Origin of the sequence: Bartonella sp. ML69XJBT (assembly GCF_028618515.1) — a bacterium.
In the GTDB taxonomy this organism is placed as follows: domain Bacteria; phylum Pseudomonadota; class Alphaproteobacteria; order Rhizobiales; family Rhizobiaceae; genus Bartonella.
On the sequence record NZ_JAQITB010000001.1, the window covers coordinates 115,343 to 173,013 of the forward strand.

42 protein-coding genes (1 of these 42 cut by a window edge) are annotated in these 57,671 nt (G+C 37.7%); 17 read left to right on the top strand and 25 right to left on the bottom strand.

Annotated elements, in window-relative coordinates; all coding sequences use genetic code 11:
• The first annotated feature begins 85 nt into the window (after window positions 1-85).
• The 6 genes from PVV68_RS00535 to polA all read left to right on the top strand — a co-directional run bounded on the left by PVV68_RS00535 (window position 86) and on the right by polA (window position 6,930).
• A complete protein-coding gene (locus PVV68_RS00535) occupies window positions 86-910 on the top strand; it encodes a pyruvate, water dikinase regulatory protein (protein WP_273719664.1) in 825 nt (274 codons plus the stop codon).
• Between the two features lie 9 nt (window positions 911-919).
• Window positions 920-1,516 carry a Maf family nucleotide pyrophosphatase gene (locus tag PVV68_RS00540; protein ID WP_273719663.1) on the top strand — a complete coding sequence of 199 codons (597 nt, stop codon included), beginning with the start codon at window positions 920-922 and terminating at the stop codon, window positions 1,514-1,516.
• On the top strand, window positions 1,509-2,390 hold the full coding sequence (locus PVV68_RS00545) for a shikimate dehydrogenase (protein ID WP_273719662.1): 882 nt from the start codon (window positions 1,509-1,511) through the stop codon (window positions 2,388-2,390). Before PVV68_RS00540 ends, PVV68_RS00545 begins: the two co-directional genes overlap by 8 nt.
• On the top strand, window positions 2,387-2,986 hold the full coding sequence (coaE, locus tag PVV68_RS00550; RefSeq protein ID WP_273719661.1) for a dephospho-CoA kinase: 600 nt from the start codon (window positions 2,387-2,389) through the stop codon (window positions 2,984-2,986). The genes PVV68_RS00545 and coaE overlap by 4 nt, the downstream gene beginning before the upstream one ends.
• A complete protein-coding gene (dnaQ, locus tag PVV68_RS00555) occupies window positions 2,979-3,686 on the top strand; it encodes a DNA polymerase III subunit epsilon (protein WP_273719660.1) in 708 nt (235 codons plus the stop codon). The genes coaE and dnaQ overlap by 8 nt, the downstream gene beginning before the upstream one ends.
• A 337-nt stretch (window positions 3,687-4,023) precedes the next feature.
• Window positions 4,024-6,930, top strand: a complete 2,907-nt coding sequence (polA, locus tag PVV68_RS00560) for a DNA polymerase I (RefSeq protein WP_273719659.1) — start codon at window positions 4,024-4,026, stop codon at window positions 6,928-6,930.
• Here the strand turns inward: polA and PVV68_RS00565 are convergent.
• From PVV68_RS00565 to ihfB, 8 genes are all read right to left on the bottom strand, one after another.
• On the bottom strand, window positions 6,927-7,805 hold the full coding sequence (locus PVV68_RS00565; protein WP_273719658.1) for an endonuclease/exonuclease/phosphatase family protein: 879 nt from the start codon (window positions 7,803-7,805) through the stop codon (window positions 6,927-6,929). The two genes, polA and PVV68_RS00565, sit on opposite strands and share 4 nt — an antisense overlap.
• 111 nt (window positions 7,806-7,916) lie before the next feature.
• Window positions 7,917-8,690, bottom strand: a complete 774-nt coding sequence (locus PVV68_RS00570) for a Bax inhibitor-1/YccA family protein (protein WP_273719657.1) — start codon at window positions 8,688-8,690, stop codon at window positions 7,917-7,919.
• Between the two features lie 655 nt (window positions 8,691-9,345).
• Window positions 9,346-11,187, bottom strand: coding sequence for an MFS transporter (locus PVV68_RS00575; protein ID WP_273782564.1), 1,842 nt, complete (start codon window positions 11,185-11,187; stop codon window positions 9,346-9,348).
• Window positions 11,188-11,720: 533 nt separating this feature from the next.
• A complete protein-coding gene (lspA, locus tag PVV68_RS00580) occupies window positions 11,721-12,224 on the bottom strand; it encodes a signal peptidase II (protein WP_273782566.1) in 504 nt (167 codons plus the stop codon).
• Window positions 12,221-13,069, bottom strand: a complete 849-nt coding sequence (locus tag PVV68_RS00585) for an RNA methyltransferase (protein WP_273782567.1) — start codon at window positions 13,067-13,069, stop codon at window positions 12,221-12,223. Before PVV68_RS00585 ends, lspA begins: the two co-directional genes overlap by 4 nt.
• 2 nt (window positions 13,070-13,071) lie before the next feature.
• A complete protein-coding gene (locus PVV68_RS00590; protein ID WP_273719653.1) occupies window positions 13,072-14,004 on the bottom strand; it encodes a class I SAM-dependent methyltransferase in 933 nt (310 codons plus the stop codon).
• A gap of 161 nt (window positions 14,005-14,165) precedes the next feature.
• The gene (locus PVV68_RS00595) at window positions 14,166-14,462 is read right to left on the bottom strand and encodes a lipopolysaccharide assembly protein LapA domain-containing protein (protein ID WP_273719652.1); all 297 of its coding nucleotides are present in this window, start codon (window positions 14,460-14,462) and stop codon (window positions 14,166-14,168) included.
• 8 nt (window positions 14,463-14,470) lie between these two features.
• Window positions 14,471-14,749 carry an integration host factor subunit beta gene (gene ihfB / locus PVV68_RS00600; protein WP_208442056.1) on the bottom strand — a complete coding sequence of 93 codons (279 nt, stop codon included), beginning with the start codon at window positions 14,747-14,749 and terminating at the stop codon, window positions 14,471-14,473.
• Between the two features lie 191 nt (window positions 14,750-14,940).
• On the opposite strand from ihfB, the gene lptC reads away from it, so the two are divergent.
• The 3 genes from lptC to lptB all read left to right on the top strand — a co-directional run bounded on the left by lptC (window position 14,941) and on the right by lptB (window position 17,083).
• Complete coding sequence (lptC, locus tag PVV68_RS00605; RefSeq protein ID WP_273719651.1) at window positions 14,941-15,585, top strand: LPS export ABC transporter periplasmic protein LptC; 645 nt, start codon at window positions 14,941-14,943, stop codon at window positions 15,583-15,585.
• 85 nt (window positions 15,586-15,670) lie between these two features.
• Window positions 15,671-16,282: an LptA/OstA family protein gene (locus tag PVV68_RS00610; RefSeq protein ID WP_273719763.1), complete on the top strand. Its 612-nt coding sequence runs from the start codon at window positions 15,671-15,673 to the stop codon at window positions 16,280-16,282.
• 6 nt (window positions 16,283-16,288) lie between these two features.
• Window positions 16,289-17,083, top strand: a complete 795-nt coding sequence (lptB, locus tag PVV68_RS00615; protein ID WP_273719650.1) for an LPS export ABC transporter ATP-binding protein — start codon at window positions 16,289-16,291, stop codon at window positions 17,081-17,083.
• 653 nt (window positions 17,084-17,736) lie between these two features.
• Here lptB and PVV68_RS00620 read toward each other — a convergent pair.
• Window positions 17,737-17,895 (bottom strand): hypothetical protein, encoded by a 159-nt coding sequence (locus PVV68_RS00620; protein ID WP_273719649.1) that lies wholly within the window; start codon window positions 17,893-17,895, stop codon window positions 17,737-17,739.
• A gap of 385 nt (window positions 17,896-18,280) precedes the next feature.
• Between PVV68_RS00620 and ptsN the strand changes: the two genes are divergently transcribed.
• From ptsN to rlmN, 3 genes are all read left to right on the top strand, one after another.
• On the top strand, window positions 18,281-18,745 hold the full coding sequence (gene ptsN, locus PVV68_RS00625; protein WP_273719648.1) for a PTS IIA-like nitrogen regulatory protein PtsN: 465 nt from the start codon (window positions 18,281-18,283) through the stop codon (window positions 18,743-18,745).
• A 1,608-nt stretch (window positions 18,746-20,353) separates the two neighbouring features.
• Window positions 20,354-20,857, top strand: coding sequence for an invasion associated locus B family protein (locus PVV68_RS00630; protein ID WP_273719762.1), 504 nt, complete (start codon window positions 20,354-20,356; stop codon window positions 20,855-20,857).
• 40 nt (window positions 20,858-20,897) lie between these two features.
• Window positions 20,898-22,127, top strand: a complete 1,230-nt coding sequence (rlmN, locus tag PVV68_RS00635; protein WP_273719761.1) for a 23S rRNA (adenine(2503)-C(2))-methyltransferase RlmN — start codon at window positions 20,898-20,900, stop codon at window positions 22,125-22,127.
• 2 nt (window positions 22,128-22,129) lie between these two features.
• On the opposite strand, the gene PVV68_RS00640 is transcribed toward rlmN, so the two are convergent.
• Window positions 22,130-22,768, bottom strand: coding sequence for a LysE family translocator (locus tag PVV68_RS00640; RefSeq protein WP_273719647.1), 639 nt, complete (start codon window positions 22,766-22,768; stop codon window positions 22,130-22,132).
• Between the two features lie 263 nt (window positions 22,769-23,031).
• On the opposite strand from PVV68_RS00640, the gene PVV68_RS00645 reads away from it, so the two are divergent.
• The 3 genes from PVV68_RS00645 to PVV68_RS00655 all read left to right on the top strand — a co-directional run bounded on the left by PVV68_RS00645 (window position 23,032) and on the right by PVV68_RS00655 (window position 27,888).
• Entirely contained in the window at window positions 23,032-24,258 is a 1,227-nt protein-coding gene (locus PVV68_RS00645; protein WP_273719646.1) for an argininosuccinate synthase, read from the top strand.
• A 391-nt stretch (window positions 24,259-24,649) separates the two neighbouring features.
• A complete protein-coding gene (locus PVV68_RS00650) occupies window positions 24,650-26,311 on the top strand; it encodes a lysine--tRNA ligase (protein WP_273719645.1) in 1,662 nt (553 codons plus the stop codon).
• Window positions 26,311-27,888: a peptide chain release factor 3 gene (locus PVV68_RS00655; protein ID WP_273719760.1), complete on the top strand. Its 1,578-nt coding sequence runs from the start codon at window positions 26,311-26,313 to the stop codon at window positions 27,886-27,888. Before PVV68_RS00650 ends, PVV68_RS00655 begins: the two co-directional genes overlap by 1 nt.
• Window positions 27,889-28,345: 457 nt before the next feature.
• On the opposite strand, the gene trxA is transcribed toward PVV68_RS00655, so the two are convergent.
• The 14 genes from trxA to gyrB all read right to left on the bottom strand — a co-directional run bounded on the left by trxA (window position 28,346) and on the right by gyrB (window position 54,994).
• Window positions 28,346-28,666 (bottom strand): thioredoxin, encoded by a 321-nt coding sequence (trxA, locus tag PVV68_RS00660; RefSeq protein WP_273719644.1) that lies wholly within the window; start codon window positions 28,664-28,666, stop codon window positions 28,346-28,348.
• A gap of 108 nt (window positions 28,667-28,774) precedes the next feature.
• Window positions 28,775-32,245 carry a double-strand break repair helicase AddA gene (addA, locus tag PVV68_RS00665; RefSeq protein ID WP_273782569.1) on the bottom strand — a complete coding sequence of 1,157 codons (3,471 nt, stop codon included), beginning with the start codon at window positions 32,243-32,245 and terminating at the stop codon, window positions 28,775-28,777.
• Entirely contained in the window at window positions 32,242-35,364 is a 3,123-nt protein-coding gene (gene addB / locus PVV68_RS00670) for a double-strand break repair protein AddB (RefSeq protein WP_273782570.1), read from the bottom strand. The genes addA and addB overlap by 4 nt, the downstream gene beginning before the upstream one ends.
• Before the next feature lie 566 nt (window positions 35,365-35,930).
• Window positions 35,931-37,424 (bottom strand): tRNA (adenosine(37)-N6)-threonylcarbamoyltransferase complex ATPase subunit type 1 TsaE, encoded by a 1,494-nt coding sequence (tsaE, locus tag PVV68_RS00675; RefSeq protein ID WP_273719641.1) that lies wholly within the window; start codon window positions 37,422-37,424, stop codon window positions 35,931-35,933.
• 61 nt (window positions 37,425-37,485) lie between these two features.
• Window positions 37,486-39,945, bottom strand: coding sequence for a PAS-domain containing protein (locus PVV68_RS00680; protein WP_273719640.1), 2,460 nt, complete (start codon window positions 39,943-39,945; stop codon window positions 37,486-37,488).
• A gap of 39 nt (window positions 39,946-39,984) precedes the next feature.
• On the bottom strand, window positions 39,985-41,382 hold the full coding sequence (gene ahcY / locus PVV68_RS00685) for an adenosylhomocysteinase (protein ID WP_273719639.1): 1,398 nt from the start codon (window positions 41,380-41,382) through the stop codon (window positions 39,985-39,987).
• A 1,078-nt stretch (window positions 41,383-42,460) separates the two neighbouring features.
• On the bottom strand, window positions 42,461-43,459 hold the full coding sequence (locus tag PVV68_RS00690; protein ID WP_273719638.1) for a complex I NDUFA9 subunit family protein: 999 nt from the start codon (window positions 43,457-43,459) through the stop codon (window positions 42,461-42,463).
• A gap of 42 nt (window positions 43,460-43,501) precedes the next feature.
• Window positions 43,502-44,821 (bottom strand): folylpolyglutamate synthase/dihydrofolate synthase family protein, encoded by a 1,320-nt coding sequence (locus tag PVV68_RS00695; protein ID WP_273719637.1) that lies wholly within the window; start codon window positions 44,819-44,821, stop codon window positions 43,502-43,504.
• 4 nt (window positions 44,822-44,825) lie between these two features.
• The gene (accD, locus tag PVV68_RS00700) at window positions 44,826-45,746 is read right to left on the bottom strand and encodes an acetyl-CoA carboxylase, carboxyltransferase subunit beta (protein ID WP_273719636.1); all 921 of its coding nucleotides are present in this window, start codon (window positions 45,744-45,746) and stop codon (window positions 44,826-44,828) included.
• 551 nt (window positions 45,747-46,297) lie between these two features.
• Complete coding sequence (locus tag PVV68_RS00705; protein WP_273719635.1) at window positions 46,298-47,017, bottom strand: sulfate transporter family protein; 720 nt, start codon at window positions 47,015-47,017, stop codon at window positions 46,298-46,300.
• A gap of 1,585 nt (window positions 47,018-48,602) precedes the next feature.
• Window positions 48,603-50,003 carry a bifunctional phosphopantothenoylcysteine decarboxylase/phosphopantothenate--cysteine ligase CoaBC gene (coaBC, locus tag PVV68_RS00710; protein WP_273719633.1) on the bottom strand — a complete coding sequence of 467 codons (1,401 nt, stop codon included), beginning with the start codon at window positions 50,001-50,003 and terminating at the stop codon, window positions 48,603-48,605.
• Between the two features lie 69 nt (window positions 50,004-50,072).
• The gene (gene ubiB, locus PVV68_RS00715; RefSeq protein ID WP_273719632.1) at window positions 50,073-51,659 is read right to left on the bottom strand and encodes a 2-polyprenylphenol 6-hydroxylase; all 1,587 of its coding nucleotides are present in this window, start codon (window positions 51,657-51,659) and stop codon (window positions 50,073-50,075) included.
• A 2-nt stretch (window positions 51,660-51,661) separates the two neighbouring features.
• Window positions 51,662-52,444 carry a bifunctional demethylmenaquinone methyltransferase/2-methoxy-6-polyprenyl-1,4-benzoquinol methylase UbiE gene (ubiE, locus tag PVV68_RS00720; RefSeq protein ID WP_273719631.1) on the bottom strand — a complete coding sequence of 261 codons (783 nt, stop codon included), beginning with the start codon at window positions 52,442-52,444 and terminating at the stop codon, window positions 51,662-51,664.
• Between the two features lie 117 nt (window positions 52,445-52,561).
• Window positions 52,562-54,994 (bottom strand): DNA topoisomerase (ATP-hydrolyzing) subunit B, encoded by a 2,433-nt coding sequence (gene gyrB, locus PVV68_RS00725; protein ID WP_273719630.1) that lies wholly within the window; start codon window positions 54,992-54,994, stop codon window positions 52,562-52,564.
• A gap of 605 nt (window positions 54,995-55,599) precedes the next feature.
• Between gyrB and PVV68_RS00730 the strand changes: the two genes are divergently transcribed.
• Together PVV68_RS00730 and PVV68_RS00735 are read left to right on the top strand one after the other, a co-directional pair.
• Entirely contained in the window at window positions 55,600-55,776 is a 177-nt protein-coding gene (locus PVV68_RS00730) for a hypothetical protein (protein WP_273719629.1), read from the top strand.
• A 383-nt stretch (window positions 55,777-56,159) separates the two neighbouring features.
• A complete protein-coding gene (locus PVV68_RS00735; protein ID WP_273719759.1) occupies window positions 56,160-57,104 on the top strand; it encodes a transporter substrate-binding domain-containing protein in 945 nt (314 codons plus the stop codon).
• Between the two features lie 13 nt (window positions 57,105-57,117).
• On the opposite strand, the gene PVV68_RS00740 is transcribed toward PVV68_RS00735, so the two are convergent.
• Window positions 57,118-57,671: the 3' end of a YifB family Mg chelatase-like AAA ATPase gene (locus PVV68_RS00740; RefSeq protein WP_273719628.1), read on the bottom strand. Its footprint extends 979 nt past the window's final position; only the last 554 of its 1,533 coding nucleotides appear in the window; the start codon falls outside the window, past its right edge; the stop codon is at window positions 57,118-57,120.

Here is a 57,671-nt window from a genome sequence, read left to right on the forward strand (position 1 = left end):
AAAATTGATATTTTTTTCTAAATTTTAGTTTTATGAAAAGGACCAAGCATATATACACATTTGTTAACAAGGAGTTAATATTTTTGTGACAAAAGAAAAAAAACTCTTTCATTTGCACATGCTTTCTGATGCAACAGGGGAAACGTTAATCTCTGTGGGAAGAGCTGTTGCATCCCAATATACAATGTGTCAAGCAACAGAACATATTTATCCGATGATTCGTAATGAAATACAGTTACAAAGAGCTCTTGATGAGATACAACAAGAGCCTGGTATTGTTCTTTACACAATTATTGATAAAAAAATTAAGCTCCTTCTTAAGAGAAGGTGTGAAACAATGAAAGTTCCTTGTATAGATATATTACATCCTGTTTTGGATGCTTTTCAGTCTTATCTTGGAACACCAATAAATTTGCGTGCCAGTGCGCAGCATGATCTTAATGCAGATTATTTTCGTCGTATTGAGGCGCTAGATTTTACAATAGAACATGATGATGGACAATGTTCCAATGATTTATCGAATGCTGATGTAATTCTTGTTGGAATTTCAAGAACCTCTAAAACACCAACCAGCATTTATTTAGCAAATCGTGGAATAAAGACAGCTAATATTCCTCTTATTCCAGGTATTGATTTACCGGAAGCTCTCTTGGAAGCAAAGAATACTTTGATAATCGGTTTAATTGCTTCCGCTGAAAGAATCTCACATATTCGTCAAAATAGACATTTAGGAGATAATTTTGCCATTGAAAGTTATACGAATCGTATGAGTATCGCTGAAGAATTAACTTATGCAAAGCGCATTTGCGAACGTTTTGGTTGGCCTATTATTGATGTTACAAGGCGCTCTATTGAAGAGACAGCAGCCGCTGTATTTGAACTTTTGTCGCGATTTCGTGAAAGAAAATGAAAGAAACCCATGGCAACAGATAGGTTAATATTAGCATCTCTTAGTTCTTATCGTGCGCAATTGTTAAAAAAAGCGGGTTTAATTTTTTTTATTGAAGGAGCCTCTTTTGATGAAAGAGAGGAAGAAAAAACAGCAAAAACAAAGACACCTAAAGAACTCAGTTGTTTTCTTGCAAGTGCAAAAGCAAAAAATGTTTCTGATCGTTTTTCCAATGCTTTTGTCATTGGGTGTGATCAAGTTCTTGATTTGAGAGGCCAAGTTTTTCATAAAGTCATAAGTAGAAAGGAAGCATATCAGCGTTTATGTGATTTATCAGGAGAAACTCATTCTCTTCATAGTGCAGTGTCTTTATTTCACAATGGGCAAGAAATTTGGACAGAAGCTTTTAGTGCACATATGTCAGTACGTCCTCTCTCATCAGAATTCATTGAACGTTATTTAGCACGTGTTGGAACAGATGTTTTAAACAGTGTTGGAGTTTATCAAATTGAAGGAGAAGGAATCCATCTTTTTGATAAAATTGATGGAGATTTTTTTACCATTATTGGTTTACCTTTATTGCCGTTACTCATAAAACTGCGTCATTTAGGGGTAATTGATGGTTGATTTTACAATAAACTATAAAGAAGAACTCATTCCACGGGCCTTTGTTGTAGGTACTCCTATTCATCATTCAAAATCACCAAAAATTCATAATTTTTGGCTTAAACAATATAATCTACAAGGTGAATATTTAGCACAGGAAGTAAGCTCTGAAAAATTTAGAGATTTTTTCACATCTATAAAAAGAAAGGGGTTTTGTGGAGGGAATATCACTATACCTCATAAACAGGAAGCTTTTCATTTAACGAATTATAAAGATGATGTAGCAACAATGATTGGTGCTGTTAATACACTTTGGTATGAAGGAGATAAACTTTGCGCCACCAATAGTGATGCCTATGGTTTTAGTGCTAATCTTGATGATTATGCTCCTGATTGGGGAGGGGAAACAGCGCTTATTTTTGGTGCAGGTGGTGCAGCACGTGCTGTTCTCTACGCCTTAAAAAAACGTGGATTTGAACGTATTTGCTTGGTTAATCGTACAAAAGGGCGTGCAGAAAATTTAGCACAACATTTCGGAAAACCTGTTGAAGTTCACGATTGGCAGAATATAGATAAAATACTTTACCAAGCTGATTTAATTGTCAACACGACCTCTGTAGGTATGAAAAACTCTCATGAGAAAAAAACGGATTCTGTTTTTTGCGATTTTCATAACATAAAAGCAACGGCATTGGTAACAGATGTTGTTTATACGCCGTTAATAACGCCTTTTCTACAACAAGCAAAAGCGCATGGTTTAAGGACTGTTGATGGACTTGGTATGCTTTTGCATCAGGCTGTTTTCGGTTTTGAACGATGGTTTGGAATAAGACCTGAGGTTACAAAGGCATTACGAGCAGCAATTTTACAGGATATGGGTGAAAAGGCAGAATGAAAATCATAGGGCTGACCGGGTCAATTGCTATGGGAAAATCCACAGTTGCTAATTTTTTCAAACAAGCGGGTATTCCTGTTTTTAGCGCTGATGATGCAGTACACAAACTTTATAAGAGTGAACCGGCTGTATCGCTGATAGCACGTATATTTCCTAGTGTTGTTGAGGATGGTAAGGTTAATCGCCTAAAACTTTCTGAAATTTTGATAAAAGATCATGAGAAATTAGAAACCTTAGAAAAAATAATACATCCTTTAGTGCAGAAAGAGGAAGAAGAATTCATTGAGATAGCTCACCAACAGGGAAAAAAATTAGTTGTTCTTGAAATTCCACTTCTTTTTGAAACAAATGGTGAAAAACGTGTAGACAGTGTTGTTGTTGTCTCTGCACCAAGAGCAATACAAAAAGAACGTGCAATGATTCGACAAAATATGAATGAAGAAAAATTTACCTTTATTAATGCTAGGCAAATGTCTGATGAAGAAAAACGTAAACGTGCTGATTTTGTTATTAATACAGGAAAAGATTTAGAGAATACACGTGAACAAGTTTTTTACGTGATAAAAAATTTACTAAAGAATGAAAGTCATGCGTGAAATTATTTTTGATACAGAAACAACAGGTTTAGATAAAGAGAAAGATCGCATAATCGAAATTGGTTGTGTGGAGATGGTTGATCGTTATCTTACGGGAAACCGCTTTCATGTTTATTTGAACCCTCAAGGTGTCATTATTCCTGATGAAGTTGTAGCAATTCATGGATTGACCAATGAACGCTTAAAGAATGAAAAAAGTTTTAGTGATATTGCTGATGAATTTTTGGAATTTATCAATGGTGCAACAATGATTGCCCATAATGCAAGTTTTGATATTGGCTTTCTTAATGCAGAATTAGGACGAGCAAATAAACCGCTTATCAGTGTTGATAATATTCTTGATACATTGGCTATGGCTCGGCGTAAATTTCCTATGGGTCCTAATTCTCTTGATATTTTGTGCAAACGTTTTGGAATTGATAATAGTCATCGTGTTCTTCATGGTGCTTTACTTGATGCGGAGATTCTCGCCGATGTTTATATTGAACTCATTGGTGGCAAACAGGGAGTATTAGGTTTTAATAACAAGAAAAGGGATGATGAGGATATAAAAAACAATAAAGACGCCCTTTATGCTATTAAAAGTCGTCCACAGCCCTTACCTTCAAGATTAAGCACACAAGAAAAAACTATGCATGCTGATTTTATCAGAAAAATAGGAGAAAAAGCTCTGTGGAATGACTTCAAAATCCCTGAATAGCTTCTCTCTTTTTCCTAAAGAAATTGTCCAAAAATTTAAGAAAAAAACTCTAAAAAATACTTCTTCTAAAAAAATGGTCGTTGTGGGGAGGGGAACACCACAACGACCTTGTCGCTACATCGTACCTCAGCTATCATAGGAGGAGCAAAATGAAAGCTATTATATCCTGTAACAGCAAAGAAAAGCTCTAGGTACCGAATATAAAGTGTAACGACTTCATACTTTATGAAAACAAAAAATGGCTTTTTAGAGGCAGCTTTATAAATTTTATCATAAGAGCAAAAAAAATGTATAAGAGTGCATTATTTTTAGGCTGAAATGGAGAAATAGAATTATCATGAAAGCAACAGATCATCTTTTTTTGGTTGATGGATCGGGCTATATTTTTCGTGCTTACTATGCTTTACCGCCTTTAAAGCGTAAAAAGGATGGACTTCCTGTAGGAGCTGTAGCTGGTTTTTGTAATATGCTGTGGAAATTGCTCTGTGATGCACGCGACACCGCTACGGGTGTTGTTCCAACACATTTTGCGGTTATTTTTGACTATTCATCTGATACTTTTCGAAAACAAATTTATCCACAATATAAAGCCAATCGGGAAAAACCACCTGAAGATCTTGTTCCTCAATTTGCATTAATACGCCAAGCCACAAAGGCTTTTAATTTGCCTTGTATAGAAAAGGAAGGATTTGAAGCAGATGATTTAATTGCCACCTATGCAACATTGGCAACAAAGGCTGGAGCAAAAACAACCATTATTTCTTCGGATAAAGATCTTATGCAACTCGTAAATACGTATGTCTCTTTGTATGATGGAATGAAAGACAAACATATAGGTATTTCTGAAGTTATAGAAAAATGGGGTGTTACACCTGAAAAAATGATTGATTTGCAAGCTTTGATTGGAGATACAACGGATAATATACCAGGTATTCCAGGCATTGGTCCAAAAATTGCTGCTCAATTACTAGATCAATTTGATTCTCTTGATCTTTTGTTAGAGCGTGTGACAGAAATTAAACAAACAAAACGGCGTGAAAATATTCAAGCATATAGTGAACAAGCTAAAATTTCTCGTGAGCTTGTTCGTCTTAAAATAGATGTCCCTGTAGACAATGATTTAGATGATTTCATTTTGGAACCCCAAGATGGTCCACGTTTAATTGGTTTTCTTAAAGCTATGGAATTTTCAACACTCACGCGTCGTGTGGCAGAAGCAACAACATGTGTGGCATCAGCTATTGATGCGATTGATATAGATGTTGAGTGGGAAAAGCCTGAGTATGAGCGTGATTCTGATACAAAAAAAGAAGATAGTGCACTTCCCCATAATTTTTCAGAGAACTCTCCCCAGCAGTTAGCAGAAAAACGTAAAGATCAAGCATTAACTCAAAAAATTACAAGAGACGCTTATACAACGATTCTTGATGAAAAAATTTTGCAAGAATGGTTATGGCAAGCAGAAGAGCAAGGATTTTTTGCATTTGATACTGAAACAACATCACTTGATCCCATGCAAGCAAAGCTTGTTGGTTTTTCATTGGCATTACAACCGGAAAAAGCAGCTTATATACCTCTTGAACATGTGGAAGGGGGAGATGATCTTTTGGGAGGGGGGCGTATTGCCCTGCAGATTGAAACCGAGAAGGCTTTGGCACTTTTAAAACCACTCTTAGAAAATCAAGCAATTTTAAAAATTGGTCAGAATATAAAGTATGATTGGTTAGTGATGAAACAATATGGTATCGTGATGCGCTGTTTTGATGACACCATGCTGTTGTCCTATGCTTTAGATGCAGGAACACTAACACATAATATGGACGATTTATCTAAGCGTTGGCTTGGACACAAACCGATTGCCTACAAGGATTTAACATATAACGGAAAAAAGATTACTTCTTTTGCAGAGGTAGATTTACAACAGGCAACGTTTTATGCTGCCGAGGATGCGGATGTAACGCTTCGGTTGTGGCAAGTTTTAAAACCACAACTTGTCTCTCAAGGAATGACGAAAATTTATGAACGTCTTGATAGACCACTGATAGAAGTTCTTGCAAGAATGGAAGAACGTGGCATTCTTGTTGATAGACAGATTCTGTTGCGTCTTTCAGGAGAATTATCGCAAGCTGCTGCTATTTTAGAAGAGGAAATTTATCAGCTGGCAGATGAGAAATTTAATATTGCTTCACCAAAGCAATTAGGTGATGTCCTTTTTGGTAAAATGGGATTACCTGGGGGAGCTAAAACCAAGGGCGGACAGTGGTCAACTTCTGCACAAACCTTAGAGGAATTAGCAGCTGAAGGTCATGTTTTACCACGTAAAATTATAGATTGGCGTCAACTTGCAAAACTAAAATCGACTTATACAGATGCTTTACCCTCTTATATTTTATCAAAAACAGGGCGGGTTCATACGAATTATTCTTTAGCAACAACATCAACGGGGCGGTTATCATCATCAGAACCAAACTTGCAAAATATTCCAGTACGGACGACTGAGGGACGTAAAATTCGCACAGCTTTTGTTGCTCCAAAAGGTTATGTCTTGCTTTCGGCAGATTATAGTCAAATTGAATTGCGTATTCTTGCACATATTGCCGATATCAAGGCATTAAAAGAAGCCTTTGCTAAGGGGCAGGATATTCACGCTATAATAGCATCACAAATGTTTGGAGTAGCAATAGAGGGAATGCCATCAGATGTACGACGGCGTGCAAAAGCGATTAATTTTGGTATTATTTATGGCATTTCAGCTTTTGGATTAGCCAACCAATTGGGTCTTTCACGGCAGGAAGCGGGGCGTTATATTCAGCTCTACTTTGAAAGGTTTCCAGGAATTAAAGACTATATGGAAACAACAAAAATCTTTGCACGTCAAAATGGTTATGTAGAAACAATTTTTGGACGTCGTATCCATTATCCAGAAATAAAAGCAGCGAATCTACAAGTTCGTTCTTTTAATGAGCGCGCTGCTATTAATGCACCGATTCAAGGGTCGGCGGCAGATATTATTCGCCGCGCCATGATTCACATGGAAGAAGCTTTGCAAAAAGAGAAATTGTCAGCAAAAATGTTACTGCAAGTGCATGATGAACTGATTTTTGAGGTACCAGAAGACGAGAGTGAGAAAACCATGTCTGTTGTTAAAAAGGTTATGGAAAATGCCACAATGCCTGTTCTCTCTTTATCAGTACCCCTTGAAGTAAAAGTCATGGTTGCACAAAATTGGGATGAAGCACATTAGTCTTTTTCGTTTATTTTGTTTTTAAGAATGGTCATTGCATTGGTAAGGTCAAGATAAGCTTTAATAGGCAAATGATCTGAGGCAATGCGTGCAAGCGGTGAATAATGGTTTTCAATATTTGTCACTAATTGATGAGGAAAAGCAAAAATTCTATCAAGAGCGAGAAAAGGAAAGCGAGAAGGAAAACTTGGTACAGTTCCAAGTGTGCTATCAAAATAGGAAGAAAAATGCTTTAAAGAGGAACCTTTTCCTGTTCGCCATTCATTAAAATCACCAATGAGGAGTGTGGGCATGAGAGAGCGTTTTTGCAGAAGAGCAAGAAGCGTTTTAGTTTGTTGATTGCGAGAATGACGTAATAAGCCGAAATGAGCGGCAATAATACGAATAAGGCCTACGTCCATTTCTAGCTCTACAATCACAGCGCCACGTGGTTCAATCCCAGGAAGCGTGATTTGTAAAATATCACGTACATGTCCTTTTCGCACAAAAAGAGCATTACCGTGCCAGCCATGACCATCAGGTGACATGGTATTTAAGGGTACTCGAGTAAGACCTGTTTGGTTTTTTAATAGTTGAAGATCAATCAAACCAACGCGTTCACCAAAACGTTTATCTACTTCTTGAAGAGCAAGAATATCAACTTGGAGTTCAGTAATAACACGTACGATACGCGTAGGATTAAAAATTTTATCAATACCGACACATTTATGAACATTATAGGATGCAACGGTAAGATCGTAATGATTGTTCTGATTGATTGTATTTTCCTGATGACGCGAATGACTATGGATAGCATTTAAAAAAGAGCGAGGAAGTTTTTGCTGGATCAATGCGGAGAAACGAGAAAATCTTTGCTTGTAAGGCATTTTTGTCATTTTATGAAGGTTGGTGCATCAAGAGGGAAAAATAAAAGTTTGCGTTAAAAACAAAAAAACCTTGTTTCTTTTAAGAAACAAGGTTTTTTAATGAGGCGCTGTTTTTTACAATCAGTCACGGTTTGAGCCGAGAAACTGCAGCAAAAAGACAAACATATTGATAAAATCAAGGTAAAGACTCAGAGCTCCCATAATAATTTTACGCCCCTTTGTATCGCCTTGATCTCCTTCATAATACATCAACTTAATATTCTGTGTATCGTAAGCGGTTAGACCAGCGAAGATCAGTACGCCAATCACGGAGATAGCAAATTGCAAGGCACTTGATGCCAGAAAGATATTCACAAACATGGAAAGCATCAAACCGACCAACCCTATAAAAAAGAATGATCCCATTGCTGTAAGATCACGCTTTGTCGTGTAACCATAAAGTGAAAGAGCACCAAAAGATGCTGCGGTAATAACAAAGGTTTGTACAATACTTTCCGTTGTATAACGCAAAACAATCGAAGATAGGGAGAATCCAACGAGAGCAGCATAACCAAAAAAGAGGCTACGGGCTGCACTTGTACTCAAAGTGTTTATTTTGAAACTAAGGAAAAATACCGCCACAAGTGGTGCAAACATAACAATATAAGAAAGTGGCGATGTATAAAACGTTACTCCAAAGGGAGTTAAGTAAACACTGCTATTGATTTGAGCGGCTGCCTGGCTCATATCTGTTGTCATTGCTAATGATGCAACTGCATAAGCAGCAGCGGCTGTAATAAGCAAACCAATGGCCATTGTATTATAGACACCCAGCATATAGCTGCGCAATCCTAGATCAATTGATGCATCGGCATGGGAAACAGACGCCGAACGTAAATTTTTGAAATCAGCCATAATATAAAGTCCTTTAGTATATGTTCCGCCAGATTTTGGAGTTTAAAAGAATCCCTGTCATTATAACAGATAACAGCAATTTTGTATAAGCCATTATTTAGCATATACAAAAAACTCCAGGCGCCGCTGGCGAAATTCCAGCATACCTTTCCTTATTATGGAGATTTATTTTAAAATTACAAGAGACTTCTCTTGGCAAGAAACCTTAAAAATTGGTAATGAAAGAGGATATTTGGTCAAGAAAATTGAGTCTTTTTAGTGAATTTTTACAAAGTGAGAGAAGTTATTTTAGTAATGTTTGCTTAATGCGCAAATATCAGAAATTTGTTTTTTGCATAGTATCATTGGTAGTCAGCAAAATGTTCATAATATTTAGGTTAAGGGCAGCAGTTTTTAGAGCTAAAAGGAATTTATAAGAGTTAAGAATATAATTCATAATTTATAGTGTTTATAAGATTTTTAATATTTTTATTCGTCTCCTCCCCTCATGAATCCACTGTCTTAAGTAAGAGAAACTTTAATAGTATTTGTACACACCCTATGATTATGAGAATATTTAATGAATTTTTGAATAAATTGATCACTTTAATTCTGAAATTAAAAAGACGATATAAAACAATTATTTGCCAGTAAGTTAAGTGGTAGGCAAGACTTTTTATACCGTATTAAAATCAACAGGCTTATAGATGACAGCTGTTATTTTAGGAAAAAGCTTACGGCGTTTATGAATATCAGAAAAATTTGAAAAAAAAGATTTTTTTAAACCATAAATTTTAATAGGAACCACTTTTGCTTTATCAATAATAATGGTGCTCTTTTCAGAAGTCTTCATGAAGTATTTCGTCACAGAGATATTTTTTTCTAGAAAAACAACCACAGGTTTCTTTTGTAGTAGGGTGTTTATAAAATAGCGATTTGTGAACGGTTTAGTGAGATCGGTAGGATAAGCATTTATATATTTAGCAAACGGACGCATCCACCAAAGTTTTGCGGTATGAGCGTCAATAACAATAACTGGGTTTCGCAAGTTTATTATTTCACAAAGAGCGAGAGCCAGAAAAACATTGAGAAAAGAGAGATGGTTAAAAGCAAGAATGGGGGATTTTCCAGCTTTGGAAAAATTTTTTATCCCTTTGATTTCTAAACGAAAAAATAATCGGAAAAAAATAAAAATAAAGTCGCGAAGAGAATTCGTAGGCAAGTATTTTAGCGTAGCAATTGCAGTTATGAAAGAGCTGATACTAAGAATAAGAACGATTTTATCAATTGAAGCACCAAGATATTGGATAAAAGTGATAATACCTGCTCCAATAACCATAATAGCAGCATTGAGGATGTTATTAGCAGCAATAACACGTGCGCGTTTATGAGGTTTAGCCCAAGCTTGCAGTGCAGAAAATCCAGGAACAACAAGAAAAGTACTTGAAATTGCCGCTAAGGCAAAATCAAACGTAATATGCAATAATTTCGGATGAGAAAAGAAATCAATAAGCTTTTCAGCTTTTAATTTGGGATAAATATCGTTCAGAACAACACTTAAGTCTAGACAAACAAGACCAAAGATAAAAGTTCCTATAACTGCTAATAATAAATTAATTCGTTCCGCTGAAAGCCAAGCCACCATCGCAGAGCCAACAGCAGCAAAAATGGAAAACAATGTTAAAAACATGATAGTTCCATTGGGAAGGCAATTGAGAGAAGCAGTGAGTATTGGAATGATGGATAATAGTGTGGCACCTATAAACCAAAACCACGAGATCATAAGGCTTACAATCAGTAAGCGCTTTTCTTGGATACAGTGTTTAAGAATAGATTTAGTGGCACGTATGATGTTATAGTCAACAATAAAGTTCGATTGTGCAGGAATGTTTTCTGGCATAAAGCAGCTTGTAGCCCAAGAAAAGAGAGCAAAAATCATTATAATGATTGCTGGAATAATTTGTGTTTGGTCTTGAAAATCGAAACTAAGGCCAGCCAACAATGTTCCTAATAAAATAGCAATAAATGTTGCTGTTTCCATCCATGCATTGGCACGTGGTAAATGAGATTTTGCCATATGATCTGGTAATGTTGCATACTTAATAGGTCCAAAAAGTGCTGAAGCAGAACTAAAAAGGAATAAACATATCATCAGCAAGGTAATAGAAGATAGAAAAAGAGAGCCCGCGGTTGCTAAAGCAATAAAGAGAGTAAAGAATTTAATCAAACGAGCTACCTTTGCTTTACTAAAGCAATCAGCTAATTGGCCTCCTGTTGCAGAAAATAAAAGATAAGGAAGTGAAAAAACGCCATTTGTTAAGCTAATAAGACTTGGTTGGTATTCTAAAGTGCTACATGTGATAATGAGAAAAACCAAAGTATTTTTAACAAAATTGTCATTAAAAGCAGCAAAAAATTGGCTCAAAAACAAAGGTGCAAAAGCACGCGAATTCAATAAAAAAGAACGATCATCTGCGTTTAGGAAACTTTTCGAAGGAGGCGAATTCTTTTCATTCATCTTTCTTCTCCTTATCATTGAGTTTTATATTTTAGTAAAAGAGACAGTACATTTCCAAGCAAAAGAGAAAAAAATAATATGTTTTTTTGATTTCAAGTCAAAAAAGGGGCTGTATTTCCTATTTAGATGAATAAGTATAAAGAGGTTAGAAAAACAAAAAACTATTAGAATTAATTGCAGCTTTGTACATACTATCTACAGTTCAATTTTAAGTTGCTTGATGTTTTCAGATAAGTGTAAGAGTTTAAAAGAATGGGAACATGATAGTTTTATCATACTTTTGGCGAGAGAACGGTTTTTAACTGCTACCGATTAAGACGTTGGAATGAAGAAAAAATAACATATCAGAATAAGCTTTGATATTTGATCCATGTAATTTAATGAAGAAATTGAAAAGAAGAAGCATAAATCTAAAAGATATACGCTTTTAGAGATGAGTGGATTTTAAATTTTTTTAATCGAAATTTATGCATAAAAACCGACAATACATCGCTCTGTTTTGATTCCACTATCGAGGGGAAGAAGAAACACTTTTATTCAGAAGAAGTGCTATTGGAGACGCTTTTGCTTTTAATCCAGATACGCAATTCACCGATAAGGATAGCAATGACACCGATTGTGATAAAGCTATCAGCAAGATTGAAAACAGCAAAATAAAAAATGTCATCGATATGAAAAAGGATATAATCGGTAACATGGTGGAAACGAATACGGTCAATAAGATTGCCAATTGCTCCACCAATGATGAGGGTAAGAGCGAAGCGCATTAAAGACCTATCATATGCAGTATTTTTCCATAACCATAAGAGGAACACAATAATAGCAAGCGTAATAGCAATAAGTCCCCAGTGAGAAAAGGAAGAAAAAAACGAAAATGCAATACCAGAATTACGCACATGATAAAGAGAAAGAAAAGGAAGAAGTGGGTTCGCTGTTCCAAGGGGTATATTGTGCATAACCCAGTATTTGACTGCTTGGTCAAGTCCTATTGTCATGACCAAACCAAGAAGAAAAAAAAGCAGTGATTTACGTATCATATTCTGGTCTCGCATGGTTCTAGTGTTAAATGAGGACGGCGAATTTCGTAAAGCATGATAGCTGTTGCTATCGCGAGATTAAGTGAGTCCGCGCGTCCACTTTGTGGAATGCGCGCAAGCTTATCACAATGATTTGCAAGAGACTCTGGTAACCCCTGTTTTTCATTTCCCATGAGAAGTATGACGGGACCGTGTTTAAAATCAATTGTACGATAATCGGTAGATCCTTTAAGATGCGTACCAACAATTGTGCCTTTGAAGTGATCAGACCAGTTTAAAAAAGCAGTTTCATCGCAATGATAAAGTGGTATAGAAAAAATTGATCCCATTGTTGCACGAACGGTTTCAGGTGAAAAAGGATCTGTTGTTTCACCGATCAAAATAACGCCTTTAGCGCCTACGGCATCGGCTGTACGAATAATAGTGCCAAGATTGCCAGGATCACGCACCCGATCAAGCGCAACATACACATCCTCGACCTGTTTTTTTATCATTTCAAGGGGGTGCCACTGTTGTTTGAAGATACCAATAACTGTTTGTGGATTATCACGCCTAGTTAGTGATTCCATCACCTTGTGTGAAGCTTTAATGACAAAGCCGCCATTGGCTACAGTGCGTGCAGCGATATTTTCGATAGAACTATTACCAATTTTGCTTTTCGAAAAAATGAGTGTTTGTATTGTCCAACCGAGATTGAGAGCATCAATGACCAATTTTAGTCCCTCTGCCATGAAAACACCTTCTCGATTACGGTTCTTTTTCTGGCTGAGTGCGCGCAGGTCTTTGATAAGAGGATTGCTAACAGAGGTGATTTCTTTAACTTTACCAATTTTGGGTATACACATGTTCAGGCAATCCAGCGGCTAAAAAGAGAAGTAGAAAGGGCGCGTCCTGCGGTTTCTTCACGTAAGATCAATTCTCCTGATTCGAGTGTACCACCAAGATTTATCAATTCATCACGCATTAAAGTATGAAGTGCATAGAAAGAAGCGCGAATGGAATAAGCGGTAAGTACTATGGCAAGAGGTTTATCCGAGAGAAGTTTACGACAATTTGTGATCATAGCAGGTAAATGATCAAACAATTGCCAAATTTCACCATGGGGTCCACGTCCATAGGCAGGAGGATCGAGAAGAATCATATCATAATTTTTTTTACGACGTATTTCGCGGTCGACAAATTTTACGGCATCATCACAAATCCAGCGAATGGGATAATCTGATAATCCTGCTCTTTCTTGATTGGCTTTTGCCCAAGCGATGGCTTTTTTAGAAGCATCCACATGTGTAACATTTGCACCCGCACGTGCGCCGATCAGAGAAGCAATACCTGTATAACCAAAAAGATTAAGCAATTTGATAGGACGCGTTGCTTTAACAATTTGTTCTTCTATAAAGCGCCAATGAGCGTCTTGCTCAGGAAAAACCCCTACGTGACGAAAGGAAGTAAAACGGCCTAGAAAAGACAATCCATTCCAAGAAAGTGGCCAAGTTTCACCAAGTGTTTTTTTAGGAAAATGCCAACGACCAACACCTTCTTCATCGAGATTTCCTGTGAAAAGAGCATCAACATCAGCCCATTGCTTTTGTGATAAAGCGGGTTTCCACAACGCTTGACCTTCTGGTCGAATAATGCGGTAAGCTCCATAACGCTCTAATTTTTGTCCATTACCAGAGTCAATAAGAGCATAATCTGCACTTGCTTCTGTTTCTAAAATAACAGGTACATTCTCCTGCGGATATCTATCATTATGGCAAGATTGAAAGAATTGTGCAGGCATATTTGGTATCGCGATACAGGTTTTTACAAGTTTATATTACAAAGCTCTTCAATTTTTCCCAATAGTACAAAGGGCTGTAGTCTATTAAAGCATGTATAGAAAAAAAGAAAAAGTTCATTTTTTTCTGTATTGAATACAACAAAGAAAAGATTTCACGAAGATCATACGATATCTGTGATTGATTTTTTTAATTTCTCGAGCTCAGCTTTGCTTTTTTTGAGGGCTTTTTTGCATTTATGATATGCAAACCAATTGCTTAAGCTTCCAAGTAAAATACCAAGACCGAAAAAAATAAAAAGCCATATAAAAAAAGGAGCGTTGTAAGTAAAATTTTCCGAGTTTGTCTGAAAAGGATCAAGCGTTAGCGTAACCATTTGACGATTAGCTACGATAAAAGCAAGCAAAAGTCCTGTTGGAATCAGCAAAATAATTGCAAAAAGGATACGTTTAAGTGTCATGAATTTACTCATTGATTAAGTCGATCACGTAAATCCTTGCCAGTTTTGAAAAAAGGAATCCATTTTTCTTCAACAGCAACGGCTTCACCTGTTCGTGGATTACGACCATTACGTGCTGAGCGACTTTTGACAGAAAAAGCTCCAAATCCGCGCAGTTCAACACGATTACCATTTGCAAGCGCTGTTGAAATTTCCTCAAAAATAGCGTTCACAATATTTTCCACATCACGTTGAAAAAGATGCGGATTTTGACGTGCAATAATCTGTACAAGCTCTGATTTAACCAAAATAGCCTCACTTTCACACCGAAAAGATTTTCTATAATTGTGCATTTCATGCATGCACATTACAATATATAAACGAATGGAAATAAAATAAAACCAAGAAAAAACAAATTGCAAGAAACAAAATTTGAAAATACCTTTTAGAGAGGTTATACAAGTTGAAAAACACGGAATATTTAAGAGATTAGGAGAATATGTCCGTACACAATCATTATGAAGCCTTTTCGACACAATCACCGTTGGGGGATGTTTTTAAAAAAGCATCCCGTCATTCGCGTCGTATTATTATATTAAAGTTTTTTTTACCTTTGTTGGCATTGGCTGCTGCCCTTGCTTTTTGCTGGTTTACATTTTTCTTCACGCCCACGGCTTTTGAGCCAGTGACTTTGAATAACGAAGAAGAAGAGGTAACGAAATTGACAATGCTTAATCCCAAATTAGAAGGTTACACGCGCGCTCATGAACCTTATTGGCTTAAAGCAGAAAAGGCATTTCAAGATTCTACACGTTCTGGGACAATTGGGCTGCAAAACATTACAGCTGAAACGCTTATTGGCAAACAACGACGGGTTTTTCTTGATGCACAAGGGGGATTTTACGATAATATCAAGGGTTTCTTACGATTGGATAAGCCATTCACTATTACAACAAATGACGGTATGATTGCACAATTTATGGCTGCAAATATTAATTTATCTGAGGGGCAATTAAACACAGATCAACGTGTCAATATTAAGCGTGTAGGTTTGCATCTCGCAGCAAATGCTTTGCAAATTCGAGAAAAAGGGCAAAATATCTATTTTCATGGCGGTGTGCATTTAGTGCTTGATAAACAATAAGGTCATATCAATAGGAATCATAAGTGATTTTTATGAAAAAGAAATATGCGTATCTGTGAAGAGAAGAAGAGTGAGAAGTAATGAAATGAAGCTGAGGGGAACATACAAAAAATGGATAGGGGGTTCTTTGGCTTTGAGCATGGGGATGTTAGGGATTGGAACAGTTTTGGGATATGCTGAAGTTGCCCATTTTGGCATTAATTTATCAAATGACAAAGGACCGGTAGAACTTTATGCTAATTCTTTAGAAATACGTGATAAAGAGGGGATAGCGCTTTTTAGTGGTGATGTTTCTGTGACTCAAGGTGAACGTCTTCTGCGAACGGAAAAATTAGTTGTTTACTATGATAATAAGAAGCACAATGTTGCTGACAAAACCCAAACAGATACCAAGACATTATCGCCTGCTTGGTTTGGTTCAACGGGTGTTAAGAAAATGGAAGCTTTAGGAAAGGTTTATATAAAAATTGCGACACAAATCGCTACGGGTGATAAAGGTATTTTTGATGGAAAGTCAAAAATAATGAGCTTGACAGGCAATAATGTTGTATTAACCGATGGTGATAATGTAGCAACAGGGTGCAAATTAACGGCAGATATGAAAAGCGGAAAGGCCTTTCTAGAAGGTTGTGAGAAGTCTAAGAAAAAGGGCCGTGTTTCTATTATTTTTAAACAAAGTCAAAAGAATGGCCATTAAGGTTTCATGTTTGGAATCAAAAGAAAAAAACAGACAGACAGACCTGATCTAGCAAGTGAAGCTTTAAAAAAGCGCTTAAAGGGGACTTTAATTGCTAGTCATTTAATGAAGATTTACCGTGGAAGACAGGCTGTTAAGGGTGTTTCTTTTGGCATTCGTACTGGAGAAGCTGTCGGCATTTTAGGTCCCAATGGTGCAGGAAAAACGACGTGTTTTTATATGGTTACAGGTCTCATTAAGTCTGATGGAGGATCCATTAAAATTGACGGATTTGATATTACCCACCTTCCGATGTATCGACGTGCTCGTTTAGGTATTGGCTATCTTCCTCAAGAAGCTTCTATTTTTCGTGGTCTTTCAGTAGAAAATAACATTAAAGCTGTTTTGGAGGTTGTTGAAAAAGATCGTCTTAAACGACGAGAAGAATTAGATAGTCTTTTACATGAATTCAAAATTGATCATTTACGCAAAATGCCAGCACTTTCTTTATCTGGGGGGGAACGTCGACGACTTGAAATTGCTCGCGCTTTAGCTTCTCGTCCCAGTTTTATGTTACTTGATGAGCCCTTTGCAGGAATTGATCCTATCGCTATTTTTGATATTCAGCAGCTTATTCGTCATTTAACGAGGCGTGGCATTGGTGTTTTGATAACGGATCATAATGTACGTGAGACATTAGGGCTTGTCGACCGTGCATATATCATTCACGCTGGACAAGTATTAGTTCACGGTTGTCCTAACGATATTATCAACAATGTTGATGTGCGTAGAATTTATTTAGGAAATCAATTTTCTCTCTGATTGTACAGTTTTTATGCGTTCTTAGTTACCCTTAAACAGACCAACATAATGGACATAAGCGCTATTTTTATACATTCATGAAATCAAACATATTCATGAGAGGAATATAAAACTTCGCGTGATTCTTTGTAAAATATGCTTGATACGCATTTCCGCTACATAATCAAAATTTATTGCTTCATTGCAAAAAGGATGACGATGTTGTTAAGAGATTTAAATAAAGAGAGTAGATAGAATTGTTTGAGGGATAAAGAAAAATAGGCTTTTGTAGTTGTGTTAGGCAATATTTTTTCAAGAAGATTGTATTCATATTATTCTTGCTGAAATCCACCTTAATTTGTACCAAAATCTCTTTTATAATTATAATCTTAAATGAGATTTTTCTAAAGAGTAGAAAAGTCTTCATGAAGATGGAATGACTTCATTGTTTTATAGGTTTAGTTTGCTTTTGATGATACCCATGGAAAAGATATCACTAGATTAAGCTTATAATGAATGGTAAACGGAGCTGTAAATGAGTACGCATGTTGTTAGAAGGTATAGATATTAATAATATTTTTCTCTGTCGAATCAAACAACATATCGATAATGCTGTTTCGGATATTTTGATGGTAATGCCATGGGTTATATATATTATGGTTATCAAGTAGGATTTATGATATTTTGCTGGCTTGCATTGCGTATTTAAAGCCGGTCGCATGGCTGCCGATATCAGACCAAATCTGTGAATCTTTTTTAATAACCATTGAATGATTTAAAGCCTTTGAGATGTTTGTCGTTTGGCGGAGTTCAAGCTGCACGGTGATTGTCAAAATAGAGTGCCTTTTTCCTCGATATGTTTGTTATTTTAGAGAAGCTAGCTTTTAAAAGACAGAAAAAGACCGGATAAGGAATTGTACACTAACTGTTGTAATTAAAGGATAGATAAATTTATGAAAAATGGCTTTTGCTAGTATTATAGGGAAATTAATTTTATAGAGAATCTCATTTCCTTGTTTTCTCATGCTGTTAATTTAAGAGCTGAATGACTATTTATTGTGATGCGCTGAGAGTGATGGGAAATAAATTAAGCCATCCCCCGTTATAAATTGAAAAGTAATATCACATGTGATGATGCAAGAAAGTGGAAGAACTTTAGATAACACCATTTACAAGTTTGTAGGTGAGCATTTGAGCATGTAAAAGGAAAATTAAAGTATGAATTTGAGTGAGTTAATTGCACCGGAAGCAATTATTCCGGCTCTTAAGGCGAATTCGAAGAAACAAGTTTTGCAGGTTTTGGCTGAAAAAGCTGCTGAGCTTACAGGTCTTAGTGAACATGTGATTTTTGATATTGTTTTACAACGTGAAAAATTAGGTTCGACGGGGCTGGGTGGTGGTATTGCAATTCCTCATGGAAAATTACCGGATATTAACAGAATTATTGGTATATTTGCACGTCTTGAAAGCCCAGTCGATTTCGAAGCTCTTGATGATGAGCCTATTGATCTTGTTTTTCTCCTTTTAGCACCTGAGAATGCAGGTGCAGATCACTTGAAAGCTTTGTCGCAAATTGCACGTGTCTTACGTCATAGCGATGTTGTTCAAAAATTGCGCAACACTTATGATGCCAATGGGCTTTATACTTTACTGATTCAAAATTCAGAATCGAATGTAGCTTAAAGGATAAGGATGGTGTGGTGTTGTTGCAATAACACATTGATTTATAATGATAATCTAGCGTTATTTATATTGAATTAGAAATCCGAATAACGTAAGATTCTCTCATTTCAAATCTGTTTATCTTGAATCAATAAATATCACTTGCTTGCACGTCATAAGCGGGGCTTGTGTGTGGGTAAAAACTGGACAAGAAAGGAGTAAAAATGCTTCTTATGAATCGTCTTAGGTGCCAAGATTTGTCGCAACATTGGGAGCTGGCAAATATAATGATGGTGCTGGCTTGCGGATAGTGCACCACAGAGTAGGCTAGGAAATAATCCAATGTGCATTTTGTGCATTTAAAGAACGAATAAGCGTAGGTCGCGTCATGTAATTTTGAAAACGCATTCTCAAGAGAATCGTTTTTTAAAAGAATGAGAAACAGGAAGAACACCTGATTTTTGTTGTTTTCCTCTACAGAGCATTTGTGATTATATTTCCAAATACTTTTTCTTTAAAGCACCTATGAGTTGAATTTTTTCATAAATCAAATCGGTTTGAGTATTTTTTATGACATGGGTATTGAAGTTCTAAAGAAGAATGAGAAATGCTGTATCCTTTGATTATGAGAAAAATTAACTGTTTAAAGATAGGCTTAGACTAAATGGCAGCTACTCTAGAAAGCTAATATTAAAAAAGGATTCCATACGGTAAAGAATAAAAATTACAGATTTTAAGTGAAACAAAAAGATTTTTTATGCGTGTATAAGCTTATTCAATCATGATTTGATAAAGAGGTTGTCAAAAAACGATAAGGTAGAGAGTTTAGAAACGGTTGCGAAAAAAGTTTGATATTTTTGTTTATAAATGACATCAAAAAAAAGATAGCGAGATTTGCCAAATCAATTTTTTTAAAAATTGTGCAAGAGAAGGAAGGTTATCGGATGTATTAAAACAATTAAGCATGTGTAGATTTCTAGAATCACTTCAAAAATTGGCAAATTAATATGATAAGGCATATAGTGCGATTAAATAATATTGAAGTAAGCAAAATGATTTACGATGGTTGATGCAGGAGCTTTATGCTCTAGGGCTTTAAGATCATGATGAGGTGGTATCTCAACGATATTGAAGACAAAGTATGGACACACTATAGTTGATGAAAGACAGTGTGTATTTAGCAGTTTTTATGAAAGTAAAAGGTTGAATATATAAAGGTTATCAGGGAGATTCGAAAAACTGTGAAATTTGGAATATTTTTTATGGGATGCGTTACCAAGATTTTGTAGCAAATTGTTTTTTGTAAAAGAGAGTGGTTTATTTCTTAAGAGGGTAATGGTATATTTTCTAGCTTTCAATTGCTTAAAGAAAGAGTTTTTGCATGAGAAACAACATTTGTTGCATAAAATCAAAATGTTGTTTTTTAGTCTTGCTGTTGAACAAAAAATTCATATTTTTGTAATAACTAAGAGGTCATAATTAGAAATTAAGAAACGGTTCGAATGAACGTTAAAATATTTCGCTTATTGAAAAGATTGGGACGACAACACTAAGGTATCGACGAGTTTTTGTTGAGCTTTTCCGATGAAGAGAATCTTGTTAGAGATTAAAGAAGTGAGCTAAATGAAGATGTTTAAAAAGACTGTTATTGCTGTATTTATAATGGTTCTGGTTTCTGCCGGAGCAGTATTTGCACAAACGCCAAGTCGTTTAAATCAATTTGAAGCTTGGGGAGCCTATACTTATAAATCGCCCCAAAAGACTATTTGCTATGTGTTGTCGGTACCTTTACAGTCTCTTCCAACGACAGTTAAACATGGTGATAATTTCTTTTTAGTTACCAAGCGGTCTCATTCTCCCTTCTCATTTGAACCACAATTCATGGCAGGTTACACACTTAAGGAAGGATCAAAAGTTACTGTTACCATTGGAGATAAGGATTTTGATTTTTTCACGAAAGATTCATCGGCTTGGTTAGCCTCATCAGAGCTAGAAAAGCAGCTTGTTTCTGCTATGCGTGCTGGAATGAATATGACAGTGAAAGCCGTTTCAAAACGGGGAACTGCGACCACCTATACTTATTCCTTAAAAGGGATAACCGCAGCATTAAATGCAACTCAGAAATGCCATTAAGGCTTTTTTAACTCTAACCTATGGGATAAATTGGGAAACAATGGCTATTTCCTATGACCTTAGACCCGTTGGCTCATGTCCAGCACGAGAAACAAGTCATGTTATCGTGAAGGAGTACTCTAAGCTTTCTTTAATTGGTTTATCTCAAGATGAAATGACACAAGCTTTAAAGGAAGTTGGTGTCCCAGAGCGCCAAACGCGAATGCGTGTACGTCAGCTCTGGCATTGGCTTTATGTGCGTGGTGTTTCAAATTTTGATGAGATGCGAAATATTTCTAAACCTATGCAAGAGATGCTTAACAGCCATTTTTCCATTGCACGCCCAGAGATTGTTGGAGAACAAATCTCAAAAGATGGTACGCGTAAATGGCTTTTACGCTTTCCAGCGCGTGGTGCTGGAAGACCTGTGGAAATTGAAACGGTTTATATCCCTGAAGAGGGTCGTGGTACTTTGTGTCTTTCATCACAGGTAGGATGTACGTTAACCTGTTCTTTTTGTCATACGGGAACACAAGTACTTGTTCGCAATCTCACAGCAGAAGAGATTTTAGCGCAATTACTCGTTGCGCGTGATTGTCTAGGTGATTTCCCTGATAAGGATACACCTGATGGGGCAATTGTTCCCGTTGAAGGACGCAAAATTACCAATATCGTTATGATGGGAATGGGAGAACCACTTTATAATTTTGAAGCAGTCAAAAAGGCTTTATTGATTGCTTCGGATGGAGAGGGACTCTCTTTATCAAAACGTCGGATTACGCTTTCAACCAGTGGAGTGGTTCCAGGCATTATCCGAACAGGAGAAGAAATTGGCGTTATGTTAGCGATTTCACTCCATGCGGTGCACGATACACTTCGGGATATGCTTGTTCCAATCAATAAAAAATATCCGCTTGCTTTGTTGATGGATGCTTGCCGTAATTATCCTGGTCTTTCCAATGCCAAACGAATTACATTTGAATATGTTATGTTAAAAGACATAAATGATAGTTTAGATGATGCTAAGCAGTTGATTCGATTACTAAAAGGGATTCCAGCGAAGATCAATTTAATTCCTTTTAATCCATGGCCTGGGAGTAATTATCAATGCTCTGATTGGGAACAAATTGAGCGTTTTGCTGATGTGGTTAATCAAGCAGGTTATGCTTCTCCTATTCGAATACCGCGCGGGCGCGATATTTTAGCAGCATGTGGTCAACTTAAATCAGCATCAGAGCGTTTACGTAAATCTGAACGTTTGCAGTTTGAAGATGCGGTAGGTAGTCAATAAACTCAATTTTCTGTTATGAGAAGATGAAGGGCAAAGCTGGTAAAAGTACCTGCGATAAGCCAGTCAAGAAAGCGAAGATAAAAAGGATTTTTCTTGAGATTTTTAAAAAGTTCATGTGCCATAAAAACAATAGAAATTGCAATGGGGAGAGAAATAACGATGTAAGAAAGCCCTAAAATAAGTAGTTTTTGCGTTGCCATAGGGTCGTTCGCATTAATAAATTGCGGTAAGAAGGTCACGTTAAAGAGAATAACTTTAGGGTTTAAAAGGTTAATTCCAATACCAGCAAGATAGTTACGTTTAGAGCTCTTGTATTGAGATGAGCTCTGTTCAATAGAAAATGTTGAGCGTTTACGTAATGCTTGAAGAGCAAACCATAAAAGATAACAAGCGCCAGCAATTTTAAGAAAAGAAAAAGCACGTGGTGAAGCAAAAATAAGAGCAGAGAGGCCAAGCGCTACACCAGTCACTTGAATGACAAAACCTGTTGCGCTTCCAAGAACACACATAATTCCGGCTTTTTTACTTTGTGTAATAGTTCGTCCTATAGAGAGCATCATGTCAGGTCCTGGAATAAGAGCTAAAATCAACGATGCCACAAAAAATTGTATTAAAATAGGCCATTCAGGAAAAAATGACATATAAACCTCTTCATTCTCGATAAAGGCGCTCAAGCTAATGATGCCACAAAAAATTATATTAAGATAGTTCATTCAGAGAGAAGTGCTATTTAAAGCCTTTTGTTGTTGTGTAAAGAGGTTTAAATAATTTACACTTCTTACAAATTACAAAAAGTGCTTCTTTACACATTCTTGTATGTTTTTGCATCTTTTAAGTGTTGTTCAAAAGGAGTTTATTTGCATATTTTTTAATTTCTCAAATTAAAAGAAAACGGAATTTTAAAATGAAAAAGTGGCAAAATATGAGAAAAGTTGTTTTAGCTTATTCAGGTGGTTTGGATACGTCCATTATTTTGAAATGGTTACAAAGTGAACGAGGTGTTGAAGTTGTAACTTTCACAGCTGATTTGGGGCAGGGGGAAGAGTTAGCACTTGCACGTCGTAAAGCTGAGATGCTTGGTGTTAAAGAAATCTATATAGAAGATTTACGTGAAGAATTTGTACGTGATTTTGTCTTTCCGATGTTTCGAGCCAATGCCGTTTATGAAGGAACCTATCTTTTGGGAACATCAATTGCTCGTCCACTTATTTCAAAGCGGCTTATTGAAATTGCTAAGGAAACAGGAGCCGATGCCATTGCCCATGGAGCAACAGGAAAAGGCAATGATCAAGTACGTTTTGAACTTTCTGCTTATGCACTTAATCCTGATATCAAAATTATTGCTCCCTGGCGTGATTGGGATTTTAAGAGTCGAACAGATTTGATTGATTTTGCACATGCCCATCAAATTTTGATAGAGCGGGATAAACAAGGCGAAGCACCTTTTTCAGTTGATGCAAATTTATTACATTCATCGTCAGAAGGAAAAATTTTGGAAGATCCAGCGACGCCTGCTCCAGAATATGTGCATATGCGGACTCTTTCGCCGGAAGCTGCTCCAGATCAAGCAACCATAATCACTATTGGCTTTAAAAAAGGTGATGCCGTTTCGATCAATGGGAAAAGTCTCTCTCCTGCAAATTTACTTTCTGAATTGAATGATTATGGGCGCGATAATGGTATCGGCCGATTAGATTTGGTAGAAAATCGTTTTGTTGGTATGAAATCGCGTGGCATTTATGAGACACCAGGAGGAACCATTCTTTTGGCGGCTCACCGAGCAATGGAATCTTTAACATTGGATCGTGGTGCTGCGCATTTGAAAGATGAGTTAATGCCGCGTTATGCAGAACTCATTTATTATGGCTTTTGGTTTTCACCTGAACGCAAAATGTTGCAAGCTGCTATTGATTTATCTCAAGAAAATGTTGAAGGTGAAGTGACACTCAAACTTTATAAGGGTAATGTAATTGTCGAAGGACGCCAGAGCAAAAAGTCACTTTACTCTAGTCAATTGGTTACCTTTGAGGATGATGAAGGAGCTTATGATCCAAAAGACGCTGCCGGCTTTATTAAATTAAATGCTCTGCGTTTGCGTACATTAGCGGCGCGTTCTCTAGAGTGTAAGTAAATCTCACTCTTACAGGTATCATAAAAGGGTGTTTTTTGTATAACATGTTTAATTTTGTTATTTTTCTAACGTATTGGTGTTAGAAAAGAGGTTAATAGTTTGTTTTTTATCCAATTCTAGAAGATTTCTTCTTGATGGTAATAAGTAAACTTTAGAAGAGCAGCAATTAAAATGCCAATAACAAAAACGAGTCCACGATATTGAAATAATAGTTATATTTCAGTGATATAAAAATAGAAGAAAATACAACAGAAAGAACAAGGTTGATCTTAGTGACAGCAAGAGCTTGATAGAAAGATTTTTGACAGCTTTTTGCTTGCTATTATTGACGAATGAATTCAAGAACCATACACCATACCATTAAAGAGTTTAATTTTTTAGGATAAAGATAATGATGCCTGATCATTGTGATACCGTTAGCCTTACGCCAGAATTAAAAGATGCGGCTGTTCAATCGAGAGCTTGGCCATTTGAAGAAGCACGTAAGATTATCAAACGATACGAAAAAACAGGTTATCCAAAAAATATAATATTTGAAACGGGCTATGGACCTTCTGGTTTGCCACATATTGGTACCTTTGGGGAGGTCGCACGTACCACCATGGTGCGTCATGCTTTTCATATTCTCACAGAGAATAAAGTGAAAACAAAATTGCTTTGTTTTTCTGATGATATGGATGGTTTGCGCAAAGTTCCAGATAATGTGCCTGATCGGGAGAAGATGGAAAGCTATCTTGGTCAACCGCTTAGTCGCGTCCCAGATCCTTTTGGTGATATTTATCCTTCTTTTGGAGCAGCAAATAATGCGCGTTTGCGCACTTTTCTTGATCGTTTTGGTTTTGATTATGAATTTGCCAGTGCTACCGATTATTATAGTTCCGGTCGTTTTGATGAAACACTCTTAAAAATTCTTGCTTGTTATGACAAGGTGATGGCAATTGTTTTGCCTACTTTGGGTGAAGAAAGGCGCGCTACTTATTCACTCTTTTTACCGATTTCTCCATTTTCTGGAAAAGTATTACAGGTGCCAATGATTGCTCGTAATGTTGAAAAAGGCACGGTCACCTATATTGAGCCTGAAACAGGAGAGACCATTGAAACGGAAGTAACGGGGGGAAAAGTTAAATGTCAATGGAAGGTAGATTGGGCAATGCGCTGGACAGCGCTTGGTGTGGATTATGAAATGGCAGGCAAAGATCTTATCGATTCCACGAACCTTTCTTCTAAGATTTGTAAAGTACTTGGTGGAAAACCACCAGAAGGATTTAATTATGAGCTTTTTTTGGATGAGAAGGGTCAGAAAATTTCCAAATCCAAAGGAAATGGCTTAACCATTGATGAGTGGTTAACATATGCTCCAACGGAGAGTCTTGGGCTTTATATGTTTGCAAAGCCCAAAACAGCAAAACGACTTTATTTTGATGTTATTCCCAAAGCCGTTGATGAATATTATGCGCATCTTTCGGCTTATGGTCGCCAACAATGGAAAGAGCGGCTTAATAATCCGGTATGGCATATCCATAATGGTTGTCCTCCGCTGGTTGATTTGCCTGTACCCTTTGCTCTGTTACTCAATTTGGTAAGCGCTTCAAATGCAGAGAATAAAGAGGTTCTTTGGGGTTTTATTTCTCGCTATGCTAAAGGAGCAAATGCACAAACTTATCCAGAACTTGATCAATTGGTGCAATTTGCTCTGAAATATTTTGATGTTTTTGTTAAACCCAATAAAAAATTTCGACCAGCAGATGACAGTGAACGGGCAACATTAAGGCGAATTGATGCAAAATTAGCCAGTTTGCCTGAAGCTGTTGATGGAAACACGATTCAAAATGCACTTCTTGATGTTGCACGTTTAACGGAACGCTACCAAGATCATAGCAAAAAAAGTCCTGAAGGGGGGCCTGGTGTTTCAAATGTCTTTTTTCAAATGTTGTATGAAGTTCTTTTAGGGCAAGAACGAGGACCACGGTTGGGATCATTTATTGCCTTATACGGGATTGATGAAATGCGTGCACTGATTGCTGAAGCGCTTGCGCGACCTGTGGGGGAATGATGGAAAAGCGTGTGCAAGAAGTAAAACGGCGTCGTACATTTGCAATTATCGCCCATCCAGATGCGGGAAAAACAACGCTAACGGAAAAACTGTTATTATTCGGTGGTGCTATTCAGCTTGCTGGTGAGGTAAAAGCGAAAAAAGATCGTATTCAAACCCGTTCTGATTGGATGCATATTGAACGGGACCGTGGTATTTCAGTTGTAACATCCGTGATGACATTTGAATATGCAAATCACATTTTTAATCTTCTGGACACTCCAGGGCATGAGGATTTTGCTGATGATACCTATCGCACTCTCACCGCTGTTGATAGTGCTATTATGGTGCTAGATGGTGCACGTGGAATTGAGCCTAGAACACTAAAATTATTTGAAGTGTGTCGAATGCGAGATATTCCTATCGTTACTTTTATCAACAAAATGGATCGTGAAGCACGTGATCCTATAGAGCTTTTAGATGAGATTGAAGAAAAGCTCGCCCTTGATACTGTACCAATAACTTGGCCGATTGGTACAGGTAAAGATTTTGTAGGAACATTTGATCTTCATCATAATCGATTTCGTCAAAAAGATGATGAGGTAACACAACAGACAGTTTCTAAGCTTGATGAGGTTGCAAATTTGCTTCCTGAATATCAACGTTTGAATTTTATGGAAGGCGTAGAACTTGCACGTAGTGCTTGCAAAAATTTTGATCTTCAAGCTTTTCGTGAAGGCCATATGACACCGGTTTATTTTGGTTCGGCTTTACGAAATTTTGGCGTTCGTGATTTGATTAATGCGCTCGTTGATTTTGGTCAAAGTCCTCGTGATCAGAGTGCAGATAAACGCAATATTGTTGCAACAGAATCTAAAATGACGGGGTTTGTGTTTAAAATACAAGCGAATATGGATCCTAATCACCGTGATCGTATTGCATTCTTTCGGGTATGTTCGGGAACACTGGAACGTGGCATGAAGACAAAATTAGTCCGAACAGGAAAACCGATAACACTTTCAGCACCACAATTTTTCTTTGCGCGTTCGCGGCAAATTGCTGATCAAGCTTATGCCGGTGATATTGTAGGAATTCCTAATCATGGAACATTGCGTATTGGTGATACCTTGACAGAAGGAGAAGATATCCTCTTTAAAGGTGTGCCCAATTTTGCGCCGGAAATTTTGCGTCGTGTTTGTTTGGGTGATCCAATGAAAGCAAAAAAATTGAAAGAAGCTTTACAACAAATGGCGGAAGAAGGGGTTGTGCAATTATTTATCCCTGATGATGGTTCACCTTCTCTCATTGGTGTGATTGGTGCTTTGCAGATTGATGTTCTCAAAGAACGGCTTAAAATAGAATATGGCTTGCCAGTAAATTTTGAACCAGCACGTTTTAATATATGCCGTTGGATTTCAGCAGAGAGTAAAGATGAGCTGCAAAAGTTTCTTAACAATCACCGTTCTGCCATTGCCCATGACCTAGAGGGTGCTCCGGTTTTTTTAGCAGAAAACCATTTTTCACTAAATTATGAAATAGAGCGAGCACCGAAAATAAAATTTGCTGCTTTTAAGGATTATCAAATACGTTCTGAGTAAACTACAATAAATTGATTTATAAAGATAATTAATCGTTATTCATCTTAAATAAAGGCCCCCCATCTCCCACAATTATCTCATTTCAAATCTCTCTCATGGAGAATCAATCAAAACCATTCGCTTGCACGTTACAGATGGGGGTGGCGTGTAGGTAAATGGCATAAGCAAGAAATAAAAATACTTCTTATGAACCGCCTTAAGTGCCAAGGGCTATAGAAACATTGTGAGCTAGAAAAGAGTATAATGCCAATTTGCCTTTCATAAGTGTAAAGATGGTGAGTCAAGAGGCTTTATCATGATATCATTCATGGACACTGTCGGGAAATGGATTTAAGCTCTTTTAAGAGATGTTTTTTTAACAGATAAGTTTTAAAAGAAGAAAAAACTGTTCTCAAAAATCATAGAAAAAGGAGAGATACGCTCTCTTCTTTTTATAGAAAAATCCCTATAAGAAGATTTAAAGAAGTCCTTTGATCCATTCAGAAATGCGTCCTTTGGCAGCTGCACCAACCATATTTGATTCAACATTTCCACCTTTGAACATCAATAAGGTAGGAATCGAGCGTACTCCATATTGGGTAGCTAGTTCTGGATTTTCATCGATATTCACTTTGGCAATTTTGACTTGATTTTGCATTTCCATTGAAATTTCATCTAAAATCGGAGCAATCATTTTGCAAGGACCACACCACTCTGCCCAAAAATCAACCACAACAGGGGTAGAGGAGGTCAGAACTTCATTTTCAAAATTGCTCTTATCAACTTTTATACATGTCATTGATTTGTCCTTTATATTCACTTCTATAGATTGGTACGATAACGCTTCATATCAAGTTATTGCAAAGATAAATGATAAGGAGCTTTGTGAAAAAGTTTTTTTAGTTTATCATGCAATCTCATCAAGAAGCACCTCGAGTTTTTCCGGAAGAAGCTTAAAAACTTTCACCTCTTTACTGTAAACAAGAAGAGCTTGGATATCTTTGTGTGGATGAATAGCTTGCAGCAATTTGTGGTAAAGAGCTATTTGCAACAAATGGTGTGGAGGGATAGCAGCTTCATTTTCAGGTGGGGCGCCTGTTTTAAAATCCGCAAAAATTATGCTCTTTTCTGTGATATAGAGACGGTCAATTTGTCCGGAAATTGCTTGTTCTTTTCCACGAATTTTGACAATACCCATTAAAGGAACTTCAGCACGTGAATGTTCAGAGAAGAGGGGGGCAAGATAGGCATGATCTAAAATTTTCCAAATATGACAAAGTGCCTTTTCTCTTTGTGTTTCCTGCCAATGAGAGACTTTGCTATTGAGATAGTGTTGGGCATAATCGCGACGTTTTTGAGGGGGGCAATTGGGCAAGTGTTGCAGCAATCGGTGAACAATATTACCATATTCAATGAAAAAATCTCTGTTGGTATTTTTTTCTCCTAAGACAGGTGAAATACTAAGATATTTGGAATGAGAGGAAATCTCAGGATCAGCTTCAATAGAAAGGCTAGCAACAGAGGGTCTCAATGGTTTGGGTAGAACTGGTTCTGCTGGAACTTTATGAGAAAAAAAAGCAGGCAAAGATGGGAGTGTTTGGCACTCGGCACAAGGTCTTTCCTGATTTATAGAGGGAGAAGAAGGTGTAATGCAATAACGCCAAGCCTCAATATCTTTTTCTGGACCTTCTATAGCAACGGCATGGGGTTTAAGAGCATTTTTTACCAATTGTAACCATGTCTGAGGGGAGTTTTTTTCACCACGATATCCACAAACGAACAATCGGTCTTCAGCACGTGTCATTCCTACATAGAGCAGACGCCTATATTCTTCTTCTGCGCGTTCTTTTAAGCATGACAGTGCTTGTTTAGAGAGTTTTGTATCAAATTTTTCATTAGGACGCCAAATAAACGCTTGTTGATCATGACCTTGCCCATGATTTGAAGGCACTTTAAGCAAATGAGGTGCGTGTTGAGGATGCCAAATAGTGCTTCCTGGATCAACCAGAAAGACTACAGCAGCTTCTAAGCCTTTTGCGGCATGAACAGTCATAATACGAATTTCTTCGTGATTTTGATCAAACTCGCGTTTAATTTCTGGATCATTTGCAGTAAGTGTTTCCAAAAAAGCTTGCAATCCTGGTAAACCAGTTTTTTGAATAGTGAGTGTATAATCCATAAAGGCATCAAGCACATCATTTGCTTCGACTCCTAAGCGGGCTAGGATTTTCTGCCGTCCCTTATCGTTATTTAAAATATGGCTATAAAATTCAAAAACCGGTATTTTATCCACAAGAGTACGATAGTGATTCAAATTTTCAAAAGCATCTTTTAAAGATGCCTGTGATGAAGCGTGCATACAAAGGCTTTGCCAAAGGGAGTCTTGACGATGAGCGGCAAGCTGAAAAAGTTCCTCCTCGCTAAGAGCAAAAAGTGGACTTTTTAAAACACAAGCAAGAGAAAGATCATCTTTTGGTTGCAAAACAAAACGTGCCAGCGCCATTAAATCACGCACACTCATATGATTGGTGAGTTGTAACCGATCAGCACCCGCTACAGGAATATTGCGTTGTTTAAGGGCGCGGGAGAGAGCAGAAACAAAATGATCACGTTTCCGTACCAAGACCATAATATCACTGGCACGCATAAGGCGTCCTTTTGCTGGTAGTATTTCTCCATTGTGCAACCAGTCGGCAATTGTTTCAGCAATTTTTTCTGCCAAACGTCTTTCAGGTGTGTCGAAATGCTCAACGCTTAAATGCCACTTATCAGGAAGTTCATTTTTTTCTTTAGAGAAAGCATCCCATACAATAACATCACCTGGGCTGTGAACACGAATGGCTTCATGCACTGTCTTTGTATTTTCTGCTGAAAGCCCTTTGTAATTTTCTGGTGTTTCAAAAACAAGGTCAACGCTTTTAAGGACATCAGCTGTAGAGCGAAAAGAATAATTGAGTTGTATTTTTTCAAATTTCTGATTGACTTGCTGCACTTTTTTTTGAATTATTCGTCCATTTTCAGCAAAGTTTTCTGGAGCAGCGCCTTGAAAAGAATAGATTGATTGCTTTTCATCTCCGACAGCAAAAAGAGTACGGATATTTGTACGTTGACCATGTCCTGTGAAAAATTCTTGCACCAAAAGCTGAATAATTTGCCATTGCTCAGGGTTGGTATCTTGTGCTTCATCAAGCAAAATATGATCGAGACCATTGTCAAGTTTATAGTGCACCCATTGGCTTGCACCTTTACGCTTTAACAAATGGAGTGTGCGCTCAATGAGATCATCAAAATCTAAGAGGCTATTGGCTTTTTTAAGATTTGCGGTGATTTTAAGATATAGAGCACAAATATGAAAAGCAGTTCTATTAAGTGTGGCGATTTTCACACATTGATATTTTTCTAAAAGAACAGAAAGTTTGCTTTGTTTATCTGCAATCATTTGTTGAATAAAAGGCCAGATTTCATCTGCTTTTTTACAAGATAAACGTGAAAAATTGCGCGGTTCTCCTGTTGTTTTAAAGTAAATATCAGAAATAATATCGATAATATTTGTTTCATCACAAGTGTCTTTTAATTGGGAAAATTTCGCGATCATATCTTTAAGGCTCTTATTGCCATAGGTTTGGCAATGTGTAAGAGCATAAAGAGGTAAGCAGGCAGTTTGTTGAATGTTTTCTAATAATTGTTCATTTGTTTCATTGGGTGCTAACTGAAAGAGCGCACGCAATTTTTCCTCACCATTTTCAGATAGAATAGAGGTCAAAAAACCAGACAATTTATGTTGTTTTTCAGTTGCTTCATACAACAATTGGTTAAAAGTGTGCTCACTGATAACTTTAAGGAGCTGTTTCAAAGAAGCCTGTGCATCTTTATGCTCCAAAAGCTGGCGACGGGATTCTTCGAGGAGTTTTTTGCGACTGATATCATCAAGTAGTTCGAAATGTCCGGCGATATTTGCTTCTAGCATAAATTGATGCAAAAGAGATTCACAAAATGCGTGAATAGTTTGAATTTTTAAGCCCCCTGGAGTCTCTAAGGCACGAGCAAAAAGTTGACGTGCATAGGTCAATTTTTGCGCATTGATGGGCTTCTTTTCAAGCTGTGATAAGGTTTGTTGTAACTGTGTGTCGTTCAATTCATTCCAACTGGAAAGTGTGCGAAAAATTCGCGATTGCATAACAGCAGCAGCAGCTTTTGTATAAGTAAGGCATAAAATACGTGCTGGAGGGGTACCGTTTAAAAGCAAACGAATGACACGTTCACTTAAAACGTGGGTTTTTCCAGATCCTGCATTTGCAGAAACCCATACATTTGTTTTTGGATGTGTCGCTGTTGATTGTGCATCAAGGGCTGTTTCAGGAATAGAAAAAAAAGTCATGATTGATCCGCTTTTTGAAGTCCACTTGACCATTCCCATAAGCGTGCCAGATGGTCATAGTCCCCTTCATATCGTGTTGCTATGGGGACGGCATGTGAAAGATAGCCTTGTTGTGGATTTTGATAATGGTTTATTAATGCGATAAGGTGTTCCCATGCTTTTTCACCAAGATGAATTACGCTTTGATGCTCTTTTTCTTCTCTCTTTAGAAGAATCGATTGGGAAGTGATTTTGCCTTTTCTATTGAGAGCGATGTAAAATAAATTGACAGGGATAAGATTTTGAAAATTTGTAAAAGCACCTTGCATGAGCAAAGCTGTTTCCAATGCCAATTGTGGAAACAATAAATCGCGTACTTGTTTTGATGAGGGAGGTGTACTGGTTTTAAAATCAAGTATTTCAACCATTTTATTTGGTAAGACATCAATACGATCAGCGCGCCCTGAAAGGGTTACACCTGTTGTACCTATAGGTATTTTTTGCGATACCACTTCAGCATATCGTTCTCGAGGTCCTAAACTTTGCTCCCATTGCAGTAAAAACGGAGCAAGATTTTCAAAATTGTTCCACCAGATTGCTTCAATATCGGCAGGCAAATTGAATTTATCAAATTCTTGACGTCCGATATTGAGGAGTACATCGAGTGCATTTGCAGCATTTGGATTTTTTATTTTTGTGCAAAAAGCAGCAAGAATAGCGTGATAAAGCATTCCACGCTCAGCAGCGCTAGGAGCATTAATGAGTGCTTTAAGCGGTTTGAGACGCAAGATTTTTTTGGCATAAATAGCATAAGGATCATAGCGCAATGTTGCGATTTCAGTGACGGAAAAATGGCGTGGGCGCGCCTCAAGAGGGGGAACAGGACAAGGACGTGTCGCACTGGCAATGCTCTTTGTATGATCAAGCATTGTCGCCCAATGAAGGAATATTTCACCACGTGCACGAATTTGTTGCCAAACCTGTTTTCCTATAACTGTTTCTAAGCGCTGTAGCCAACGTGAAGGAAGTGAAGGGGTGTGATTAACTCGTATTGCTCGGCTCATCACCACGTTATTCATTCCCATAGCCCACTGAAAGTCATGGGCAGAAAGACCAATACGTTGTTCTGGGGGTTCAAGCGTTAACATCATTTTCATTGGTCGTGATAAAAAAGCATCATTGCGGGTTGTAATAGGCCATGATCCTTCATTAAGTCCCCCTATAACCACGGTATCAACGGTTTGCAAACGTGATTCCAAAGTGCCCCAGATGAATAAACGTGGATGTCCTCCAGGTGGAGGGGTGACAGAGCGCGTTGCAATCAGGGCTGAAAATATAGCTGGCCATTCGCAAAGAGAGAATGTTAATCCTGATTGATCACTCACCAATTCACGCAAAAAAGCCAAAAGAGCTTGTCCTGCTTCATGTTGATAAAGATGCACAAGAGAATCGTTTTCATCACGCCCAAAATTTTCAAAAACTTCAACTGTTGCTACCGCTGCCTCACTGATGGTACATTCCCTTTCTTGTGTCATGAGAGATGCTAAAGGCTCCACAGCTTTAACCAAAAGATCACAAAGCAGGCGTGCTTCTTCATAGTTTTGTTGATCAAGAATGTTGTTTTCAAAAATATGATGGGAATATATTTCTATCCATTTTTCAAGGAATTGGTCGCATTCGCAAAGATGAATACAGCTCGTATTTCCTCGAAGAACAAAGAGTTCAAAATTTTCTGCTATTTCACGTAAGTGGTGACGGTTTTGTCCTAGTGTTGTGAGAGGATGTTTGAGAAGGGAAAGAAAAGCAATAGGATCATGAGATTGTAAGACATTTTCTAAAATAAGTCGTAACAGGGTTGCAGGTAATGTTTGTGCAAGTGGTATTCCACCTGAATCATTTGCTTCAATGCCAAAACGCTGTAATTCAGCTGTGACACGGCGTGCCAGATTGCGATCATTGGTAATAAGAGCTGCAGTTTTTTGAGGCTCTTCAATAGCATTACGTAAAGCAACAGCAATAGCGAGTGCTTCTTGACGCTCATTTACAGCTTCAATGAATGACCAATTTGCGCAAAGGTTTTCATAATCATCGCGGACAATTTGCACCCATCGCTCTGTTGTTGAGGCTGGTCGCAGTGCTTCTGATAAAAGAGCAGCACGTCTTTTTTGTATTGCACTTTGTTGACCAATTTCGCGCACATCAATGCGGTGGCACCCCATCAGAGAGAGAAGTTTTTTTAAGTGATATTGAGGATGGCTAAAAACGTTTGTTGCATGATCGAAAACATCACCAGTTGTTTTTTCGCTATAAGTTGTGCCTAATGCCTCCCATTGTCCTTCATCCATATAAAGATCAAGTCCAGGAAGAACAACAGCGCCTTTTGGCAGAGAAGAAATGACTTTTAAAAGATGAGAGACTGCGGGAATAGAACCTGATATACCAGCGGCGATGATAGGCTTATCAGGCCAAGCCCGCCGTAAAGTTTCAGTGTGCATTTGGAGTGCTTGATTGCGCCATGCAACTGGATTACTTTGCCCTTTCTCTTGTAAGATTTGTGGCCAACTTTTTGTAACAATGGTGAGGAAATTGAGCGTTATTTGCCACCATTCGGCAACCATATCGGGAGCAATTTCTTTAAGTTTTGACCAATCTGCTGCTTCTGTTTCCATTTCATCCATCAACTGCGCTAAATCTTGAGCAAGCCAAATTGCATCAGCTGTATGAGCAGGAATAAGCACGTCTTCTGTACCAAACATGGCACGCAAATGATCTGGTAAATTTTCACGCCATGGACGAATGAGACGTGCGAGAAGCAGGAGACGTTCACTTTCTCCAATGGGAGGATTTAGCATGTGGATATGATTGTCATCAAAAAGAAAGCTTTCCTCATCCACGTCTCCTAGAGCGCGAATAGTTGGTAAGAAGGTTGATTTTGTCTCACTTCTTTCAACAAAGGCTGTACGCAAAGCACGAGCAGCACGGCGCGTTGGTACATAAATAAGGGTATCCGCAAGAGCTGTTTGGATATCCCCATTTGCTGCAAAATTATCAATAAGAGTGTGAGAAAGTAGTGCATCGACAAAATGCGGTAGAAAAGATGTTCCCGGAGAAATAGAAAAGACACGTGGTTTATAAGTCATGTGATCTCATTTAGAATGCGTGGAAATATTCCATCTTATTGATTATTTGTATTGTTTCTACTCTATACAATTTTTATGAAGGTAAAAACCGAAAAGCTACATTTTTTACAGGAGATTTTGAGTTTCATCCTATAAAAAATCGTAATAGATCATATGGTTTAAGTTTTTGCGCAAGAAGATAAAGAACTTTTCACATAATTTTTGCACAAAGAATGCATTAGAATTCAGTATCGAATTCAAACAGGCACTATAAAGAGCAACGGTTAAATTTAAAAAAACTTTTGCTTTGCAAGGACATTGGTAATTCATTGCATAGCATAAATAAGAAACGTTGCGTACTGATTCTATGGTGCAATATGAAAGTACTGCTTATAGATGATATTATTTTGAAAAAATTTCTCTATAACCTTGTAAGACTTTAACAAATCAATTTTGCAGAGAATATTTGTTAATTTTCATAGAAAATTTTGAAAAAAAATAAAAAAGAATATGTAGTTTTATATTCTACAGTCAAAATGGATGATGGGAGGAGAAAGTGTTTTTACAAAAGTTAAGGGTACCTGTACCTATTCTACTTTTGAAAGGAGTCCCAATTCTTGATAAAAATTTTGTAAAGGTGCAAGTATGGGGTTTGAAAGATTGCGGACAAGATAATTTTGCACGTAAGGGAGATATTGAAGATAAGATGATTTCCCATCACGCTGATGGAGGCGTATAAAAATCCCTAGAATTTTTGAAGCGCGCTGGGCACCAGCAAAAGCATAAAGCTTGCGGAATTCGCTTTCATCAAAAGAGCGTGTCGCTTGATAGCGTGCATTGCAATAGGCATCGAGAATTTTTGTCTCCAGTGTTGGGGAGATAAACACACGTGCATCTTGCCCTAAAGAAACAAGGTCATAGGCTGTTGGACCTATTAAGCCATCCTGAAAATCAATCAGACCAATGCGATCCATTCCTTTTTTTTGTGCACACCAAAGAATATTGGGTGAATGATAATCACGCATAACGAAGGTCTTTTCACCTTGAGCAAGACTATCGAGATAGGGTTGCCAACAAGCAAAAAAAGTTTCACGCTGTTCTTGATCTAAAGTTTTTTGTGTTTGAAAGGGTACATACCAGTCTAGCAATAAAGAAAGTTCTGCTTGTAGTGCTTGGCAATCATAGGAGGGAATTTGCAACAAAAATGTTGCAAATTGCTTCTCTGCAGGCCACGATTTTTGATGAAAGGTAGCCAGCAATTCGCTACAGGCGATATAGCGTTCTTCTAAAGGATAACGGTTTTGATCTAAAATTCCATCACACCCTAAATTTTCTAGAATCAAAAGACCTTTTTCAAAGTCTTCGACAAAGATATGGGGAGCAGAAAATCCATTCTCTAAAAGAAGCTGATTAATTCCGACAAATTGGCGGATATCTTGTGCAAGTTGTGCACTTGTTATGTAAGAGAGATCAGAATTCTGTTCCCTTTGCATGGTTGGCGCATCCATGAGAACTTCACTGTGTTGTCCATCATCCAGAAGTTCATAGGTGCGTGCAGAGGCATCTCCAGCCAAAAAATGACGATGAACTTGACCGCGCCCATGGGCTGTTAAAAATGTGCGAATTGCAAAAGAGCGCTGGAGACGCTCAAGAGAATTTTGTGCAGATATGAGAGTCACATGACGCCCACAACCTTCATGTTGTAAAGTAAGTGCGAAGGTAATTGGTCCTAAAAGATCAGCACCTTTTTCTGGCCATTCGATGAGTAAAACGCTGCTTTCACGTGCTTCATAAAGCCCTAATTCATCAATTTCTTCTGCCATAGAAAGGCGGTAAAAGTCTGCATGAACAATTTCCAATTGTGGAAGTTGATAATTTTGGGCGAGAGTGAAAGTAGGGCTTGGAACATCTAGAGTTGTGTCGTTGGCAAGTGTGTGGATAATTGTCCGTGCAATAGTTGATTTTCCTGCTCCAAGATCACCTTGCAGCGTCACCAGATCACCTGGTTTTAAAGCAAGGGCTAAGTCTTGCGCGAAAAGCCTAGTTGCTTCTTCATTTTCAAGAAAAAAACGAAAATTCATGAACAATTCCATGCCATGGGTAAAAAAATTGTAATAATAATTGTAATAATAAAAGACGAGATTAAAAAACTTTATCTCCTTTGGAAATCGGGAAAAAACATTTAACTGTTGTTCCTTTTCCCATACCGGTAAGAATTTCAACATGTCCACCATGGAGTTCGACAAAGCTTTTAACAAGGGACAGACCAAGACCTGCTCCCGCACGCCCACCATGATGTGAATGCGAAGAAAAACGTTTAAAAATGCGATCTAAGATATCTTCTGGAATATCAGAGCCCTCGTTGTGAACACTAAAGATAATATTATCATCTTGTTCATCAACACAAAATTCAATCGTGCTTGCTTCTGGTGCAAAATTAATGGCGTTGCTGAGAACATTAACAAAAATTTGATGCAAACGTGTTGCATCAGCAGAGATACAATTTAAAGAAGGAGAAATTTGTTGTAAAAGCGTGATATGGCGCTCATTAAGGCGTTCTTCGACACGTGTGACTGCTTGTATCATGGCATCGGCAATATTTACGGGTTGTACGTCTAGCTCCATAATGCCTGCATCAAGAGTTGCAAGGTCAAGGATGTCATTAACAATATTTAAAAGGGTGCCTGATTCTGAATGAATGTGCCCAAGATATTCTTTTTGGCGTTCATTAAGAGGGCCAAAAATTTGATCGCGTAAAATATCAGAAAATCCAATAATATTGGTGAGAGGTGTACGCAGCTCATAGGAAACATGTTGAACAAACTCATTACGCAAACGATCGGCACTTTCTAAGGCATCATTTTTTTCTTGAAGAGCACGTGCTACATGAACAGTATCTGTAACATTAACGAAATTAAGCATTGTTTGTCCATCAGGAAGCGGTACCAATTTATAGTCAATGATCATGCCATTTTTAAGGTCCATACGACCTGAATATATATCGCGTTTTTCAGCAAAACCTGTAATAAACTGGGTAAATTGATCCCATTCTCTTCCCATGGTTAAAGTTGAACAATGGCTTTGCAATTGGGTAATATGGGTACCTTCTACCAATAAGTTATAAGGGAGAGACCATAATTTTGATAAAACAGGATTTGATAAACGAAGTCGTCCATCCGTGCCAAAAACCACCACACCTTCTGAAAGTTTATCAAGCGTTTCGCCTTGTATTTTAATGAGTGTATTGTAGCGCCGTTCAAGATCAATTTTTTCTGTAAGATTTTCATAAAGCCAAGTGACTCCTCCTTGTGGATGAGGGCTGGAAATAACACGCACTGTGCGTCCATCTGGAAGATTCCAAATTTGTTGATTGGCTTCCGTTTGTTGATAGGCTTTAAAAAGTTCTTCTTTCCATGTGCGCCAATCAGGATGTTCCGCAATGAGCCCTTTTTCACGCAGACGTTCAAGAAGCAATGTATGGCTTGGTCCACTTTCTAAAAAAGTACTTTCCAATGGCCATAAAATTTTAAAAGCATGATTGCAGAATTTTAACTTTTGGTTGCTATCAAAAACAGCGACAGCTGTTGAAATTTGATCAAGTGTTTCACAATGGCTTTGCAGAACACGTTTGAGTTCATTGGCAAGATTTTCATAGGGGCTGTCATCATGTGCAAAAGCTGCCATTCCTTCGGCTGTTGTAATTCGTGTGAGATGAAAACAATGCCGTTCTCCATCAATAACCGTATGAACATGCTCTTGAAAAATTGTTTCGACCTCATCGGTTTTCCGTTGTGTTGTTTCATTGAAAAGATCATCTATTTCATGACTATCTTCTCGAAAGCCGGTCATTTCTCTAAAGGCACGATTAACAAAACAAACTCTTCCTTCACAATCTCGTATCCATACCGGTTCTTGAATACGATCAAGAAGATTACGCTGCATTCTCAGTTCGATAAGGATTTTAGAGATATCTTTTTTTAAGCGCGCATTTTCGCTCTGCTGTGTTGAAATATCTTGAAAGCGTGCAATGGCTACTGTTCCAGCAATTACCCCTGTAACTTGTAATAGCGTATTATTTATCGTGGTGATAGACAATTCAAAAGGGTGAGATTCGTAACGTAATTGTGTTAATGCATAGTCAAGTTCTCGGCGTGAATTTTCTTCAAGCCAGAGCTCAAAACACTGAAAATCTTTCTGATCAATTCCTAAATTTTGTAATGCAGGAATGTTACCAACAACACGAGGTAAAGCGCTTGGGTTTTCCCAAATAAGGAGAGATTGTCCCGTTTCTTTTAAAAGCCATTCATAATATTTAAGTTTTTCAAAAAGCTCTACTTGAGTTGCTTGCAGAGGCTGCCATGCAGCTTTTTTTGCACGCGTAATAACAGCTATACACATAAAAAGTGAGGCGGAAAAGATTCCTCCACACAGTGCTAAAAGGAGCCATGGACCATCTGGAAAAGTAAATGGTAGAAGCCTTTCCAATGGTTGAGCAACAACACATTTTGGAAAAAAAAGGAAAAGAAGACAAAAAATATACGCGAAAATTCGCATCATTTTTTGAGCTTTTTTTAGAGGGACATAATCACCACAGCGGAGCACGGCGCCTTTTCCTTTTTTCTTTTAACCCAAGAAAACATTTTAGTAACGATAATGATTTGGTTTATAAGGTCCTTGTGGTGTAACTCCAATATAGGCCGCTTGTTCTTCTGATAAAGTGGTTAGTTTTATTCCTAGCCGATTAAGATGAAGGCGGGCAACTTTTTCATCAAGATGTTTCGGCAAAACAGCCACTTCATTTTTGTAGTGGACTGAACGGGTAAAGAGTTCGATTTGCGCTAAAACTTGGTTCGTAAATGAGGCCGACATGACAAAAGAGGGATGTCCCGTAGCATTACCAAGGTTAAGTAAACGCCCCTCAGAAAGCAAAATGATGCGTTTTCCATCGGGAAAGGTAATCATATCGACTTGTGGTTTAATATTCGTCCATGGCAAATTTCTAAGAGCTGATACTTGGATTTCATTATCAAAGTGCCCAATATTTCCAAGGATACACATATCTTTTAACTGTCGCATATGGTCTAAACGGACAATATCTTTATTGCCTGTTGTGGTGATGATAATATCGGCACTAGAAGCATCATCATCTAGATTCACAACTTCATAACCATCCATAGCTGCTTGAAGGGCGCAGATTGGATCAATTTCTGTCACTTTAACGCGCGCTCCAGCACCTGAAAGAGAGGCTGCTGAACCTTTACCTACATCTCCATATCCACAGACAATGGCTGTTTTACCAGCTATCATAACATCTGTTGCGCGCCGAATACCGTCTACGAGTGATTCTCGACATCCGTATTTATTATCAAATTTTGATTTTGTGACACTATCATTGACATTAATAGCAGGAAAAGGCAAAAGCCCTTCCTTTTGTAATTGATAAAGACGGTTTACACCTGTTGTGGTTTCTTCGCTCACACCTTTGATTGCTGCGCGCTGTCGTGTGAAAAAACCTGGTGTAGTCTCCATACGCTTTTGGATTTGTTTGAAAAAGAATTCTTCTTCTTCTGTTTTAGGATGAGAGAGAATATCTTTATTTTCTTCCGCACGGCATCCCATCAAAATATAATTTGTAGCATCAGCTCCATCATCTAAAATAAGATTTGAAGGATTGCCATCTGGCCATTGGAAAATGGCATCTATATAAGTCCAATATTCTTGCAATGTTTCCCCCTTAACTGCAAAAACAGGGATACCAGTGGCTGCAATAGCCGCTGCTGCGTGATCTTGTGTAGAAAAAATATTGCTAGAACTCCACCGCACATCAGCTCCGATAGTTGTTAATGTTTCAATTAAAACAGCTGTTTGAATCGTCATATGCAATGAACCAGAAATGCGTGCTCCACGCAAAGGTTGAAGAGAAGAAAACTCTTTACGACACGCCATTAAACCAGGCATTTCTGTCTCAGCGATATCCAGTTCTTTACGGCCATAAGCAGCAAGATCGATATCTTTGACAACATAATCTGGAGTTGCCATTCTTTATTCCTTTAAAATCATTTTTCCCCAGACGGTAGGAGAAATTAAAAAAAAATGCAAGCCAATAGCAAGACTTCTTTATGTAAAAAATCCTTTATTAAAATCCCCATAAATTTGTGCAATAAAGACGCTTTTATCTATCGAAACAATGAATGTAACAAACAGAATATAAAGGGACTCATAAATTTTATTGAGCAAGCAAAATTTATCAATATTTATTGTTTTAAAGTGGTGAGAACAGGAGAGTAAAAAAAGACTGTGACGAAATTATATTATAAAAAAACTAAGACATATAAATTTCATCAATAGGCTTCTCTTTTTCTTTCGAGAGACGACAAGTGAATGAAATGACAAAAAAATACATGTTTATAAAGAACGATACCTTATTGTATTGCTTATTCGTATATTTATTTTAAAGGAATATTTTATTTTTCTTCTCATTTCACGTTTGCAATACTACCTATGAATAGTACAGTAATACAAAATTTATAGGATACTAGCATCCTTATGGTTATAAGGTAATTAAGCAAAACCATAATGATATTTTTTTATCTTCAATATTTTTCCCGTTCTTGCATGAAGACAATTCAGATGTATTTAATTCATTTTCGAACGATTTTTCTTCACATATCTAGTTTTTATGTGATGCGCAAGTACAAGCCTTTTTATGATTCTGCGTGAGAGGAGAGTAAAGTGAGAAAATATAACGTTCTTTGATATCTCTGTTTCAATTAAACACTTCTATCTTTACGCTTAGTAATAAGCCGGTACCATTATTATACTTGCCACCCCCCAATGTTGTTATAGACCTTGACATCTAAGACGATTCATAAGAGCCATTTTACTCCTTTCTTAATAGTTTTTATCCATACGCTCATCCCATTTGTAACGTGCAAACGAATGGTTTTGATTGATTCAACATGGGAAAGATTTTAAATGAGAGAGTCTTAGGATATTCAAGATTCTCATTTAATATGAATAACGCTAGATTATCTATATAAATCAATACGTTGCTATCTCAAGAAAGAAACAAATAATTAAAAATCAATATGTTGATTAATTCTTGCTAGAATATGCACTAGGCTGGTAAATTTTTGGAAAATTGACCGTGTGGGCGAAATCGCCAGAGATAACTTGGCAAGAGAGCAGCCATTGCTCTGGGGGTAATACCAGCACCTTCTAAAGTATACCCATTTTTGATAGCTTCTTGAGAAACAATATTATCCATTTGTAAGAAGTGTATCTGGTTAGTTGTCACAAGTGTTGGCAAGAAAGGCAATTTACCGATCATTCCCCAAAAGCTTCCCATCAATAGCCCTACAGAAAGAGGCATAGACAAAATGGTTTTCTTACGATGAATGATTTTTAATATATTTTCAAGGGCATTTCGGAACGTAATAATTTGTGGACCACCAAGATCATAACTTTTTCCAGAGATTACTTGTCCTTCTAAAGCACGAACGACAAATTCAGCGATGTCCCCAACATATACGGGCTGTAATTTACTTTGTCCACCACCAAAAAGGGGCATGATTGGTAAAAAACACGACAAGTTTGCTAAGGTGTTAAAAAAACAATCCTCTGGTCCAAAGATAACGGATGGGCGCATAATAATTGCTTGAGGATGCGTGTTCTGGACGATTTGTTCACTCATAAATTTAACGCGTGCATAAAGGAATTTAGCGTTTTGATTGGCTACAAGCGCAGACATGTAGATAAGTGGAATGCCAGCTTGAGCTGTTAATTCAGCGACATTTTTTGCACCATCAATTTGTGTATTTTGAAAATTTGATTGATTTGCTTGTGTTAAGCTACCAGGAAGAAAGACAGCACCGTCTGCTCCAAGCAATGCGCGTGCAACAGAGGCGCGATGCTTGATATTGGTTTTCAGCATTTGGGTTTGCCCTACTTCTCCTATTTGGAGCATATAATAAGCTTTTTGCGGATGACGAACAGCAATACGAACACGATAACCCCGCTTGGTTAAAGTTTCCACGACATGCCGTCCGACAAAACCAGAGCCACCAAAAACAGTGATAAGTTTAGGATGTTGATAAAGTGCATAATCGAGTTGCATGATTTAAAAATCTATCTTTCAAAGCTCCATGAATATCAATTTTTAACATGGTGGTGTTTTATTGTCACGTAAAATATCACCGGCAAGATAAAGGGAACCAGCAATAAGGACAATAGCATCTTGATACTCTGTCTTAATTTTCTGTAAGGTATCTTTTAGATGCGGTTGTGGAGTGGAAAAAATCCCTGCTTTTCGTGCTGATTCAGCTAAAATCGTTGGACAAATACCGGCAGTACTGTCAGTTAATGGGATTGTGTAAACTTTATCTACGAGGTTTGCTAACGGACGAAAATAACCAACAGCATCTTTGGTATTGAGCATACCAGAAATCATAATAAAAGGACGGTTTGTTTTTTTTCTCCACTTGGTAAGTTCTGCTGCAACAGCTTTTCCAGCAGCAGGATTGTGACCACCATCGAGCCATAAATCAATATGAGGAGACAGCTGATCAACCAAATATCCATAGGTAAGATGTTGCATCCGTGCTGGCCAGTAAATATTTCGTAAAGCATAACTTATTGCGTGTTCTGAAAGCCTGAAACCTGCTTGATGCACTGCTTCAAGAGCAGCTCCAGTATTAGCAATTTGGTGGGTTCCAATAAGGTTAGGGAGCGGAAGATCCATAAGACCTTGATTATTTTGAAAGACCATACGTCCATGTTCTGTATAGCTCTGATAATCTTGATCAAAGAGAGAATATGGTGCTTTGTTTTTATCAGCAAGTGTCGTTAACACAGAAAGCGTTTCATCATGATCTTGCTTACTAATAACCACTGGAACAGCAGGTTTGATAATTCCCCCTTTTTGAAAAGCGATTTGTGCAATTGTGTTGCCAAGAAAAGTCTCATGATCATAATCAATAGGCATAATAAGAGAGACAGCTGGTTTATTAATCACATTAGTAGCATCAAAACGTCCTCCTAAACCAACTTCTAAAATCACGACATCAGCTGGATGTGTACTAAACAGCATAAAAGCAGCAGCTGTGAGAATTTCAAAAATAGTAATTGGTTTTTGACGATACACCTTTATAATTTCACGAATTGTCTCAGCCAGTTGGCTCTCTGTAACAAGTTGACCACCTCCTTTTTGTCCTATACGGAAGCGTTCATTCCAGTTGACCAGATGAGGTGAGCTGTATACATGAACGCGGTAACCTGCACTTTCTAAAAGAGCACGACAAATTGCACAGGCCGATCCTTTACCATTTGTTCCAGCAATATGAATAACAGGAGCGAGTTTTAAATGTGGATTACCAAGGTATTCTAAAAGGTAAAGAATACGTTCTAAAGAGAGATCAAACTTTTTGGGATAATTTTTCAGTAACTCATTGATCATCCTTTGTACTTGTTTTTTTTTCATGAAGTTAAGCCGCTTTTGTTGTAGAAAGCGAGGGATGAGAATCTGTTGGAGATGGATTGGAAGGGTTAACAGCTGCAGGATGTTTCATCATTAAGCGGAGAAGTCGTGCAATGGTTGTTTTCATTTCCAAACGCGATACGACCATATCAATCATACCATGTTCGAGCAGATATTCGCTGCTCTGAAAACCTTCTGGTAAAGTCTCACGTATAGTTTGTTGAATCACACGTGGTCCGGCGAAACCAATCATAGCACCGGGTTCAGCAATGTGAACATCACCAAGCATGGCATAAGAAGCAGTAACACCACCGGTAGTTGGATTGGTAAGAACCACAATATAAGGAAGTTTTGCTTCTTTGAGCATTTCAATGGCTACAGTTGTACGAGGCATTTGCATCAAGGAGAGTGTTCCTTCTTGCATGCGTGCACCACCAGAAGCGGCAAAAAGAACCAACGGACATTTTTCGGCAATGGCGGTATCAAAAGCTTTGATGATGGCTTCTCCTGAAGCCATACCAAGGGATCCACCCATGAAGGCGAAGTCTTGGACGATAGCTATAATTGGTAAGCCTTCAATAGTACCACGTGCGCTTAAAATATTGTCATCAACTCCAAGTTTAGAACGATAATCTTTTAACCGATCAATATAGCGTTTTTCATCACGAAACTTTAAAGGATCTGTTACAACTTTTGGATTTTCCAGAGGCGTATAAACACCATCATCAAAAAAATGCATAAGACGATTTTTAGCGCTGATGCGCATGTGATAACCAGAACTTGGAATGACATATTGATTCATCTCCAAATCTTTATGAAAGACCATTTCACCACTGGTGGGATCTTTTATCCATAGATTATCTGGAATTTCACGGCGTCCCAATATAGAATTAATTTTAGGGCGAACATAATTTGTAATCCAGTTCATCTGTATAGCCTTTCTTTAAATATGATACAGTTTTTACATGATTTCAAAGAATATAGAACTTAAGATCTCAGACTCACTTTGCCAGCTGAATAAATCAGTTTCTTTAATATCTTTACCAGTATATGAATAGCTCCCACTCCACTGTCCTTTTTTCTAATATCATAGCAACTTTCTCCATTAAGAGTATTCCTTACAACAAGTCTCTCAACAGTTTTAATAACTAAGGTTATTTATTTTGTTTTGATATCAAAATCCATTTCTTGCACTGGTTGGCAAATTTTTCATTTGCTTCTGATGAAAACGCATATTCAATGAACCATTAACACCAATGCCTTTGAAGCAAAGAAGCTTTATAAAATACCCACAGGACTATAATAGTCTATAAAAATGACGGGTACGATAACATTATGTTATCGAAACGCCAACATCAGAGCAAGATTTTTTTCAAGAGATTTCTTGGATGAGAGAAATAAAAGCGCTCATTTTAAAGCATATAACTATTGCTTATACCCTTTACGCATGAATTTTGTTTGGGTTTTCAGGAAGTGCTATTATTTCTGCCAAATAGGTGCGGTGGTTTTTTGCGAAAGCATTTTGTGTAAGTATGTCATAAAGGCAGCTGCGAAGAGCGGTGTTGTTAAATTAAGAATGGGAATTGAAACAAAAAGTGCGATTAACAAACCCGCACCAAAAACCGTTAGGTAATGGGTATGTAAAAAGGCGTGTGCTTCTTGTTCTGAGCGAAAACGGTAGGCGGCAAACACAAAATATTCACGACCAAGCAAAAAGCCATTAATAACATAAAAGGCAATCAAATTGACACCTGGTACGAAAAACAAAATAAAAGCAATTCCATTACCAAGAAGACTCAAAAGAAGAAATTTCAAGGAGAGAATCAGAGAGCGCCCAAACGGCAGAGCATGTCCAACAGGTTCGTTTGGATAATCTTCTTTTTCAATAATTTCAGCAGCAGAATCAATGAAAAAACCACCAATCATAGCAGTGATTGGGGCAATAAAAAAAGCCATCAGCATAGCTAAACCAATATTAAAAATAATGAGCATACCCAATCCTATCCATCCTGCCCAACTAGGTAATCCAGGAAGAAAATCAGCAACCCAAGGCCAAAAATAGGATATAAAAAGTTGGCGTACACCTAACCATAGAATGGCGAGAACAACAAAAGTAATTCCCAAGGCTTTTAATATCATAATACGATATTGCGGGGTGATAAGACGCTGTAAAGCACGATAAGCAGCAGTAAAAATCATAACAACTAACGAGATAAAAAAAGTAAAAACAAGGGACGGATGAAAGAGTGCTTTACATATGCATTGAGTTTTATAGATCCTATAATTTTGTTGATTAAGATAAATAATCAAGGGATGGCAATGTATTATTTTATAAGCACTATAACATATTTTTTTCAATACGGTAATATAAACTGCATTCATATTTTAAAATAAGAATATTATCTCTATCTATTTGCAATTTTCTTATGCACGACACTCAAGTGTAGACATATGAAGTTAAACAGAATATTCAAATCATGATTTACAACAAAATTGAAAGAGGTTACGTCCCTCACATAAAATAGGTATCATTGTATTGCACATTCACGCAGTTGTCTTGAAAAATTGCCCAAAGCGATGCATCTTGATGCATCTTTTGGAGTGGATTTTAAAAAAGTTTTTTAAGCTAAAACATCAAAAACAAGATACACGTATTATGCCAGCAAGATATACATTATACAATCTTCAACCATAATTGTAACAAAAAGGAGTGTTCAGAAAAATCTGAACACATTCAAACCAATGACGTGACCTTCGGTCACAATGAAAAAGCTTATAAAAATACAGTGAATGGTAAAACAAAACCATCCAAATCTTCAAAAAACACGATATTTCCTCAAATTAGGCCGGAGATTTTAATTAAAGCACTACTCAATACTACAATGTTCCTTCCACATGGCTTACAATCTGAAAGGGATTTAATTGGTTCCATGGAATTCTTAGTTAAAATGAAGGTCCATGAAGGGTATAATGGTATGTCCATTGAGAGCTACCACCTTTAGGGCTTATGAAGATGCAAGTTGGCACCATCATTTATTTTTTATCTCCCAATACAGCGATAGTTTTTGCATTTGAGAGCGTTTATAGAAGGTATTTTTGCTTTTCTTTATAGTTTTATCCACATGCTACTTCTATTTGTAATGTGAAAGTAAATGATTTTGATTGCTTCAATGTAAGAGGATTTGAAATAAGAGAATCTTATGCTACTTCGGGTTTCTTATTCAAGTTGCAAAACGATATATTATTATAAATCAATTAGATAAGTTGTAAGAAAATAAAAACTGCTTGCGAGAAATCAATCTGATTACAGTTTGGTAGGGTTAAAAATCTTTGTTCTTATAAGGTGGGGAGGAGGCAAGGATTATAGAAAATTGCGTTAGAATTTTTCTATAAAGCGAATGAACAGCATGGGGAAGTAATAATAAAATCTACCAATGCGGGTAATTTTATAAATAGATTAGGATACATAGGGATTTTTTTCCAAAGAGAGAAGGTCATTTTTAGCAAAGCTAGTCGTTCTTTCAATAGAAGTCATACGTATAAATAGTTTTAGATAATTTAGTAAATGCGTTTCATTTTTGTTTTGTATTATGCTTTATTTAAAGTATTTATTTTCCAAGTTCCAAGTTCCAAGTTCCAAGTTCCAAGTTCCAAGTTCCAAGTTCCAAGTTCCAAGTTCCAAGTTCCAAGTTCCAAGTTCCAAGTTCCAAGTTCCAAGTTCCAAGTTCCAAGTTCCAAGTTCCAAGCTAAACTTTTATTGTCATTTATAAACTACGTTTTTTTCTCATTTTAGATACGTGGGGGTATGAGATTCAAAAAATGATACAATAACCTTTGCTAATTTTTGTGCTACTTGCTGTTTCGTCATCTGCGGCCATTCTTCAACATTTTCTTTACTCACAAGATAAACTTGATTTGTATCAGCGCCCATAACACGAGTGCCATCAGCATGAAGGGAAATATCATTGGCAAGAATGAAATCAGCACCTTTTTCGATACATTTTTTTTGCGCATTTACGATGAGGTCAGAGGTTTCAGCCGCAAATCCAATCACGAGCGGAGGGCGGTTTGCAGCATGTCCAATTGTTGCTAAAATGTCAGGATTTTCTACCATATGCAAAGATGGTGGTGTTTTATGAGCGCTTTTTTTCATCTTGTGTAAAGATTGTGTTTGGCTGCGCCAATCACAAACAGCGGCGACAAAAATAGCACCATCAGCAGGCAATGCGGTTTGAACGGCTTGTAACATTTGATGTGCGGTCTCGACATGGATAGTTTTTATCTCTTGTGGAGGTGCAAGATGAACTGGTCCACAAATAAGCGTTACTTTAGCGCCCAAATGGGCGAGAGCTGTTGCGATGGCATGCCCTTGTTTGCCTGAAGAGCGATTAGCAAGATAGCGCACGGGATCAATAGGTTCATGAGTAGGACCAGAAGTAACAATGAAATGACGCCCAGAAAGCGGTTTTTCCTGCATCCCTAAAAGAGTTTCTACTGCTGCTACAATGGTTAAAGGTTCACTCATGCGCCCAAAACCTGTCTCATCACGCTCAGCCATTGTGCCAATTTCTGGTCCTACTATATGAACGCCATCGGCGCGTAATTTTGCGACATTGCGCATGGTTGCAGGATGTGTCCACATTGCTGGATTCATAGCTGGTGCAATTAAGAGTGGACAGCGTGCTGCTAAAAGCACACAATCAGCCAGATCATCTCCTATGCCGTTAGCTATTTTTGCAATGCGATTAGCAGTGGCGGGCGCTAAAATAATGAGATCAGCATTACGTGCTAACCGGATATGTCCGATATCATGTTCTTCTGCGCGTGAAAATAAATCGCTATACACAGTACGTCCACTGAGAGCTTCAGCTGCTAAAGGCGTAATAAATTTTTGCGCTGCTTTTGTGATAATAATGTTTAAGTGCGCTCCACGTTCTTGTAAACGGCGAATGAGATCAAGCGCTTTATAAGCTGCAATACTCCCACCAATAATGAGAAGAAGTGACTTTGATTGCAATGATTGCATTTCAGGGCTGCTTGCTTGAGAGGGGGGTATAGTTAAAGTGCTGGGATTGCTTAAAAGACGGCGTGCTTCCTCTTCCATAGAGATACCATTTTTGGCGGCACGTATACGTAAAGATTCTTTGACTTCGGGGGAAAGATTACGAACGGTAAGGCTAGCCATAAAATACCTCCAAGAAACAAAATGATTGCAATGATTTCATTATGGGTATTTTTTAGCATATTGAACAGATTAGAAAAGATGAAAAAGGTAAAAAGTGAGACAAACACAACAAAGTGCAATGATGAAAAGACTATAACGACCATAACGGTTGGTACGGCTTTGTTCAACAGCAAGTCTTTTAAGGGTGGAAGGAGAAAGATTAAATCCGATTTCTCTGATTTGGTTAAGGTCTTCTTCCATACGTTGAAAATTGTGTATCAATTGTGGTGTTTTACGAGCCAACGAAAGGAGTGCTTGCGCGCCTTCACTAAAGTCCTTTGCCACTCCTATAGGCCCTAAATTTTTGCTAATCCATTCTCTGACAACGGGTTCAGAAGCTTTCCACATATTAAAATGAGGATCTAGTGTGCGCGCTACACCTTCAACAACAACCATAGTTTTTTGGAGTAATAAAAGTTCAGGTCGTGTTTGCATATCAAACAATTCCGTGACTTCAAACAACAGTGTGAGCAATTTAGCCATGGAAATACTTTGCGCTGATTGCCCATGGATTGGTTCACCAATAGCACGGTTAGCTTGAGCAAAGCTTTCAATATTGTGGTGTGGAGGTACGTATCCTGCTTCAAAATGGGCACGTGCCACGCGGTGGTAATCGCGGGTAATAAATCCATAAAGGATTTCAGCAAGGAAATGCTTTTCTTTTTTTCCAAGACGCCCTGTAATTCCTAAATCAACAGCAACAATACATCCTTGTGCGTCTACAAATAAATTACCAGGATGCATATCGGCATGAAAAAAACCATCACGCAATGTATGACGAAGGAAAGATTGAATAAGCGTAACTGCGAGCGCCTGCAAATCAAACCCTGCTTCTTTGAGTGCAGAAATTTCAGATATTCTTATACCATCTATCCATTCCATGGTAAGAACATTACGTCCTGTACGTTCCCAATCAATTTTTGGAACCCGAAAGCCTGTATCATGTTGAATATTTTCAGCCATTTCTGATATGGCAGCTGCTTCTAATCGCAAATCCATCTCGATACGTGTGGTTTGTGCTAAAGTGTCAACCACACAAACAGGACGCAACCGTCGAGAAGCTGGTATATAACGTTCTTGTAAATGAGCAATAAGGTAGAATCCTCTAAGATCTCTGGCAAAACGGGTTCTGATATTGGGACGAATGACTTTAACAGCACATTTTCTTTTCTGACCAGTTTCATCGTAATATTCAGCTGGATGAACTTGGGCGATAGAAGCGGCAGCAATGGGGGGATCAAAATTCACAAATAAATCGTTTATAGAGCGACCAAGCGAATTTTCAATTTGTGCAATAGCATCAGGACAAGAAAATGTTTGTACGCGATCTTGTAGCTGTACCAAATCTTTGGCAATATCACGTCCAACAATATCAGGTCTTGTAGCAAGAAATTGACCAAGTTTTATATAAGAAGGTCCAAGCTTATTGATGGCACAAGAAATATTTTCAGATCGTCGCTTTTTTTTTGCTTTGCTCCGGGCTAATGCACTTGCTATACGATGACAGAATGCTGGAAATCCTTTAAGCTCATCGTGAGGCAGAGCACTCAAAACACCTTCACGTGCTAAAACCCATCCTGCGCGCATCAATTGAAAGTAAGTGGAAATCTGCACCATTTTTAAATTTTCCAACCTGAATGCAGTGCTGCGATAGCACCGGTGAGATTGCGGTATGATACCCGCGAAAAACCTGCATGATTGATCATCTGGGCAAAATCATCTTGTTTAGGAAATTTACGAATAGATTCAACCAAATAACGGTAAGCATCACCATCATTTGCAATGATTTGACCAAGCTTAGGGATGGCATGAAAAGACCACAGGTCATAGATTTTATCGAGCAGAGGCATTTCAACATTTGAAAATTCTAAACATAAGAAACGTCCTCCCGGTTTTAAAACACGGAAAGCTTCTCTAAGAGCTTTGTTAATATGAGGCACATTGCGAATTCCAAAGGCAATCGTATAGGCATCAAAGCTATGGTCTTCAAAAGGCAAATGTTCTGCATTGGACTCAACAAAATCCATCAGAGGAGCAAGACCATTTTTTTGTGCACGCTTTTTACCGACATTGAGCATTGAACCATTAATATCAAGCACTGTAGCGTGGGCTTTTTGGCGTGAAGCATTCAGAATGCGAAAAGCGATATCACCAGTCCCACCTGCCACATCAAGAACCTTCCAATTGGAAAGAGTTGGGGGAGCAAGCCAAGCAACCATAGAGTTTTTCCACACACGGTGTAGTCCTAATGATAAGATATCATTCATCTTATCATAGTTTTCAGCGACAGAGTGAAATACTCCATCAACCATGGACTGTTTTTGCGCTTCATCAACTCTGGTAAAGCCAAAAGAGTACTCCATACCACCTTTGGCTCCGACGCGTTCTGTTTCAGCTGCCATATGCATGACCTTTCTTCTTTTTCTTTTATCGTAAATGAAAATAGAGGAAATGTTCAAATACGAAAAAACAGCGTATAAAACCACGACGTTTATACAGCCAGAAACAAAAGAGTACCTTTAGATATCAAGATTGGCAACGCTTAAGGCATTATCTTGAATAAAAATCCGCCGTGGTTCAACTTCATCACCCATTAAACGAGAAAAGAGTGAATCTGCATCGGTTGCGTCATTGATTTTAACTTGTAACAGAGAACGTGCATCAGGATTAAGGGTTGTTTCCCAAAGCTGCTCAGCATTCATTTCTCCAAGACCTTTATAACGTTGGAGTGTAATGCCTTTTTTACCATTTGCAAAGATGCTCTCTAAGAGGCTCATAGGTCCAAAGATACGCTCTGATTTATCTTTGCGGTGTAGGAGAGGAGGAGGATTATATATCTCTATGAAACTTTTAGAAACACGATCAATTTGGCGTGCATCGGCAGAATTAATAAGTCCCGTATCCAGAGTAATCACATCTTTAACTCCGCGTAAAACACGTTCAAAACATAAGCTTCCGTCTGATGTGTATTGACCGCTCCAACCTCGTTCCATATCATCGGCAATCAAATCAAGACGATGGGCGATAGTAACGGCTGTTTTTTGCGCTTTTTCTGGTGTGACAAAGGCTTCAGGGTTAAAAGCTCCAACAATCGCTGCTTGCTCAACAATGTTGCGGTCATAACGTGTATGAAGACCATTTAAAAGTTGACGCAACACACGAGCATCCTTGGCAAGCTGATATAAATCGGCACCTGCACGAACTTCTCCCGTTGAAAGTTCTAAGGCTGCATCTTCCAAGCCCGTATCGATTAAAAACTCTTCAAATGCTGCTTCATTTTTAATATATTGGGAAGATTTACCTCGTGAGACTTTATAGAGGGGGGGCTGTGCGATATAGAGATGTCCACGTTCAATCAATTCAGGCATTTGTCTAAAAAAGAAAGTGAGCAGTAAGGTACGAATATGGGCACCATCAACGTCCGCATCTGTCATAATGATAATTTTATGATAACGCAATTTATCGGGTGAAAATTCATCTTTCCCAATGGAAGTTCCAAGAGCAGTAATAAGCGTTCCAATCATATCCGATGAGAGCATGCGGTCGAATCGTGCTCGTTCGACATTAAGGATTTTACCGCGCAGCGGCAAAATCGCCTGATTTTGACGAGAACGTCCACTTTTTGCTGATCCACCAGCTGAATCTCCCTCAACGATAAAGATTTCCGATTTTGCTGGATCACGTTCTTGGCAATCGGCAAGTTTTCCTGGTAGAGAAGTAATATCAAGAGCTCCTTTGCGCCTTGTGAGTTCACGCGCTTTACGTGCGGCTTCACGTGCTGTTGCAGCTTCTACGACCTTACCAATGAGAAGCTTCGCTTCATTAGGATGCTCTTCCAGCCATGTAGAAAGACCTTCATTTACCAAATTTTCCACAATGGGACGCACTTCAGAAGAAACCAATTTGTCCTTTGTCTGTGAAGAAAATTTAGGATCGGGAACTTTGACGGAAAGGATAGCTGTAAGTCCTTCGCGGCAGTCATCACCTGTTAGATTAACTTTTTCTTTTTTTGCAATACCTGAAGATTCGGCATAACCATTAATTTGACGTGTTAAAGCACTCCGGAAACCGATTAAATGCGTTCCACCATCACGTTGAGGAATATTATTTGTAAAACATAACACTTTCTCATGGTAGGAATCATTCCACCATAGAGCGACATCAACACTCATACCGTCTTTTTCACTGGCAATATAAATAGGGGTATCCAGCAGTGCTTTTTTCGTTTGGTCAATATACTTGACAAATTCCACTAATCCACCTTCATAATGCAATTTAACGGATTGAATATCAGCATGGCGTTCATCAACGAGAAGAATATGTATGCCAGAATTTAAAAAAGCGAGTTCGCGCAAACGGCGTTCTAAAGTTTCAAAATCAAATTCAACCATTGTAAAGGTTTCAGAGCTTGGTAAAAATCTGATTTCTGTTCCACTTTCCCTATCACAATCACCAATAATTTTTAGTGGAGAATCAGCAACTCCATGGGTAAATGACATTTCATGAAGTCTACCATTACGTTTGATTTTCAATTTAAGCCAAACAGATAATGCATTCACAACAGAGACACCAACGCCGTGTAAGCCTCCTGAAACTTTGTAAGAATTTTGATCAAATTTTCCACCGGCATGAAGCTGTGTCATAATAACTTCAGCTGCTGAAACACCTTCTGTGGGATGGATATCTGTTGGAATTCCGCGTCCATTATCACGAACAGAACAAGAACCATCCGCATGGAGTGTAACATTTACAAGGGTAGCATGACCGGCTAGTGCTTCATCGATAGCGTTGTCTACGACCTCATAAACCATATGGTGTAAGCCTGAACCATCATCTGTATCACCAATATACATGCCAGGACGTTTACGTACAGCATCAAGACCTTTAAGAACTTTGATAGAAGCGGCACCATAGTCATTACTAGATGTCGGTGAGGTTATTTCATCACTCATAAGTTAATCCACTTTTGTATTCAGTTTACGATACCCAAACAGCTCTAAGCTTAATATTTTGATCAGTTATTTATGGAATAACCATATCAAACATTTATCGTATATCATATTTATATTCAACATCTGTTATACATAATTGCTAGTGTATAAGAGAATGATTTTGCACACACAGTGTTGTTACCTGTATATCAACATCAAGGTTTCATGCAACAGCACGTTTGCGACAGGAACGAAGATAGATAAAAGGCTCTCTTAGCTGTTGCAGCTTTTGTATGCCAAAGAGGGGCAAGGATATTGCCTATATCTATTGGCATAATCTCTCAAACAGACATGCAGCCTCATTTGGGAAGAATTTAAAGACGTTGAGGATAAAACCAGTTTCCATCTATACCCTCATTTTTTATACTGCTTTACAGCTTTCAAAAGTATTTCAAGCAATATCTTTTAGAGAATAGAGGATTATGCATCGTTTCATGCTTTTTATCATGTTTCTTAATTAAGGGTATGCTCTTCACGTAAAATAAAACGCTATTGGTTGCTAATGCACCTGATTGTTTTAAAGAAACATCTCTTCAGCTATCCAGGCCCATTTCATAGTGGTATCCATGAATGGTATAGGTAAAGAGCACCACCATCTTTATGCTTATGAAACAAAAACCAGCATCATCATTTTTCATACCAGTTGCCAATGTTGTGAAAAAAATGCTGGTACCACCTTGCTCTTTTATCAACGTAGAGATGGTGGTGCTCTATGGATTTTGCGTTATCTCATTCACGGATGATGTTGTGAGATAAGGGGAAGCAATGAGAGGAGCATTTCTTTAAAAAAAGCGCATGAATGGGCAACACAATGATACCTTTCCATCAAGTAAGGAGCATGAAACTTTATGAAAGAAAAATACAGGAATTCTCATGTTATCAAAGAGATTAAGGATAAAATAAGCGATAATACAGAAGCTTTTTATTGATAAATATATTCAAAAATCGCTTTCTTGCTAAAAAAATTTCTCAAGCATTTATTGAGAGCAGTGCACACAAACGTTCTATTATCAGCAATATATTCTGAAAACGAGAGAAAAACGGTTAATTGTTTGATAGTTTTGAGAAAGCACAAAAATTTAATTCATGAAAGGAGCAGATATTTTTGTTCAATGCATTAGATATGATGATTGAGAAAAGTTATATTTTAGCTTTGCAAAATGGGGGGCAAAATGGGGGCGAGATTTTGGCAATAAAGAAATTTATAAATAGATTGAATGCTTTTATTGGAATTGTATTTGGACTATCGGACTTTTTATTTTCCTCGTTTGTAGAAGCCGAAATGAACAGCAGGCTTCCTTCTTTTTTTAATTCGCATGAACATTTTGTGCAGCCTGATACAACAGATATAGTCCGTTTGCGTTTTGTAACAACTTTTGATTTCCCTCCCTTTAACTTTCTTGATCAAACAGGACATCTTGCAGGCTATAATATCGACTTATTGCGTGCTATTTGTTCAAAATTAAATTTTGAAAAAGTCTGTGAGGTAGAAGTTGTTCCTTGGGAAGAGCTTGTAGACCATGTCAAAAATGGTGGTGCAGAAGTCATTATTGCTGGTTTAAAAGAAACAATGAAAACCCATCAAGATCTCGTTTTTACAAGATTTTATTTGCGTTTTCCAGCTCGATTTGTTGCGTCTCGCTTTATTGTATCCCAACTTGTAGATCTTGATGAATCAATAAGCGATAAAATTATACATTTAAACAGTGGCGTTTTGTCCAAAACTGTTCACGAAAAACTGTTTCGCAGTTATTTTCCTGCAGCCAAATGGCAAGGATTTAAAAACAGGACAGAGCTTTATAAAGCATTACAGGATCATAAAATTGATGTTATTTTTGATGATGGATTTTCTTTATCTTTGTGGCTAAATGATCCCAAATCTGCTGATTGTTGCCATTTTGTTGGAGGTCCGTATATGGCTCCACAGTTATTGGGGCAAGGAATGCAGCTTGCTGTGGCAAAAAAGAATGAAAAATTAATTGATATACTTAATTATGCTCTGAAATCTCTAGAAGATGATGGCAAGCTTACAGAACTTTATCTGCGTTATTTTCCAGTAAGTTTTTATTGATGAATACTTCGTTCTAGGTAAGAACTGTTAATCTTTCAGTGCCCAACCGGTAAGAAATAGCTTCAGCAAGATGATGGCGAGCAAGAAGGTCAGCTTCATCAAGATCGGCAATGGTGCGTGCAACTTTAAGAATACGATGATAAGCACGGGCGGAAAGCTGCATTTTTTCACTTACATCGCGTAGGAGTTTAGCGGCATTTTTATCAGGTATAGCAATTTGTTCGATAATTTTGGCAGGGCAATCACCGTTGGTGCGAATATGGTCAAGACCCAATGTTGTAAAACGTTTGGCTTGAATGGCACGACATCGTGCGACGCGTTTTGCAACATCATAGCTTTTTTCTGATTGTTCTGGTTGCATAAGATCCATAGCTGTTAGAGCAGGGACATCAATCCGTAAATCAATTCTGTCGAGCAGAGGACCAGAAATACGGGACTGATAATCGATTTGACAGCGTATTCCTTTAGCACAAACATGATTTTTTTCGCCTGCCATACCACATCGACAAGGGTTCATTGCAGCAATGAATTGAAAGCGGGCAGGATAGCTAATATGGTGATTAGCGC

What these genes read in the sequence shown, in the direction of transcription:
- PVV68_RS00540 (WP_273719663.1), top strand. Translation starts at nt 920, where the DNA reads ATGGCAACAGATAGGTTAATATTAGCATCTCTTAGTTCTTATCGTGCG.
- PVV68_RS00545 (WP_273719662.1), top strand. Translation starts at nt 1,509, where the DNA reads ATGGTTGATTTTACAATAAACTATAAAGAAGAACTCATTCCACGGGCC.
- coaE (WP_273719661.1), top strand. Translation starts at nt 2,387, where the DNA reads ATGAAAATCATAGGGCTGACCGGGTCAATTGCTATGGGAAAATCCACA.
- dnaQ (WP_273719660.1), top strand. Translation starts at nt 2,979, where the DNA reads ATGCGTGAAATTATTTTTGATACAGAAACAACAGGTTTAGATAAAGAG.
- polA (WP_273719659.1), top strand. Translation starts at nt 4,024, where the DNA reads ATGAAAGCAACAGATCATCTTTTTTTGGTTGATGGATCGGGCTATATT.
- PVV68_RS00565 (WP_273719658.1), bottom strand. Translation starts at nt 7,805, where the DNA reads ATGACAAAAATGCCTTACAAGCAAAGATTTTCTCGTTTCTCCGCATTG.
- PVV68_RS00570 (WP_273719657.1), bottom strand. Translation starts at nt 8,690, where the DNA reads ATGGCTGATTTCAAAAATTTACGTTCGGCGTCTGTTTCCCATGCCGAT.
- PVV68_RS00575 (WP_273782564.1), bottom strand. Translation starts at nt 11,187, where the DNA reads ATGAATGAAAAGAATTCGCCTCCTTCGAAAAGTTTCCTAAACGCAGAT.
- lspA (WP_273782566.1), bottom strand. Translation starts at nt 12,224, where the DNA reads ATGATACGTAAATCACTGCTTTTTTTTCTTCTTGGTTTGGTCATGACA.
- PVV68_RS00585 (WP_273782567.1), bottom strand. Translation starts at nt 13,069, where the DNA reads ATGTGTATACCCAAAATTGGTAAAGTTAAAGAAATCACCTCTGTTAGC.
- PVV68_RS00590 (WP_273719653.1), bottom strand. Translation starts at nt 14,004, where the DNA reads ATGCCTGCACAATTCTTTCAATCTTGCCATAATGATAGATATCCGCAG.
- PVV68_RS00595 (WP_273719652.1), bottom strand. Translation starts at nt 14,462, where the DNA reads ATGACACTTAAACGTATCCTTTTTGCAATTATTTTGCTGATTCCAACA.
- lptC (WP_273719651.1), top strand. Translation starts at nt 14,941, where the DNA reads ATGTCCGTACACAATCATTATGAAGCCTTTTCGACACAATCACCGTTG.
- PVV68_RS00610 (WP_273719763.1), top strand. Translation starts at nt 15,671, where the DNA reads ATGAAGCTGAGGGGAACATACAAAAAATGGATAGGGGGTTCTTTGGCT.
- lptB (WP_273719650.1), top strand. Translation starts at nt 16,289, where the DNA reads ATGTTTGGAATCAAAAGAAAAAAACAGACAGACAGACCTGATCTAGCA.
- ptsN (WP_273719648.1), top strand. Translation starts at nt 18,281, where the DNA reads ATGAATTTGAGTGAGTTAATTGCACCGGAAGCAATTATTCCGGCTCTT.
- PVV68_RS00630 (WP_273719762.1), top strand. Translation starts at nt 20,354, where the DNA reads ATGTTTAAAAAGACTGTTATTGCTGTATTTATAATGGTTCTGGTTTCT.
- rlmN (WP_273719761.1), top strand. Translation starts at nt 20,898, where the DNA reads ATGGCTATTTCCTATGACCTTAGACCCGTTGGCTCATGTCCAGCACGA.
- PVV68_RS00640 (WP_273719647.1), bottom strand. Translation starts at nt 22,768, where the DNA reads ATGTCATTTTTTCCTGAATGGCCTATTTTAATACAATTTTTTGTGGCA.
- PVV68_RS00645 (WP_273719646.1), top strand. Translation starts at nt 23,032, where the DNA reads ATGAAAAAGTGGCAAAATATGAGAAAAGTTGTTTTAGCTTATTCAGGT.
- PVV68_RS00650 (WP_273719645.1), top strand. Translation starts at nt 24,650, where the DNA reads ATGATGCCTGATCATTGTGATACCGTTAGCCTTACGCCAGAATTAAAA.
- PVV68_RS00655 (WP_273719760.1), top strand. Translation starts at nt 26,311, where the DNA reads ATGGAAAAGCGTGTGCAAGAAGTAAAACGGCGTCGTACATTTGCAATT.
- trxA (WP_273719644.1), bottom strand. Translation starts at nt 28,666, where the DNA reads ATGACATGTATAAAAGTTGATAAGAGCAATTTTGAAAATGAAGTTCTG.
- addA (WP_273782569.1), bottom strand. Translation starts at nt 32,245, where the DNA reads ATGACTTTTTTTTCTATTCCTGAAACAGCCCTTGATGCACAATCAACA.
- addB (WP_273782570.1), bottom strand. Translation starts at nt 35,364, where the DNA reads ATGACTTATAAACCACGTGTCTTTTCTATTTCTCCGGGAACATCTTTT.
- tsaE (WP_273719641.1), bottom strand. Translation starts at nt 37,424, where the DNA reads ATGAATTTTCGTTTTTTTCTTGAAAATGAAGAAGCAACTAGGCTTTTC.
- ahcY (WP_273719639.1), bottom strand. Translation starts at nt 41,382, where the DNA reads ATGGCAACTCCAGATTATGTTGTCAAAGATATCGATCTTGCTGCTTAT.
- PVV68_RS00690 (WP_273719638.1), bottom strand. Translation starts at nt 43,459, where the DNA reads ATGCAACTCGATTATGCACTTTATCAACATCCTAAACTTATCACTGTT.
- PVV68_RS00695 (WP_273719637.1), bottom strand. Translation starts at nt 44,821, where the DNA reads ATGAAAAAAAAACAAGTACAAAGGATGATCAATGAGTTACTGAAAAAT.
- accD (WP_273719636.1), bottom strand. Translation starts at nt 45,746, where the DNA reads ATGAACTGGATTACAAATTATGTTCGCCCTAAAATTAATTCTATATTG.
- PVV68_RS00705 (WP_273719635.1), bottom strand. Translation starts at nt 47,017, where the DNA reads ATGATTTTTACTGCTGCTTATCGTGCTTTACAGCGTCTTATCACCCCG.
- coaBC (WP_273719633.1), bottom strand. Translation starts at nt 50,003, where the DNA reads ATGGCTAGCCTTACCGTTCGTAATCTTTCCCCCGAAGTCAAAGAATCT.
- ubiB (WP_273719632.1), bottom strand. Translation starts at nt 51,659, where the DNA reads ATGGTGCAGATTTCCACTTACTTTCAATTGATGCGCGCAGGATGGGTT.
- ubiE (WP_273719631.1), bottom strand. Translation starts at nt 52,444, where the DNA reads ATGGCAGCTGAAACAGAACGCGTCGGAGCCAAAGGTGGTATGGAGTAC.
- gyrB (WP_273719630.1), bottom strand. Translation starts at nt 54,994, where the DNA reads ATGAGTGATGAAATAACCTCACCGACATCTAGTAATGACTATGGTGCC.
- PVV68_RS00730 (WP_273719629.1), top strand. Translation starts at nt 55,600, where the DNA reads ATGAATGGTATAGGTAAAGAGCACCACCATCTTTATGCTTATGAAACA.
- PVV68_RS00735 (WP_273719759.1), top strand. Translation starts at nt 56,160, where the DNA reads ATGATTGAGAAAAGTTATATTTTAGCTTTGCAAAATGGGGGGCAAAAT.